55 protein-coding genes and 2 pseudogenes (1 of these 57 only partly in view) are annotated in these 56,199 nt (G+C 62.8%); 22 read left to right on the forward strand and 35 right to left on the reverse strand.

Going from position 1 to position 56,199, the window contains the following annotated elements; all coding sequences use genetic code 11:
- Positions 1-280 precede the first annotated feature (280 nt).
- From LPN01_RS14405 to LPN01_RS14440, 8 genes are all read right to left on the reverse strand, one after another.
- Entirely contained in the window at positions 281-1,948 is a 1,668-nt protein-coding gene (locus LPN01_RS14405) for a recombinase family protein (RefSeq protein WP_262829175.1), read from the reverse strand.
- Entirely contained in the window at positions 1,945-2,355 is a 411-nt protein-coding gene (locus tag LPN01_RS14410) for a DUF2924 domain-containing protein (protein WP_262829116.1), read from the reverse strand. The genes LPN01_RS14405 and LPN01_RS14410 overlap by 4 nt, the downstream gene beginning before the upstream one ends.
- Positions 2,355-2,894 carry a DUF3489 domain-containing protein gene (locus tag LPN01_RS14415; RefSeq protein WP_262829117.1) on the reverse strand — a complete coding sequence of 180 codons (540 nt, stop codon included), beginning with the start codon at positions 2,892-2,894 and terminating at the stop codon, positions 2,355-2,357. The genes LPN01_RS14410 and LPN01_RS14415 overlap by 1 nt, the downstream gene beginning before the upstream one ends.
- A 370-nt stretch (positions 2,895-3,264) precedes the next feature.
- The gene (locus LPN01_RS14420; protein WP_262829118.1) at positions 3,265-3,447 is read right to left on the reverse strand and encodes a hypothetical protein; all 183 of its coding nucleotides are present in this window, start codon (positions 3,445-3,447) and stop codon (positions 3,265-3,267) included.
- A gap of 60 nt (positions 3,448-3,507) precedes the next feature.
- On the reverse strand, positions 3,508-3,885 hold the full coding sequence (locus LPN01_RS14425; protein WP_262829119.1) for a BLUF domain-containing protein: 378 nt from the start codon (positions 3,883-3,885) through the stop codon (positions 3,508-3,510).
- A gap of 870 nt (positions 3,886-4,755) precedes the next feature.
- A complete protein-coding gene (locus LPN01_RS14430) occupies positions 4,756-6,300 on the reverse strand; it encodes an MFS transporter (protein WP_262829120.1) in 1,545 nt (514 codons plus the stop codon).
- Between the two features lie 5 nt (positions 6,301-6,305).
- A complete protein-coding gene (locus LPN01_RS14435; RefSeq protein WP_262829121.1) occupies positions 6,306-7,022 on the reverse strand; it encodes an HPP family protein in 717 nt (238 codons plus the stop codon).
- A 63-nt stretch (positions 7,023-7,085) separates the two neighbouring features.
- On the reverse strand, positions 7,086-8,837 hold the full coding sequence (locus LPN01_RS14440) for a chloride channel protein (protein WP_262829122.1): 1,752 nt from the start codon (positions 8,835-8,837) through the stop codon (positions 7,086-7,088).
- 73 nt (positions 8,838-8,910) lie between these two features.
- Between LPN01_RS14440 and LPN01_RS14445 the strand changes: the two genes are divergently transcribed.
- Both LPN01_RS14445 and LPN01_RS14450 read left to right on the forward strand, forming a co-directional pair.
- Positions 8,911-9,321, forward strand: coding sequence for a MarR family winged helix-turn-helix transcriptional regulator (locus LPN01_RS14445; RefSeq protein WP_262829123.1), 411 nt, complete (start codon positions 8,911-8,913; stop codon positions 9,319-9,321).
- Between the two features lie 73 nt (positions 9,322-9,394).
- A complete protein-coding gene (locus LPN01_RS14450; protein ID WP_262829124.1) occupies positions 9,395-9,964 on the forward strand; it encodes a hypothetical protein in 570 nt (189 codons plus the stop codon).
- 179 nt (positions 9,965-10,143) lie between these two features.
- On the opposite strand, the pseudogene LPN01_RS14455 reads toward LPN01_RS14450, so the two are convergent.
- Positions 10,144-10,323 (reverse strand): annotated as a pseudogene (locus tag LPN01_RS14455) (transposase); the annotation flags it as partial.
- Positions 10,324-10,441: 118 nt separating this feature from the next.
- A complete protein-coding gene (locus LPN01_RS14460) occupies positions 10,442-12,604 on the reverse strand; it encodes a hypothetical protein (protein ID WP_262829125.1) in 2,163 nt (720 codons plus the stop codon).
- A 200-nt stretch (positions 12,605-12,804) separates the two neighbouring features.
- Here LPN01_RS14460 and LPN01_RS14465 point away from each other — a divergent pair, with 200 nt between their 5' ends.
- The 6 genes from LPN01_RS14465 to LPN01_RS14490 all read left to right on the forward strand — a co-directional run bounded on the left by LPN01_RS14465 (position 12,805) and on the right by LPN01_RS14490 (position 17,760).
- Complete coding sequence (locus tag LPN01_RS14465; RefSeq protein WP_262829126.1) at positions 12,805-13,575, forward strand: SDR family oxidoreductase; 771 nt, start codon at positions 12,805-12,807, stop codon at positions 13,573-13,575.
- The gene (locus LPN01_RS14470) at positions 13,572-14,687 is read left to right on the forward strand and encodes a glycosidase (protein ID WP_262829127.1); all 1,116 of its coding nucleotides are present in this window, start codon (positions 13,572-13,574) and stop codon (positions 14,685-14,687) included. The genes LPN01_RS14465 and LPN01_RS14470 overlap by 4 nt, the downstream gene beginning before the upstream one ends.
- Before the next feature lie 201 nt (positions 14,688-14,888).
- A complete protein-coding gene (locus tag LPN01_RS14475) occupies positions 14,889-15,413 on the forward strand; it encodes a ferritin-like domain-containing protein (RefSeq protein ID WP_262829128.1) in 525 nt (174 codons plus the stop codon).
- Positions 15,410-16,180, forward strand: coding sequence for a histidine phosphatase family protein (locus tag LPN01_RS14480; protein ID WP_262829129.1), 771 nt, complete (start codon positions 15,410-15,412; stop codon positions 16,178-16,180). The genes LPN01_RS14475 and LPN01_RS14480 overlap by 4 nt, the downstream gene beginning before the upstream one ends.
- On the forward strand, positions 16,177-17,061 hold the full coding sequence (locus LPN01_RS14485; protein WP_262829130.1) for an NAD(P)H-hydrate dehydratase: 885 nt from the start codon (positions 16,177-16,179) through the stop codon (positions 17,059-17,061). Before LPN01_RS14480 ends, LPN01_RS14485 begins: the two co-directional genes overlap by 4 nt.
- 171 nt (positions 17,062-17,232) lie before the next feature.
- Positions 17,233-17,760 carry a Crp/Fnr family transcriptional regulator gene (locus LPN01_RS14490; RefSeq protein WP_262829131.1) on the forward strand — a complete coding sequence of 176 codons (528 nt, stop codon included), beginning with the start codon at positions 17,233-17,235 and terminating at the stop codon, positions 17,758-17,760.
- A gap of 231 nt (positions 17,761-17,991) precedes the next feature.
- Here LPN01_RS14490 and xth read toward each other — a convergent pair whose 3' ends face one another.
- The 3 genes from xth to LPN01_RS14505 form a co-directional block, all read right to left on the reverse strand.
- Positions 17,992-18,819, reverse strand: a complete 828-nt coding sequence (xth, locus tag LPN01_RS14495; protein ID WP_262829132.1) for an exodeoxyribonuclease III — start codon at positions 18,817-18,819, stop codon at positions 17,992-17,994.
- Between the two features lie 7 nt (positions 18,820-18,826).
- Entirely contained in the window at positions 18,827-20,704 is a 1,878-nt protein-coding gene (ligD, locus tag LPN01_RS14500) for a DNA ligase D (protein ID WP_316748403.1), read from the reverse strand.
- 72 nt (positions 20,705-20,776) lie between these two features.
- Entirely contained in the window at positions 20,777-20,968 is a 192-nt protein-coding gene (locus LPN01_RS14505; RefSeq protein WP_262829133.1) for a DUF3606 domain-containing protein, read from the reverse strand.
- Positions 20,969-21,085: 117 nt separating this feature from the next.
- Between LPN01_RS14505 and LPN01_RS14510 the strand changes: the two genes are divergently transcribed.
- Positions 21,086-21,826: a DUF72 domain-containing protein gene (locus LPN01_RS14510; protein ID WP_262829134.1), complete on the forward strand. Its 741-nt coding sequence runs from the start codon at positions 21,086-21,088 to the stop codon at positions 21,824-21,826.
- Positions 21,827-22,008: 182 nt separating this feature from the next.
- Here LPN01_RS14510 and LPN01_RS14515 read toward each other — a convergent pair.
- Positions 22,009-23,156 (reverse strand): IS3 family transposase gene (locus LPN01_RS14515; protein ID WP_262829135.1). Its coding sequence is split into 2 segments (ribosomal slippage): positions 22,009-22,895 and positions 22,895-23,156, totalling 1,149 coding nucleotides; the frame shifts between segments, so codons are not numbered across the junction.
- 132 nt (positions 23,157-23,288) lie between these two features.
- Between LPN01_RS14515 and LPN01_RS14520 the strand changes: the two genes are divergently transcribed.
- Entirely contained in the window at positions 23,289-23,465 is a 177-nt protein-coding gene (locus tag LPN01_RS14520) for a hypothetical protein (RefSeq protein WP_262829136.1), read from the forward strand.
- A 20-nt stretch (positions 23,466-23,485) separates the two neighbouring features.
- On the opposite strand, the gene LPN01_RS14525 is transcribed toward LPN01_RS14520, so the two are convergent.
- From LPN01_RS14525 to LPN01_RS14535, 3 genes are read right to left on the reverse strand one after another with little or no spacing between them, the layout of a single operon-like run.
- The gene (locus LPN01_RS14525) at positions 23,486-23,689 is read right to left on the reverse strand and encodes a DUF5818 domain-containing protein (RefSeq protein ID WP_262829137.1); all 204 of its coding nucleotides are present in this window, start codon (positions 23,687-23,689) and stop codon (positions 23,486-23,488) included.
- A 14-nt stretch (positions 23,690-23,703) separates the two neighbouring features.
- Positions 23,704-23,904, reverse strand: coding sequence for a 30S ribosomal protein S21 (gene rpsU, locus LPN01_RS14530; protein ID WP_262829138.1), 201 nt, complete (start codon positions 23,902-23,904; stop codon positions 23,704-23,706).
- A 45-nt stretch (positions 23,905-23,949) separates the two neighbouring features.
- Positions 23,950-24,147 carry a hypothetical protein gene (locus LPN01_RS14535; protein ID WP_262829139.1) on the reverse strand — a complete coding sequence of 66 codons (198 nt, stop codon included), beginning with the start codon at positions 24,145-24,147 and terminating at the stop codon, positions 23,950-23,952.
- A gap of 150 nt (positions 24,148-24,297) precedes the next feature.
- On the opposite strand from LPN01_RS14535, the gene LPN01_RS14540 reads away from it, so the two are divergent.
- Positions 24,298-25,427 (forward strand): IS3 family transposase gene (locus LPN01_RS14540; RefSeq protein WP_262829140.1). Its coding sequence is split into 2 segments (ribosomal slippage): positions 24,298-24,547 and positions 24,547-25,427, totalling 1,131 coding nucleotides; the frame shifts between segments, so codons are not numbered across the junction.
- A gap of 201 nt (positions 25,428-25,628) precedes the next feature.
- Positions 25,629-26,063: a hypothetical protein gene (locus LPN01_RS14545; RefSeq protein ID WP_262829141.1), complete on the forward strand. Its 435-nt coding sequence runs from the start codon at positions 25,629-25,631 to the stop codon at positions 26,061-26,063.
- Between the two features lie 180 nt (positions 26,064-26,243).
- Here the strand turns inward: LPN01_RS14545 and LPN01_RS14550 are convergent, their stop codons facing one another.
- Together LPN01_RS14550 and LPN01_RS14555 are read right to left on the reverse strand one after the other, a co-directional pair.
- The gene (locus LPN01_RS14550; protein WP_262829142.1) at positions 26,244-28,850 is read right to left on the reverse strand and encodes an alpha/beta hydrolase family protein; all 2,607 of its coding nucleotides are present in this window, start codon (positions 28,848-28,850) and stop codon (positions 26,244-26,246) included.
- A 121-nt stretch (positions 28,851-28,971) separates the two neighbouring features.
- Positions 28,972-29,733: a type II CAAX prenyl endopeptidase Rce1 family protein gene (locus tag LPN01_RS14555; protein WP_262829143.1), complete on the reverse strand. Its 762-nt coding sequence runs from the start codon at positions 29,731-29,733 to the stop codon at positions 28,972-28,974.
- 113 nt (positions 29,734-29,846) lie between these two features.
- On the opposite strand from LPN01_RS14555, the gene LPN01_RS14560 reads away from it, so the two are divergent.
- Positions 29,847-30,299: a hypothetical protein gene (locus LPN01_RS14560; protein ID WP_262829144.1), complete on the forward strand. Its 453-nt coding sequence runs from the start codon at positions 29,847-29,849 to the stop codon at positions 30,297-30,299.
- Positions 30,277-30,594, forward strand: coding sequence for a transcriptional regulator (locus LPN01_RS14565; RefSeq protein WP_244650371.1), 318 nt, complete (start codon positions 30,277-30,279; stop codon positions 30,592-30,594). Before LPN01_RS14560 ends, LPN01_RS14565 begins: the two co-directional genes overlap by 23 nt.
- Before the next feature lie 288 nt (positions 30,595-30,882).
- On the opposite strand, the gene LPN01_RS14570 is transcribed toward LPN01_RS14565, so the two are convergent.
- The 3 genes from LPN01_RS14570 to LPN01_RS14575 all read right to left on the reverse strand — a co-directional run bounded on the left by LPN01_RS14570 (position 30,883) and on the right by LPN01_RS14575 (position 33,469).
- A complete protein-coding gene (locus LPN01_RS14570; RefSeq protein ID WP_262829145.1) occupies positions 30,883-32,115 on the reverse strand; it encodes a glycoside hydrolase family 27 protein in 1,233 nt (410 codons plus the stop codon).
- A gap of 232 nt (positions 32,116-32,347) precedes the next feature.
- Positions 32,348-32,728 (reverse strand): HNH endonuclease, encoded by a 381-nt coding sequence (locus LPN01_RS19155; RefSeq protein WP_410482832.1) that lies wholly within the window; start codon positions 32,726-32,728, stop codon positions 32,348-32,350.
- A gap of 435 nt (positions 32,729-33,163) precedes the next feature.
- On the reverse strand, positions 33,164-33,469 hold the full coding sequence (locus tag LPN01_RS14575) for a hypothetical protein (RefSeq protein WP_262829146.1): 306 nt from the start codon (positions 33,467-33,469) through the stop codon (positions 33,164-33,166).
- Here LPN01_RS14575 and LPN01_RS14580 point away from each other — a divergent pair.
- From LPN01_RS14580 to LPN01_RS14590, 3 genes are all read left to right on the forward strand, one after another.
- Positions 33,444-34,070 carry a VOC family protein gene (locus tag LPN01_RS14580; protein ID WP_262829147.1) on the forward strand — a complete coding sequence of 209 codons (627 nt, stop codon included), beginning with the start codon at positions 33,444-33,446 and terminating at the stop codon, positions 34,068-34,070. The two genes, LPN01_RS14575 and LPN01_RS14580, sit on opposite strands and share 26 nt — an antisense overlap.
- Before the next feature lie 366 nt (positions 34,071-34,436).
- On the forward strand, positions 34,437-35,462 hold the full coding sequence (locus LPN01_RS14585; protein WP_262829148.1) for an SPL family radical SAM protein: 1,026 nt from the start codon (positions 34,437-34,439) through the stop codon (positions 35,460-35,462).
- A complete protein-coding gene (locus LPN01_RS14590; RefSeq protein ID WP_262829149.1) occupies positions 35,459-35,965 on the forward strand; it encodes a metallophosphoesterase family protein in 507 nt (168 codons plus the stop codon). Before LPN01_RS14585 ends, LPN01_RS14590 begins: the two co-directional genes overlap by 4 nt.
- A 41-nt stretch (positions 35,966-36,006) precedes the next feature.
- Here the strand turns inward: LPN01_RS14590 and LPN01_RS14595 are convergent, their stop codons facing one another.
- The 3 genes from LPN01_RS14595 to LPN01_RS14605 all read right to left on the reverse strand — a co-directional run bounded on the left by LPN01_RS14595 (position 36,007) and on the right by LPN01_RS14605 (position 38,380).
- Entirely contained in the window at positions 36,007-36,987 is a 981-nt protein-coding gene (locus tag LPN01_RS14595) for an aldo/keto reductase (RefSeq protein ID WP_262829150.1), read from the reverse strand.
- 69 nt (positions 36,988-37,056) lie between these two features.
- On the reverse strand, positions 37,057-37,356 hold the full coding sequence (locus LPN01_RS14600; protein WP_262829151.1) for a putative quinol monooxygenase: 300 nt from the start codon (positions 37,354-37,356) through the stop codon (positions 37,057-37,059).
- Positions 37,349-38,380: a zinc-binding alcohol dehydrogenase family protein gene (locus LPN01_RS14605; RefSeq protein WP_262829152.1), complete on the reverse strand. Its 1,032-nt coding sequence runs from the start codon at positions 38,378-38,380 to the stop codon at positions 37,349-37,351. The genes LPN01_RS14600 and LPN01_RS14605 overlap by 8 nt, the downstream gene beginning before the upstream one ends.
- Positions 38,381-38,480: 100 nt before the next feature.
- Between LPN01_RS14605 and LPN01_RS14610 the strand changes: the two are divergent.
- Positions 38,481-38,827 (forward strand): annotated as a pseudogene (locus tag LPN01_RS14610) (winged helix-turn-helix transcriptional regulator).
- 1,190 nt (positions 38,828-40,017) lie between these two features.
- Here LPN01_RS14610 and LPN01_RS14615 read toward each other — a convergent pair.
- The 5 genes from LPN01_RS14615 to LPN01_RS14635 form a co-directional block, all read right to left on the reverse strand.
- Positions 40,018-40,278 carry a DksA/TraR family C4-type zinc finger protein gene (locus LPN01_RS14615; protein ID WP_262829153.1) on the reverse strand — a complete coding sequence of 87 codons (261 nt, stop codon included), beginning with the start codon at positions 40,276-40,278 and terminating at the stop codon, positions 40,018-40,020.
- 138 nt (positions 40,279-40,416) lie between these two features.
- The gene (locus LPN01_RS14620; RefSeq protein WP_262829176.1) at positions 40,417-41,742 is read right to left on the reverse strand and encodes an alginate export family protein; all 1,326 of its coding nucleotides are present in this window, start codon (positions 41,740-41,742) and stop codon (positions 40,417-40,419) included.
- Entirely contained in the window at positions 41,742-43,139 is a 1,398-nt protein-coding gene (chrA, locus tag LPN01_RS14625) for a chromate efflux transporter (protein ID WP_262829154.1), read from the reverse strand. The genes LPN01_RS14620 and chrA overlap by 1 nt, the downstream gene beginning before the upstream one ends.
- The gene (locus LPN01_RS14630; protein WP_262829155.1) at positions 43,136-43,960 is read right to left on the reverse strand and encodes a sulfurtransferase/chromate resistance protein; all 825 of its coding nucleotides are present in this window, start codon (positions 43,958-43,960) and stop codon (positions 43,136-43,138) included. The genes chrA and LPN01_RS14630 overlap by 4 nt, the downstream gene beginning before the upstream one ends.
- Before the next feature lie 407 nt (positions 43,961-44,367).
- Positions 44,368-44,973, reverse strand: coding sequence for a plasmid pRiA4b ORF-3 family protein (locus LPN01_RS14635; RefSeq protein WP_262829156.1), 606 nt, complete (start codon positions 44,971-44,973; stop codon positions 44,368-44,370).
- Between the two features lie 255 nt (positions 44,974-45,228).
- Here LPN01_RS14635 and LPN01_RS14640 point away from each other — a divergent pair, with 255 nt between their 5' ends.
- Positions 45,229-47,817: a PAS domain-containing protein gene (locus tag LPN01_RS14640; protein WP_262829157.1), complete on the forward strand. Its 2,589-nt coding sequence runs from the start codon at positions 45,229-45,231 to the stop codon at positions 47,815-47,817.
- 556 nt (positions 47,818-48,373) lie between these two features.
- Here LPN01_RS14640 and LPN01_RS14645 read toward each other — a convergent pair.
- Complete coding sequence (locus LPN01_RS14645) at positions 48,374-48,664, reverse strand: cupin domain-containing protein (protein WP_262829158.1); 291 nt, start codon at positions 48,662-48,664, stop codon at positions 48,374-48,376.
- A 584-nt stretch (positions 48,665-49,248) separates the two neighbouring features.
- Here LPN01_RS14645 and LPN01_RS14650 point away from each other — a divergent pair.
- Positions 49,249-50,232: a response regulator gene (locus LPN01_RS14650; protein ID WP_262829159.1), complete on the forward strand. Its 984-nt coding sequence runs from the start codon at positions 49,249-49,251 to the stop codon at positions 50,230-50,232.
- Positions 50,233-50,290: 58 nt separating this feature from the next.
- Entirely contained in the window at positions 50,291-50,488 is a 198-nt protein-coding gene (locus LPN01_RS14655) for a hypothetical protein (protein ID WP_262829160.1), read from the forward strand.
- A gap of 199 nt (positions 50,489-50,687) precedes the next feature.
- On the opposite strand, the gene LPN01_RS14660 is transcribed toward LPN01_RS14655, so the two are convergent.
- The 4 genes from LPN01_RS14660 to LPN01_RS14675 form a co-directional block, all read right to left on the reverse strand.
- Complete coding sequence (locus tag LPN01_RS14660) at positions 50,688-51,959, reverse strand: sensor histidine kinase (protein ID WP_262829161.1); 1,272 nt, start codon at positions 51,957-51,959, stop codon at positions 50,688-50,690.
- Positions 51,960-51,968: 9 nt separating this feature from the next.
- A complete protein-coding gene (locus LPN01_RS14665) occupies positions 51,969-53,465 on the reverse strand; it encodes an ATPase domain-containing protein (RefSeq protein WP_262829162.1) in 1,497 nt (498 codons plus the stop codon).
- A 37-nt stretch (positions 53,466-53,502) separates the two neighbouring features.
- Positions 53,503-54,135 (reverse strand): response regulator transcription factor, encoded by a 633-nt coding sequence (locus LPN01_RS14670; RefSeq protein WP_262829163.1) that lies wholly within the window; start codon positions 54,133-54,135, stop codon positions 53,503-53,505.
- 810 nt (positions 54,136-54,945) lie between these two features.
- Complete coding sequence (locus LPN01_RS14675) at positions 54,946-55,344, reverse strand: VOC family protein (protein WP_262829164.1); 399 nt, start codon at positions 55,342-55,344, stop codon at positions 54,946-54,948.
- 179 nt (positions 55,345-55,523) lie between these two features.
- On the opposite strand from LPN01_RS14675, the gene LPN01_RS14680 reads away from it, so the two are divergent.
- Positions 55,524-56,199, forward strand: partial view of a hypothetical protein gene (locus LPN01_RS14680; protein ID WP_262829165.1) — the 5' portion only. It continues 119 nt past the right edge of the window; only the first 676 of its 795 coding nucleotides appear in the window; the start codon lies at positions 55,524-55,526; its stop codon lies off the right edge, out of view.

Here is a 56,199-nt window from a genome sequence, read left to right on the forward strand (position 1 = left end):
AGTAACCTGCTGAACACAGGCGCATGCGCCTTTACCGTTGCCGGCTGGACATGCGCGCATGCCACCCGGCCTCAGCGAAGCTGTGACCGAGCATGTTCAGAGAGGTTACTAAGCCCCACCCCCCGGCTTTCACGAGGGGCAGCGACGTGATTGCTCTGCTCGGCGCGGCAGGCAAGTGGAATGTGCGAGGGCGCGCCGGGAAAGCCGTGAAATTGTCGGCCGCCCTGCCGGTGCGCGGACGACATCGCGGATAGGGCGAAGACGCCCCGCCCGCGCAGCATCAGCGGCGGGTCTGAACCGGCAGCAGCAGTGCCTTTTGCGCCTGCCAGTCGGCAGGAATGGCATCGCCGAGGGTCAGGCTGGCGGCGGTGACGCCGACGCGCTGCCGCCCGGCGAGGATCGCCTCGGTGACCGCGGGGGCGAGAAAGGCAAGCCGCACGACGCGAGTGAGATAGGAGGGCGTCACGCCTTCCCGGCGTGCCAGCTCAGTGGTGTTGATGGTGCCGGTGCGGAGCACCGCCCACCAGCCCCGCGCCTGGACGAGGAGGCGCAGCAGCGCGCGATCCGGCGTGTCGGCAGCGCTCGCGCCATTGTCCTGCACCAGCCGCAGCGCGGTCCCGGAGCGGGTCAATCGGGCGGGGCAGTGCAGCGTCAGCGTGTCCGCGGCCTCGGGCAGTCGCTGGGTTTGCAGCAATCTCGCGAGCGCCATGGCATCGACGACGACGGTGACGTCGGCGGGGCTCACCTGCACCTGCGCGACAAGTTGCGGCACGAGAGGCAAACGGCGTTCACCGAGCGATGCGGTCGCTGCTGTGCAGGCGCGGTGAAGCGGCGCGATGTCGTCGGCGATCAGCGCCATCATCGCGCGGGACGCCAGCGCCAGCGGATCAGCGAACAGCTGGGCGAGCTGTTCGGTCACCAGCGTTTCGATCTCGCGGGCAGGAAGACGCAGGCCGGTGTCGACGCGGCCATGGTGCAAGCCGTGCGACACGTAATAGCGATGGCGGACCTTACCCTTGTTGGCGTGGGTGGCGATCAACGGATCTCCGGCGGCATCGACGATCCTGCCTGCAAGCGGGCTGGGGCTCGCTGCGCGGGCGCGCGTGCGATGACCCTGCACATTGCCGGCAAGCTGCGCCTGTACCGCGTCGAAGGTCGCCGGATCGATGATCGCGTCATGTTGCCCTGGGTGGATCACGCCCTTGTGCGAAATGCGCCCGGTGTAGATGACGTTCTTAAGCAGCAGATAGAGATGACCGCGCGCGAACGCGCCGCCGCCGAGCGGTTTGCCTGTGCTGGTGGCGCGGATGGGGATGGTGATACCATCGCGCTGCAGCTCGGCATCGAGCAGCGACACACTGCCATGTCGCAGATAACGCGCAAACAGGTCGCGGATGAGCGCGGCATGCTCCTCGACGATGACGAGGCTGCGCTCATTTGGGGCATAGCCCAGCGGCGGAATCCCGCCCATCCACATACCCCGCGCCTTGGAAGCGGCAATCTTGTCGCGGATCCGCTCGGCCGTGACCTCGCGTTCGAACTGCGCAAAGGACAAAAGCATGTTGAGCGTCAGCCGCCCCATGCTCGTCGTCGTATTGAACGACTGGGTGACGGAGACGAAGCTGGTCCCCGCCGCATCGAACGTCTCGACCAGTTTGGCAAAGTCGAAGAGCGAGCGGGTGAGGCGGTCGACCTTGTAGACGACGATGATGTCGACCCGGCCAGCGGCCACCTCGGCGAGCAGCCGCTGAAGGGCAGGGCGCTCGAGCGTGCCCCCTGACAATCCGCCGTCGTCGTAGATCTCGGGCAGCGCCGTCCACCCTTCCGATGCCTGGCTGAGGATATAGGCAGCGCACGCCTCGCGCTGCGCATCGAGGCTGTTGAAGCTTTGCTCCAGCCCCTCGTCCGACGATTTGCGGGTGTAGATCGCGCAGCGGATCGTCTTCATGCTGCCGCGGCCTTCTTGAGGCCGAAGAAGGCAGGCCCCGACCAGCGGGTGCCGGTGATGGCGCGCGCGACCTCGCTCAGCGAGCGCCAGTCGCGCCCGTCCCAGCGGATGACCGCGTCCTCGCCGACCTCGACGACATGCACCGCGCCCTGCCACTCGCGCACCAGCCGCATACCGGCCCGCGCCGTATCGGTACGGGTGCGGCCGCGGGCGAGCTGATCGAGCGCTTGGGTCGTCGAGCGCGCCAGCCCGCCGTTGACGCGCGCCTGGATTTCCCAAGCGAGCGCGAGGCGGAGGACGTTGGTGCCGACCTTGGGGGCAGGGGCGCCGATCAGCCGCCGCCAGCGCGCGCGCAGATCGGCGATCGGGAGCGTGTCGAGTTGGGCAATGTCGTCAGCGAGCGCCATCACGCGGCCTCGACAATGCAATAGCAGGTCGCGCCATCGCGCTTGCCGCGGGTGATGGCGTAGCCTTTCTTGCGCAGCCCGGTGAGTGCCGCGCGCGTCGTGTGCGGCAGCCAGCTGGTCGCTGTGATAAGCTCGGGCAGTGTAGCGCCCTCGGTACGGCTAAGCAGGGCGATGACTGCGGCCGACTTGCTCGCCGCGCGCGGGCCAACGGGCGTCGGCGTTGCCGCAGGCGCTGCGGCGACTGCTACGCTCAGCCCCGATGCGTCCCCATTGCCATCCTCGGCCAGGTCGATGCCGATCGCGGCACCGCCGGCAAGTGTGATGAAGACACCATAGTCGATGTTGCCCTCGCTGCGCCGTACCGCTGCCGGGTCGCTCGTTACACGCTCCTCGGCAAGACCGTTCCGGATGAGCGCAGCGGTGGCCTTGGCGGTGCCGCCGCCGGGCTTCAACGTGTCGGCAAGTGGTAGCAGACTGCCATCTCCACGCTGCGTGGCGTTGGATAGCAGGATGCGCTGCGTGTCGCTGAGGTTGATCATGATGCAAAGTCCCTGGCGGGAGGGCCTTATGCCGCTCCCACCAGCTCCAGCCCCGGTGAGGGGCTCATCCGGGGCAGGTGCGATTCACCTTGTGTCGCTGACCACGCCGTAGGTGTCGCTCGTATCGGGATTGAAGTCGAATGGTTTATGCAGCAGTCACGACTGCAAAAGGCAGGTCGTGCAGCACTTTAGCTCCATTAGGCCAAAGACCATGACGGTGCCGTAACGCAAATCTTGCTTTTGCAGCATACACAGCTATTAGCCGGCTCGCGACAGCTGCGCTGTTTGCCGGTGCCCCGATCGCTTCTTTGACCAACGATCGGGGCGCTGCTCGCGTGAGAACAAACGCGGCGCCAGCGATTTCGGGGCCTCAGCGCCGATGACGATCCGGCACGGGCTGACCTGGTGTTGCGCTTACCAACTCGAGTTTTGCCAGCAGATCGTCGAATGAGGTGTCGTCTGTCACCGGAAAGAGCCGCGTGAATCCCTGGCCGAGCAGCGCGACGTCGCGTTGCGTTAGAAATCCTACAGCGACGATCTTGTCCGACGGCACGTTTACACTCCCGAGCAGGCTTCAACCAACAACAGGCCTGTCGGTGCCGCTGGAAAGCCGTCAGTCAGAAGGCGCGTCAAAGAAATAATGCTGCAGGTCACGGTCGAAATGCTCGAGCCGCCGGCGCAGGCGCCACAATGCGTCGTCCGACGGTTGGCCTGGGTCGAGCAGCTCCATGCTCCAATAGGCAAAGTCGCGTTCCGTAATCGTGTGATCGCTGATGACGGTGACATCGGTATGCCGCGGGTCGGACTGGATGCGGGCGAACGTCGTAGCGACGCTATCGTCCGGTCCTTCGAGTACCTGCATGAACGTGCGGCCATCGAACACCAGCATGCCGGTGATCCCGTCCATTCCGTTGTTCCGCTTCGACGATGCCATGATCGCGCTGACGTCGGCACGCCCCACCGCCCGGCTGTGATAGAAGATCTGGCGCAACGGAATGCTCTGCACACCGATCCAATATGCCTCGCCCGTCGGGTACGCAAGATTGACCTTTCTGCCCCGTCAATGGTGAGCCGGCGGACGTCGAAAACAGGTCTCGCATGTCTCGAATTGGTGGAAACCGGAATGGCTGCTTTCGGCCATGACGAAGCGTAATCGGACGTTCGTCCATCTAGCTCCAGACGGTAGCTGAGCGCTCCAGTTCTGGTCGTTCACCCGCGAATAGGGGCTGAGCGCAGCGACGAAAGCTCTTGCGTCTGTGGTGGCGCCGCGCAGGCCATCAGCGCCTTGGCGATGTCGTGCCTGACTTCCGCGACACACCGCTGTTCGTTCCAACCGCGGCTATGAAAATGCGCTTTCAAAACCAGTTCAAGGCGCAGTGAAGATCCTGAAAGACATTCTTCTCTTGGGCCCCTGTTTCGGGCTGCGCCAGCCGTTCCGCCGTTTCGCAGAAGCGCCCGCTCATTTCGATTAGGTGCGGCATTATGCGCGTAATGTGTAGATAGGCGTCGAAACGGGACCCCACCCTATGTCTTTTCAACTCCTTCATTTTGCGAGAGAAATTTCCTTTAGAGGGGATCCCGATCGGCGCCGATCAGGACCCCCTTCGAGGCTAGGGTTTCTTCCCCAAAACAATCACTTGCGTTGTCGACAGGCGGGGTCCCGTTTCGACGCCTATCCACACACAATCGCCGTTTCGGACTAATGGCATCCTATGTCGTAATGCGATATAGTTCAACGGCTAGCGCGTAAAATGATGATCGATTGGCATCATTTGACAGCGGATTATGCTGTCGTCCCTGGCTCGATTACCTTCAAAATCACAGGATTTTCCGATAGGAAGCCGTGCTCGAATGGATCGCTCTAAGCGTCTAGGTCGCGCAGGTCGGTGCCCCGGGTTTCACGCCCAAACCGAGCGATCAGTGCCAACGCAAGAGCGGTAGGCAGCATGATCGCAATAGCTGCCGAACCCATGCTCGGCACAAGCGCAGTGATAGCGAGCCCTTGGGCACCGACTCCTCCTGCCTTGGTGCAGGCGGCCACCCATCCCGTTGCTCTGCCCCGCACGTTTAGCGGGAAGCTTTCCGCCGCATAAGGCAGCAGGATGGCGAGAATGCCGTTCGATCCTACAATGAGCAAGGAGACCGGCAGGACCGGGCTGCCATGTCCCGCAAGTTCCAGATGAAGCACCAACCCCAACCCTACTATGGTGACCGCGATCATTGTTACGAGCGACCATTTCGTGCTCCATCGACTATAGAGGAACGCGCAGAGGAAGGCCGTCGGGAACGAAATGAGTGCCGACTTTGCCAGCAGCGTGCTGGCGACGGTAACCGAATAGCCCTTTTCCTGGAGGTCGCCCGGCAACCAAAGAAGCAGCCCGAAATTGATCAATCCCCAACACAACGCTGCCAGGCTCAGCGCCACTAGCTTGCTCCAGAGGTAGAAACCAGTGAGCGGCCGGTGACTGGGGCGCGGGGACTGCGACGATGTGGTCACCTTCCGCGCAGTCGCTCCGAACCGTCGCATGACGGTCTCGGCTTCCACTATTCGCCCGCGTGCGATCAAGAACTTGGCCGATTCAGGAATGAAGTTGCCGAGCACAACCAACAGCAGGCCGGTCGGCAGGTTGAGGAGAAACAGGATGCGCCAACTGAAGGTGCCCTGCCAAAGGGCTGATGCCCCACTTGCGGCGAAATAGCCGCCGACTGCGCCCAGACCGCCAACCAGCACCAATGCCCAGCCCCGATGGCGGGTCGGCATCATCTCGGCGAGCAGGGCATAGGTCACCGGCAGCATGCCTCCGGCCGCGGCCCCCATCATGAAGCACATGCCAATATTCCAGGCGAGGCTAGGCATGGCCCCGCAAATCGCGGTACCGACGAAGAACACAGCGGAAAGCAGGATGGTCGCCTTCCGTCCATAGATGTCGGCGAGGAATCCCCAAACCACCGAGCCGACCACAGTTCCGACGAGCGCAAAGAATGCGACGAGCGACGCCGTCGCTTTCGAGACGCCGTACTCGCTCGTCATGCCGGGGATCGCGAACCCGAGTGCAGCGGGCTTCATCACGTCCACCACGAGCGCGATCACGAGGATGGCCATAAGGCCGAAATGGGCTGCGCCGAGCTGCGCATCTTCGGGCGCTGCGACGACGATGTCGGCGGTGGACGTGCGATGCGCGCTCAGGTTGCGAGGCAAAAGACCATAGGCGGCAACGAAAAGCCCCCCGACGATGAGAACCATGCCCATGACCATCGAGCTGGTCATCGGCATGCCGGCCAAACGATAGTGCATCTGTTGCCCCATCGCGAACATCGGTAGGTGCGTGGCTACGCCCGCCGTGACTGCCAGACATCCCAGCACAAAAGCCCAGATCGCCTGTCGGTCCGAGAGCGTGCTCCCCATGGTATTTATCTAATTTCGCCCTTTGTCTCGGTTGGCCTTGCCGCGCGCATGGATGCGTGGAACTCAACGCGTCGAAACAGCAGGTCAAGATCCTCCCGGGTCACATCGAACGTCTCGCCGAGGTCTGTGAGCGCAAGGTCGATGTCTTCGGGATGCGGCATGCCCAATCCGGACGCCGCAAGTTCGTGACCCACGCTCGGGATCGGGCGGTGCGGATAGGAATGGCCGGAGGCCCTGTGGAACGCGATGCCGGCCACGATAAGGATAAGCGAGTTGATCCCGACGGGCACGAACGGGAAAGCATAACCGGCGCCCAGCACCGCAGGGCCCCCGATCACGGCCGTCAGGGCGGCAGCCCCGCCTGGCGGATGCAGACAGCGGAGCAGCGACATGGCGAGGATCGCTCCGCCCACGGCAACCCCGACCGCCAAATACGGTATAGGCACGAGGTAAGCCGCAGTCACGCCAACCAGTGCCGAGACGACGTTACCGCCCACGACCGACCAGGGCTGTGCCAATGGGCTCGCCGGTACGGCGAAGACCAGCACCGCGGACGCGCCGACAGGCGCCACCAGCAACGGGAGCGGTGCCCATCCGTGCAGGGCCGCCGCGCTCACTAGGCTTGTCAGTGCAACGCCGATCAACGCGCCGATGCACGCGAGAAGCCGGTCGCGCAGGGTAGCACCGGCGAGGATAGGTACAAATGGCAAAGACAGCTTCATTTCTCAGATCATCCGCTCCGACCGATATGCCCTCTATCAGCAATACCCATCGCGATAGTCTTGCTAGGTTCGGTCGATCTCTGCGCGCTTGCGGGCGCTCCGGACCTTGAGCAGATCATGGCGCGAGAGGATGCCGACAACGCGATTGGTGCCGGGCTCGACGATGGGGATACGCCCAACCCCGCTCTCGACCATCAGATCAGCCACTTCGCCGATCGGCGAGTGAGGATAAGCGATCGCTTGCGATGAATCGGACAGCGTCTCGGCGAGTGAGGTATCGGGTAAATCGCCTTCTACCTGCCAGCGCAGGGCATCGGATCGCGACACCATCGCGACCAAATGTCCGCCATCGTCCACCACGGGATAGGTCCGGTGCGTTGCGGCGGCCCCGAAAAAGGCGACCGCATCCTTGATCGACATGGCACTTGACAGCACGGCGGGGTCGGGTGTCATCACCTGCTCGGCTTGCAGGAACTCGTGCGGATCGACGGTATATTCTTGGAGGATATGGCGACCGCGCCGGGCGATTTTTTCCGTCAGGATCGACCGGCGCATGATGAGGACACTGATCGCATAGGCCCCGGTTGCCGCCGCGATCGTAGCCGGCAAGGCGTCGAAGTGACCGGTCAGTTCAACCGCGAACAGCGCGCCGGTCAGTGGCGCGCGCATGGCACCGCTCATCATGCCGGCCATGCCAACCATCGCCCAGAAGCCTACCGACCCGGGCAGAATCTGCCCCAGCAGGGCACCCAAGGCGCCACCCATGATCAGCAGGGGTGCGAGAACACCGCCCGACGTTCCCGACCCGAGCGCGACCAGCCACACGATTGCTTTTACGACGAGCAGTGCCAGGATGACCCGCACCGCCAATGATCCGTCGAGCAACGCCTGGATGTTGGCGTAGCCCGCGCCGAGAACGCGAGCATCGATCAGCCCCCCGATCCCGACGACGATACCGCCGAGCGCCGGCCACCACATCCAGTGCACGGGCAAGCGGTGGAACGCGTCCTCGACACGGTAGAGCAACGCTGACAGCAGCGCCGCCTCGAGACCGACCAGAACACCCATGCCGAGGGCCAAACCTTCAGTCGGCCACCACGCCTGCACGGGGGCAACGGCGAACGCAAACAGTGGCCCGGCCCCCAGCAGCATGGGCCGCCAGGCAAACGCCACGAGCGTCCCGACGACGACCGGCACGAAGCTGCGCGGCTTCCACTCGAACAGGAGGACCTCGATCGCCAGCAGGATCGCCGCGATCGGTGTGCCGAAGATGCCGGTCATGCCCGCCGCGGCACCGGCGACCAGCAAAGTCTTTCGTTCGGCCGCGCTCAGGTGGAAGCATTGCGCGAAAAGCGATCCGATCGCGCCCCCGGTCATGATTATCGGACCTTCTGCGCCAAACGGGCCGCCGCTCCCAATTGAAATCGCTGAGGATAGCGGCTTGAGGATCGCAACCTTGAGCGACAGGCGGCTTTCGCCGTAGAGAATGGCTTCGATCGCTTCCGGAATACCGTGCCCCTTGATCTTCTCCGAGCCGAAACGCGCCATCAGGCCGATCATCACACTGCCGATGACGGGTATCGCGACGACCGCCAAACCGACATGCGCATTCGCGATTTCAGCGGATGCAGTCGATATCCTGCCGAACCAGAAGAGATTGGTGGCGAGCGCGATCAGCTTTAGCAGGACCCAAGCCCCGAACGCAGCGCCGGTGCCGACCACGACAGCGGCTCCTGCGAGCATGATCATCCGCCAGTCGGCGCTGTGATCGGCAAGCCGCTTGGCTTTTGGGATATTGATGGTGGAAGCCGTCATGCACTCTCGCCGGTTTGAGAACGGCGACCACTATATCGCGACACGATATAGTTCAACGGTTAGGATTTGAACGATGATCGATGGTGATGAGCTGATTGACGCCGACTATGCGGCGCTCGCGGATTTTCGGTATGCGCTTCGGCAGTTTCTGGCGTTCAGCGAACGTGGCGCGGCAAGCTGCGGCCTGACGCCCCAGCAACACCAAGCGCTGCTCGCCATTCGGGGGGCTACGCATGCGAACGTCAGCGTTGGCTACGTCGCCGAGCGTCTTGCTTTGAAGCCGCACAGCGCGACCGGCCTGGTCGATCGTCTGGAGACGCTTGGTCTGGTCACACGTCGGCCATCCCCCGACGACGGACGACAGGCCCTGCTCGAACTAACGCAGAAGGCCCAAACCCTCCTGCGACAGCTATCAAAGACGCATCGTGAGGAAATCGTAAGGCTTCGGCCGATGCTGACCGAACTGCTCGCCCGCGTCGATTAATCGAAGCCACAAGCCGCTCTAGTTGCAATATGTATCGCAGTGCGATATAAATCGCATACAAGGAGTCGGCGAGATGCAGTTGATTCTCATGGTGCTTGAAGCGATCGGCCTAACCGTAGGTAGCTTGGCCGCAGCCGTGCTGCTTTGCTGGTTTCTGTGGTACGCGTTTCGGCTCGTATTGCATCCGGAATTGGGAGTGTCGGTCGTTCTGATCCTGCTCTTGCTCGCCTTCGCGGGAGAGTTCCCGAAAAGCCAATTTCTGGACATGACACTGACCTTCGCAGTCGTCGCTGCGGTACCCCTCTGGTTCGCGGGACGCGCTTGGCGCAAGCAACGCCGGCAGGGTTCGAACAGCACGCGCCCGCAACTCGTCGAGCCAGAGACGAGCGAAGTGGTCATACCGCCACAATCTGCGCAGTCGCCGTGGTCCTATCCCGCAATCACAGCCTGCATCGGCCAGGAACGCCACCCAACTCGAGACGAGATCCACTTAGTAGCGTCGCGGCTCTGGCGGGAAGGACTCGCCCTACGCTTTGGATCGCAATCTGCGCCCGCGAACTTCGCCGCCCGACGCGTTTTGTTGCGCGCGGCTATGACGGCCCTGAGCGGTAAAAACGGCGAAAAGGGTCGTGGGTGTAGATAGGCGTCGAAACGGGACCCCACCCTATGTCTTTTCAACTCCTTCATTTTGCGAGAGAAATTTCCTTTAGAGGGGATCCCGATCGGCGCCGATCAGGACCCCCTTCGAAACTAGGGTTTCTTCCCCAAAACAATCACTTGCGTTGTCGACAGGCGGGGTCCCGTTTCGACGCCTATCCACACCTCCAGCACCTTGCGGCGCTTCATCTCCGACGGCATCAGCCCTCCGTATTTGCTGCGCCATCAATAGTAGGTCTGGATGGAAATGCCCGCCTTCCGACAAGCCTCCTCGACGGTTGTTCCATCCTCAGCCCGCTTGAGAATGAACGCTATCTGCTGTTCGCTGCACCTCGACTTTTTCATCGGTAAATTTCCTCGTCCGGCAACTGCCAAAACGAACCGGGAATTCCCACAAAGAACGGACCAATCTGAAGGGCTCAGGTTACATCACAGCCGCTATTTCAGTCCTAGATTAGAAAGGTCACTGCCACGAGATACGAAGACGCGAGTTCGCCGCGACATCGAACGTGCGGCTGCCTGTTCTCGTCGTCCCTTTCATCATTCCATCCGGGTCAACGATGACTTCGACACCGTTCAGCCCTGTGTCGGCTTTATCCATAAGCCTTACCTCAGCACGACCCGCCGGGTCGCCGCAAAGTTGTATCGTCAGCGAACACTCCCCGGTCCGATCGCTCGCAAGCAAGAACGTGTCGCAGAAGAGGTCGAAGGGGGCGTCGTCGATCCTGTGGAACGCGCGCGACGCGAACACGAACGCGGCCCCCGCGCCGTATATTTCCTGCCCGACCTGCCCCGCCACATCGCCGCCCACGTAGAGGTCCTCCAGCGGAAACGAGAGATCGGCATCGATATGGCCGTTCCGCGGCTTGGCGCACAGCATCTCGGCGGGTAGCGCATCGGGATAGTAATACCAGGCCCGGGTCAGCGCGAAGCGGCAATAGTCGCTGACCATCCGCCGTACGGCGGGATCCAGATCGGGACCACTATCCTTTAGATAGCGTTCGAACGCCCGGAAGCTGTCGAAACACTCGTACAGCGCCATGTACGGACCGTCATGAAGCGCGCTCACTGCAAGGAAAGTCTGATAATTCGTTGCATCGCCGATCTGTGAATTCCAGAGCACACTGTTGTGGAAGAAGCTTGCAAGATAGACGTAGCTCTGGTCCAAATAGCGCCGCTGGTTGGTAATCCGCCACAGTCGCATGCATGCCGCCGCCCCCCAGGCCGTCAGATTTGCCTGATAGTTCAGGTCGAACCGCATGCCCCGCGCTGCGTCAATGGCGGTGCGCGCTTCCGCCAGATATTTTGGATCGTCCGTTAGTTCGAACGCCAGCAGCATGACATGGGCATAGATGCCACCGACGTCGGTCTGGCCTAGGTCGGTATCGCCACGCGCCTGGGTGATCACCGAAAAGTCCGTAACTTTGTATTGGATCGGCCATCGATAGTCGAAGTGGCGCGCAGCGCGGATCGCGAAGTCGAGCGACCCCTCGAATAGCCGTCGCGCCCTCGCATCACCACCCAGCGCCAGCGTGCCGAGCCCGATCAGCGGATGGTACAGATACCAGCTGTCCACCGCGTCGCGATCCTTGTCGTCGCCGACATTGGGAAGATAGCGTCGGATCGACGGCAAGGCGGGATCGAAGAACCGGTTCAGCCCCGCAGCGAGTTCCGCCGCAAGCGGCACGTCCTCGCCACGCCACAAACCATAGTCGTATATGGCGGCGAGAAGCGACACCTGCACCATCGAATCCGGGTATTCGGACGCGGTGTAGGGATGGACGTACAAATGGCCGTAATGCCGGATCGTTGCCGCCGGCGACTCAGCGAGGTCGCGCAACGTCCGTTCAGCTCTCCCGGGCCAGTCGTGGAATTCGGGCGCTGGCTGGTCGAGAAGCGGATAGATGCTGCCCAGCAGTTGCAAGAATAGTCGCGCCGAATGCACTTCATTCAGCGGCGGATCGCGATGGAAGGCGATTAGCGCATCCGACAGGCAGACATCTTCGCCGCCTTGTAGCGGACTGGTCGGCGGCGTTCCGCTTTGCGGCGGTACAGGAGGCAGATAGCCGAGTTCCGGCCATTCGCCGCCGACCGCGCCGTCCGGCTTGGTATCGGTGGCGTTGTAATAGGGGTTCATCGCGGTGAGGTTCTGGAGATACAGGATCGTCCCCGGTGTCGGTCCGTCGAGCCGGGCGTATAGCAGTCCCCCGTTCAGCCCGCGCTGCGCCGCTTCGACATGCCCCCGCGCCGTCAATGGGTCGTCTCCCGGCCCCAGTGGATAGAGGTCACGCGGCAGATAGGGCACCAGCAGGTCCTGCGATGGGGTCAGCCGCGTCGTAATGCGCAGCACCGGATGAGCCGTGGTGTCGACACTGAACGTAACGACGTGCCGGCCAATCGCGCTGGTCAACGCCACACGCATTGACTCGCCCTTTCGCGGCTTGAGCCGGCGCGCCTTTAGCCCCCCGGGGCTGTATGCCGTGCGGATCGCCATCCGCGCGCTATCGCGGCCGCCTATCGCCCAGAGTGAATCATGGCCAAGCGCGACAGTGATCGCATGCCCTTCGACGTCGAAGGTTCCGATCGTCCGCATGCGTCCGCTGCGCAACTCCGCACGCAACGCCAAGACGCATGGTCCGGCAGCGGGGGGCGTATCGACAGTCACATGATCCTCCAATCCAATCTGCCGCCGATGCGAACGCTGTTTGACGGCGACGGTTGCGACGGATCGGAGGAAGCACGAGACGTTCGGCGATGCTATTGTTTTATCGGGCGGAACTTCGCGCCTGCGCGCGACTTGGCACGTCGACCGAAAAGGAGACGCTGATGCCCCCCGTCGCCGATATCACAAGCGAAGTGATCCCTGTGCAAGGCCGCCGCGCGATCGTTACCGGTGGCACGACTGGGATCGGTCGCGCCATCGCGCGGATGCTGGCCGCCGACGGGGCGGATGTCTTCATCTGCGGACGCGATCCGCAACACCTGCAAGATGCGCTGGCGGATGTCAGCGCCGTGAGCCAGGGAAAGAGCAAGAGCGACGGCATCGCGATCGACTTGGCCCAAGCCGATAGCACCGGCCGCCTCTTCGACGCAGCGCAAGTTAGCATCGGCACGCCGGACATCGTCGTCCTCAATGCCGCCATCGCGGCCGGTGCGCTCGGCGAAACCAGCGAAGCCGACCTCCGCTATGCCATCGCAACCGATTTCACCGCCTACCTTCTCGGCGCGCGGATGGCGGCCGAGCGGTTGGGCGAGCGCGGGGACATCGTCTTTATCGGTTCGATGAGTGCCTACGTCCTCGGGCCGGGATCAACGGTCTATGCCGGCATCAAGTACGGGATCCAGGGCTTTACCCAGGCGCTGCGACGCGAACTCGGGCCGAAAGGCATTAGGGTCAGCAACGTCGAACCCGGCAAGACCGGATCCGACATGCAACTTCCCGACATTCCTACCGAGCAGCAGTGCGCGATGATCGAAGCCGAGACGATGTTGCGCGCCGAGGACATTGCAGCCGGCGTCCGGTTCGTCCTTACTCAACCGCGGCGGTCCGTCGTCCAGCAACTCACTCTCGCGCCGCGCATGGAGGCCGGCGAATGACCTATGGCGTCGACAAGCTGATCCTGGTCCCGGACGACATCGACTTGTCTCGGTCGCCACTGGCGGGGCAGTTGGGGGTCGAGACCTATGTACTGGGCGCGTTCAATCCGGCATTGACCCGGCTGCCCAACGGCAACCTGCTGATGATGGTTCGCGTGGCCGAGGCGCTACGCAAGCCGATATTCGACGGCCATGTCCACAACATCCGCTGGGACGATGGCCGATATGTGCTCGACGCCTGGCCGCTCGGTGCGGCCAATACCGCCGATCCACGCAAATTCCTTCTCCAGGGCAGCGGCTGGAAGGTGATGGCGCTGACTTCGCTCGCCTGGCTCTTGCCGGTCGAGTTGACTCCGGACGGACTGGCCGTGGTGACCCATCACTATGACAAGGTGATCGCGCCGCACGCGGATTTCCAGATGTATGGCTTGGAGGACGCGCGGATCAGCAAGGTGGAGGACCGCTGGCTGATGACGACCTGCTCGGTCAGCCCCGAACGCCATTCGACGACGCTTTATTCTTCCGACAACGGCCTCGACTGGACTTTCGAGGACATCGTACTCGATCATCAGAACAAGGACATGCTAATCTTCGAAGGACGGATCGACGGTCACTATTGGGCACAGACGCGGCCGCTCGGTGACCTCTATTTTGCTTATCCGCCGGGCAGCAAGTGGCGCGCCGGGCCGTCAATCAATTTGGCCTCTTCCCCTGACGCCCTACACTGGAAACCGTATCGCAAGCCCGGCATCCGCGCGCATGCTGCCACGGTCGCGACCGCCCGCATGGGCGGCGGGACCCCGCCGATCCTGACCGATCGCGGTTGGCTGACCCTGTGGCATGGCGTCGAACCGAAAGAGATCGTCGGCGTGTATCGCACCTATTGGTCGATCCTCGATCGCAATGATCCCGGCATTACGGTCGCAACCGATCACGTACCTTTACTCGAGGCCGATCCAAAGCTCACCCGCCCGATCGAGCATCAAATGTACGTGCGCGACGTGGTCTTCACCACGGGCATCGTGGACGGCGGCGACCACTATATCGTCGCGTCCGGCGAAGGCGATCTGGCCTGTCGGATAACACATATTCCAAAGGCCTTTTTCAGGTGAGCGTGGCGACTGGGGCGGTCTACGCGGTCGTGCCTGGCCGTCCGACGTGTCAAAAACTTCGATCGTCTGAGCGAACAGCAATCTGCATCAACCAGAAAGATATCAACCTAAACGCTGTCCCGGAGTTCTACCCCCACGAACGACGTCATCGGTCGAAGCGCATTCCCGGCCGTCACGCGTCGTCCATTTAGGAGAAGAGACATGAGCACCCGTCCAGAAATCCTGCACGAACTGTTCGTCACCGGTCTGCGTAACGCCCATGCGGTCGAGAAGCAGGCGCTTTCGATCATGACCCCGCAAGTCGAGCGAATCACCAATTATCCCGAGGTCGCCGATCGCCTGCGTTTGCACATCGATGAGACGCATGGCCAGATCGCACGGCTGGACGAGATCCTCGCCGACATGGATTCGTCCGGATCAGCCCTCAAGGACGCGGCGCTCAGCCTTTCGGGCAGCATGGCGGCAATCATGCACAGCGTCGCCGGGGACGAGATCGTCAAGAACAGCTTCGCTAATTACGCCTTCGAGCATTTTGAAATTGCCGCCTACAAGTCGCTGCTAACACTGGCCGACGATGGTGGCTTCGAACACGCTACCGCGGCGCTGCGCAAATCGCTGGCGGAAGAAGAGGCGATGGCGGCGTGGATCGACGATTCCTTGCCGATGGTAACCCGCCGCTACTCTGCGTTGCGCGCCGAGCAGGGAACCCACGAGGCGAAGGTTTGACCACCGCCCGTTGGCCAAAACAATTGTGGATCGTGCGTCATGGCGAGAGCGCGGGAAATGTCGCGCGCGACCGGGCGCACGCGCTCGGCGTCGACCGCATCGACCTCGCGGCCCGCGACGTCGACATTCCACTGTCGGCACTCGGTAAGGAACAGGCGCGGGCCCTGGGGCGGTGGTTCGCGGACCGGCCTGCGGCGGAGCGACCCGACGTGCTGTTCGCCTCGCCATATCGTCGAGCGCTGGAGACAGCGCGGTCGCTACGATCGGCAGGCGGGCTTGATGGCGATCCGGCGATCTGCATTGACGAGCGGCTGCGCGAAAAGGAATTCGGGATACTCGACGGTCTGACAACCAGCGGTGTGGCGTCCGTCTACCCGGAACAGGCCCACCTAAGGCGGCTTCTCGGAAAGTTCTACCATCGACCGCCGGGCGGCGAGAGCTGGTGCGACGTAATATTCCGTCTGCGCTCGTTGCTCGACACGATCGCGCTGCATCACGCCGGCCAACGGGTGATGATCGTCGCGCATCAGGTGGTAGTGTTGTGCCTGCGCTATGTCGTCGAACGCCTGACCGAACAGGAGATCTTGGCGATCGACGCCGAGGGCGATGTGGCAAATGCCTCCGTTACGGAATATCGCTTCGATCCTGCCGCCGGCACTCATGGGTCGATGGCCCTGGTCCGCTACAACGCGGTGCCGCATTTGGCCGGCGACGATACGGCGTCCGTCACGAGCGAGCCCGAACGCACGCCAGGCGTACGGGGATGAGCAAAGATCCGATCCGGCTGGACAGTGAATGGATCGCGGCGAACCCGCCCCCAGTGCACGGGCGGGGCACGACGAAGAACAGTCGCGGTCGCGTGTTGGCGATTGGCGCGTCTCGGCAGGTCCCCGGCGCCCTGCGGTTGACCGGAGAGGCGGCGCTGCGGGTCGGCGCCGGGAAACTGCAGCTGGCGGTGCCGACATCGATCGCCTTGCCCTTGGGGCTGCTCACGCCGGAGGCCGGGGTGATCGCGCTCGCCGAGAGTATCTCGGGCGAAATCGATATGGCGGCAGCGCCGGCCATGCTCGACGCGCCTCTCGACGCCTGCGACTCTGCGGTGATCGGGCCGGGCATCAGCGATCCCGGGACGGCGGACGGGCTGATACGGTATGTCGCTGGCCGTAACACCGCGGCGATGCTCGTGATTGATGCGATGGCGATCGGCTGCCTGCGTGACGTGCAAGCCGAAATTGCGGCGTTTGCGGGACGGATCGTCCTCACGCCCCATTACGGCGAAATGGCGCTGCTAACCGGCATGTCGGAGGAGCAGGTAGCGAATGATCCGGTCACAACGGCCGTAGTTGTCGCAAAAGCATATGGCGCGATCGTTGTGCTGAAGGGATCGGACACGCTCATAAGCGCGCCCGACGGAACGTCGCTCCGCTATGGCGGCGGCGGAACGGGGCTTGCCACCGGTGGTTCGGGCGACGTCCTCGCAGGCGCGATCGGGGGGCTAATCGCTCGTGGCGCAATGCCACTGATCGCTGCCTGCTGGGGGGTCTGGTTGCACGGGCAGGCAGCGAGGAGGGTAGCGACGGTCCGCGGACCGATCGGCTTTCTTGCGCGAGAGCTGGCCGGCGAATTCCCGAAAATTCTGCCTCAATAGGACGCCTCTGGTTGGTGAATTGGTTACACTAGGAGGAAAGTGGACGAGGCCCCGTTGCGCCGGGGTTTGCGGATGATGCTTGCGCCCGGGGGGCTCGGTCGACCCATTTGGTACACAGCTGAAGCCAAGCCACCTCGGAATTTGGCATAAACTTTGTGCTATACCGGTCCGGTGAGGGATCATCTCGGAGGGTACCCAGTACGGTCAAGATGCACGGAGACGCATTTACGAAAAGCTGGCAAGTCTCTTCGTTATCACCCGGCAATCAACATAGCGCTTTGGCGAGCCAAACTTATCGAGGAAGCGATCCTGCGAAAGTGGCTGCTGTTTTCGACGAACGCTAGAGCCACGGTCGCCCATCTGCTTTGCGAATTATACGTGCGGGCCGCGATCATCGGCCTGGCAGATAACGGTCGATGCGAGGTTCCGCTCACTCAGGAGGAGGTGGGCGACGCGCTCGGCCTCACGGCCGTCCATGTAAACCGCGTACTCAGACGGCTTCCCGAAAGCGGTTCTGTCGAACTGGCGCATCAGGAACTGCTGATCAAAGATGCGAAACGCCTCACCCATGAAGCACGGTTCGATCGAGCTTATCTAGAACCCTGGCTGAGCAAGAACGACGTTTCGACACTTGTCGATAGCCTTACCGTGCCCCCTAAACCGTGCCGCTTCTGTGACTTCAAAATGATAAAAAAGTAAGATCTATGCACTCAGGTCTATGGTTATTGTCCGGACTAGAAACGGTGCCGCCGCTAGGTCGGCGGCAGAATTCCTCTTCATCGAGACCGATGATAAAGTCGACCTTCCTATTGATCTGTGTGCGGCCAATGTCGAACCAACCTGGTTACCCCAGTTCGAATGGTCGTACGAAGGTGCGGGAGGGTTCGGGTTCCAGAACTATGTCCGAAGGTTCCCCATGGGCGCGCTCTGTCATCCGTGTTCCTTTTTCCGCCGCGGTGAGCGGCTCCGCTTTGAGGCCGGCTGCTCGGCCGCAAGCCGTATCCAAGTTGGGGCATGGTCGCTGGTCTTCTCCCAGCCACGCACCTGCCTGTCCACCTGCGCATCCCCCAGCCGATCGGCGAGGGAGGGACTGAGCAGCAGATGATCGATGCGGAGACCAGCGTCCCGCCCATAAGCGTTCCGGAAATAGTCCCAGAAGGTGTAGATCGTCTCATCGGGGTGAAGTGTGCGGAGGGAGTCCGTCCAGCCCTGGTCGACGAGCCGCGCGTAGAGCGCCCGGACCTCGGGTGCAAAAAGGGCATCTTTGGTCCAGCGTTCCGGTTTGTAGACGTCGGCTTCGGTCGGCATGACGTTGAAGTCGCCGGCGAGCACCACCGGTACGCCGCTCTCCAATAGTGTCGCCGCGTGCGCGATGAGCTTCTCGAACCAGGCGAGTTTGTAGTCGAACTTGGGACCGGGCCGGGGGTTGCCGTTCGGCAGGTAGAGCCCGCCGATGATGATGCCGCTGACCGCAGCCTCGATGTAGCGGCTCTGCGTCGGATCGGGATCGTCAGGCAGGCCCCGCCGCGTCTCGTGGATCTCGCCAACGCGGCTGAGGATTGCGACGCCGTTCCAGCTCTTTTGACCGTGCCAGATTGCCTCGTAGCCGAGATCACGGATGGCGGTCGCCGGGAACTTCTCCTGCGGCGCCTTCAGCTCCTGCAGGCAGACGATGTCCGGCTGCTCTTCCTCCAGCCAGCGCAGCAGCACAGGCAGGCGCCCGTTGACGCCGTTCACGTTGTAGGTGGCGATCTTCATGGGCTTTTCAGAGATCCGGCAGGACCTGGTCGGCGCGTCCCCAGCCAGCGAGCGCCTTCGAGCCTGCACGCTTCACCAGTTCGGCGGCATCGCCGACATGCCAGTGCGCCGGCTTGTCGATGGTCTCCATCTCCTTCCAGGTGATCGGCACGGCGACGGGAGCGCCGGCGCGGGCGCGGACGGCGTAGGGCATGACCGCCGTCGCGCCACGCTGGTTGCGGAGGTAGTCGACGAAGATGCGACCCTTGCGCTGCGCCTTCGGCAACGCTGCCGTGAAGTTGTCCGGGTCGCTCTGCGCTACGGCCATCGCAAGGCGGTGGGCAAAGTCCTTCACCTCCGGCCACTCGGCCCGGGGCGTAAGCGGAGCGATGACGTGCACGCCCTTGCCGCCGGTGACCATCGGGAAGGTCTCCAGGCCGATCTGCTTGAGGATGTCGCGGAACTGGAACGCGGCGCGTCGTACTGCTTCGAAGTCCAATCCTTCGTCCGGGTCGAGGTCGAAGACGAGCCGATCCGCCTTTTCGACATCCTCGATGCGGGCGCCCCAGCCATGAAATTCGATCGTCCCCATCTGCACGCAGGTGAGCAGGCCATCGGGCGTATCGACGTAGAGGTACGGCTCCTCATGGCCGTCCTTCTCCAGAATCGCGACATGATGCACGTTCGAGCCGAAGGTGCCGGCGTCGTGCTTCTGGAAGAAGCACTTCTTCGCCCGCCCTTGCGGACATCGGACGAGGCTGATCGGTCTGCTGCCGACCCAGGGGAGCATGATCGGAGCGACAGCCGCATAATGTTCCGCGAGCTGACCCTTGGTAATGCCGCCCTCAGGATCGGTGACGCGGTCGCGGTTGGTGATGACGACGCTGGATGCGACGTCGGCAGCTACGGCTGCGACCGGCGCCTCGGTCTCGAGCACCACGGCCTCCGCCTTCTTGTCGGCTCGCAGACCAAGATAGCTCGGGTGGCGCAGCGTGCCGTCGTTCGTCATCTCGGTGTAGGCGATCTCAGCCACCAGCGCCGGCCGGATCCAGTGGGCGCCTTTGACGGCGGCACGGGGCGCCTCGACTGAAGCCTTATCGCTGGAGAGCGGCTCCATCAGCTCGCCGAGCTTCAGGATCTCGTCATTGTCGAAACCGGTGCCGACCTTGCCGGCATAGCGCAGCTTCCCGTGTTCATGGACGCCGAGCAGCAGCGAGCGGAAACCGCGACCCTTGTCCGACGATGTCCAGCCGACGATCACGAACTCCTGCCGCTTGATGCACTTGGTCTTCAGCCAGGTGCCCGCTCGCGATCCGACGTAGGGCGCATCGACTCGCTTGGAGATGACGCCCTCCAGCCCCGCCCCGCAGAACTTCTCGAACAGCGCCTCGCCCTTGCCGATGATGTGATCCGAATAAAGGATCGGGCCTTCGCTACCCTCGAGCAGCTTCCCCAGGCGCTCCTTGCGCTCGATCAGCGGAAGACCCGTCAGATCCTTTCCGTCGAGATTCAGAAGGTCGAAGGCGTAGAACTCGAGCCGGCCTGGTTCGGCCTTGATCGCGGATTGCAGCGACTGGAAGTTGGTCCGACCGTCGGCGTCGATCACCACGACCTCGCCATCGATGAGCGCCGAGCGCGACGGGAGGCGCTCGGCCGCCGTGACGATCGGCTTGAACTTGTAGGTCCAGTCCAGCCCAGATCGCGTGAAGGCGTGGGACGAGCCGCCGCCGACACTGAGCAGACAGCGGTAGCCGTCGTATTTCATCTCGTGGAGCCAGCGGTCTCCCGCGGGCACCTGGTCGACCAGTGTGGCGAGCTGCACGGGTTGGAACGGGGGCGCTGAAGCGCCGCTGGTTCGTCCTTCCGAACCCTCAGGATGATCGGTACTGTTAGACTTCCGCGCCATGTTGCCAGCCTTCTTGATAAGCAGACACCAGGAGCGCGAAGGGCGGATGCACCAGCTCTGCGGACCGCTCGTTCATTTGACCTTCTTGAGCTTCACGGCTGCCTCGTTGAGCTTCTCGCGATCGTTACCCACCTTCTTGATGAGCTCCTCCGCCTGGTGCCTGGTGATGTCGTGCTTCCTGGCGAAATAGTTCACCTCGTAGCCTTCCCCCCCGGCAACCCGGGCGCGGTCGCCCGCGCCGCGCTTGCTCTTGTCGTCAGCCATAGATCTTCTCCTCGACAGTAAAATCAACGGCCGTTTGACCTGGTTCCGAAACGACGCGCTCTGCGCAGCAGAAATTCCGATGATGGAACGGTTTAGGTCGTGCGGGGTAGGTGGCCCATGTCGCCGCTGATCGGAACCGCTGGCTGGGCGATCCCGGCAAATGACAGGCCCTTGTTTCCAGCGGAAGGAACGGCGCTGCAGCGCTATGCGGCCGTGATGCCCTGCGTCGAGGTCAACTCCTCGTTCCACAGGCCGCATAGACGAGGCACCTGGGAGCGCTGGGCGGCGTCGGTGCCTGACGACTTCCGCTTTTCGGCCAAGATCCCGAAGGAGATCAGCCATGTCCGGCGGCTGGTGGATGCGACCAACGCTCTCGATAGGTTCCTAGGCGAAGCTGGCGGTCTTGGTGGCAAGCTCTCGGTCCTCCTCCTGCAGCTTCCCCCGAGCTTCGCGTTCGATGCCTCACTCGTATCCTCCTTCCTTAACGCAGCCTCGGCGCACACCGAGGCCAGGATCGTTTGCGAGCCCCGTCATGCGAGCTGGTTTACGCAGGAGGCCGATGCGCTGCTTGTCGACCAAGAGGTCGCTCGGGTCGCGGCGGATCCCGCCAAGGTGCCCGACGCCGCCCAGCCTGGCGGGTGGCGCGGTCTGACCTATCGCAGGCTGCATGGCTCACCCGTCATGTACCGATCGGCGTATGGGGAGAAGCGTTTGCGATCATACGCGAAGGAGATCGAGCAGGATCTCGCAGAGGGGCGCCCCACATGGTGCATGTTCGACAACACGGCCTCCTCCGTGGCGCTCGGCGATGCACTGAACCTGATCCAGCTGCTCGAGTCTTCGTCCTTGGACCGCTGAGCTTGACCGTTGAGCGCCGATGCCGTGAACGGGCGCACGCCTCGAGCGTTCGAAAGAGCAACCTTAGGCCAATCAAAGGGAGAGCATTATGGTGGCGACCGATCTCTCCCCGATGGAGGCGAAGCTGGTATCCGACCTGCCGGAAGGGGCAGTGAGCTGCTGCCGGCTCCGTGGACACGAGGTTAAGCTACCTGCGCCTGCCTCTCGAAGTCCATGGTGCTGAGATAGCCCAGCGTAGAGTGGCGGCGCGTCGGATTGTAGAAGCGCTCGATATAGTCGAATACATCTGCCTTGGCGTGATTGCGCGTGCGGTAGGTTTTACGCCCGATCCGCTCGGTCTTCAGCGAGGAGAAGAAGCTCTCCATCGCCGCGTTGTCCCAGACGTTGCCGGACCGGCTCATCGAGCAGGTCACGCCGTTGTCGGCCATCAGCCGCTGGAACTTCTCGCTCGTATATTGGCTGCCCTGGTCCGAGTGGTGCAGCAGGGCATCGGGCTTCCCACGCCGCCAGATCGCCATCATGAGTGCGTCGGTGACGAGCTGAGCGGTCATGGTGTCACTCATCGACCAGCCGACCACCCGGCGCGAGAACAGGTCGATGACGACTGCGACGTACAGCCATCCTTCGGCGGTCCAGATGTAGGTGAAGTCAGCGATCCACCGCTGGTTGGGCGCCTCGGCCGTGAACTGGCGATTAAGGAGGTTATCGGCGATGACGGATCGCAGACCGTCGTCCTTCGGCAAACCACGACGCCGGGGTCGAGCCTTCAGGCCGTGAATACGCATCAGCCGCTCGACGCGATGCAAACCACATGAGAGGCCTTCGGCCAGAAGGTCGTGCCAGACACGGCGTGCACCGTACGTCCGATAGCTGGAGATGAAGCTGGCGCGAACCCTGGCGCCGAATTCCTCGTCGCTCCGGGCACGCGCACTGGGCGCCCGAACCAGCCAGGCGTGAAAGCCGCTGCGCGAAACACCGAGCGCTTCGCAGATCCACGACACCGGCCAGATCCCTCGGTGCTTCGCGATGAACTCGAACCTCATATCGAGTCCCTGGCGAAGTAGGCCGCCGCTTTTTTTAAGATGTCGCGCTCCGCCTTCATCCTGGCCAACTCGCGGCGCAGCCGCTCAATCTCCTGCTGCTCGGGCTTCATCACGCCGTGCCCAGGGAACGCCGATCCCGGATCCGCCACCTGCTCCCGCACCCACTTGCGCAGAACATTCTCGTGCAGGTCCAGATCGCGTGCAGCCTGCGACACCGACACCCCGCGTTCCCGTACCAGCTTCACCGCCTCAAGCTTGAACTCACGGCTGAACTTCCGTCGTTGCATCTCCATCCTCCGGTCTCAAAAACACCCTATCTCGGTGTCCACGAAACCGGCAGCAGCTCACTTCTCCAGAATCAGGCATCGCGTGCCGAACTGGCGGGGAGGGGACGCCGCGCACTCGAACTCTACGTCCGCATGACGACGATGGCGCCAGCTTACCCTCACGCGTGGTGGGAACGGGCTCGCCTCGAACTCGTCGATTATGAGATCGCTGCTGCGCGGGCCAGTTTGGGTGCAATGCTGGAGATCACGCGCGACCCAAGGCTGCGTCGACGCGTGACAGAAACGCTCGACGCGCTGCCCGCGACGTGAAGCGACGCACGTGGAGTGGATCAGGCAGGCGCTACCCCGTCCGCAGCGACGATGGCAGATGCCACCAGCGTGCCGACAAGCCGCACGCGCTTCTCCACCAGATCGACGGGCGTGCGTTGAAGCTCGAGCTCATAGCGGCCGCCAAGGTCGCGGCGAAGGTAGAAGGCTCCGCCGTCATGGATAAGTGTTCCGGTTTCATCGATCCGTGTGCCAATCGTGGTCATTCCTGCCTCTTTGATCACTTGTCCCACTCGGCGCGTTTGCGATCGGCTTTGCGGGCGCGGCTGACCGCGGCGGCGTGCTCGCGAGCGCGCCGCTCCGACGGCTTCTCATAGTGGCGGCGGAGCTTCATCTCACGATAGACGCCCTCGCGCTGCAGCTTCTTCTTAAGCGCGCGAAGAGCCTGGTCGACGTTGTTGTCGCGAACGATGATCTGCATGGCATATGATCTTTCAATGGTGGAGGTGCCGAGGACGATGGGGTGCTAAAGGCTGATGCCCCGGCGAGCCATTTCCGCGAACGCTGTCTCCGCTAACGGTGTGTGTCTCTCGGCTTTAAAGATGTCGGCGATATCGAGTAGGTCCTCGTCCGCCAGCGCCGTGATGGAGGCTTCGATCGTGGCAAGGCGCTGCATTGCCGCCTCTATTCGCTGATCGAGGCGCCTTCTTCGTGTCTTGAGCATGACGCCTCACTAGCATTCGATACGCGACAGCAGCAGGTGCAATCCTAGCCGTCACAGGGTCTCGCCGTGCATCCGCCAGCAAGCGGGCTGACGTGCTCCCCTGAAACTCTGCCAGTTTGAGCTAGAGTCCGCCTTCGTGAGGAGACGGACGTGAAGAAGACCAGGTTCAGCGAGGAGCAGATCATCGCGGTGCTGCGTGAGCAGGAAGGCGGGATGAAGACGGCCGATGTGTGTCGCAAGCACGGGATCAGCAGCGCGACGCTGTACGCGTGGAAGGCCAAGTATGGCGGCATGGACGTGTCGCAGGCCCGCAAGCTGAAGGTGCTCGAGGAGGAGAACGGCCGGCTCAAACGGCTGCTGGCCGACGCCATGCTCGACAATGCCGTGCTGAAGGAAGTCGCGGCAAAAAACTGGTGAAGCCCGCCGCTCAGCGGAAGGCTGTTGAGCATGCTCGGCAGCTGTTCGGCATCAGCGAGCGTCGGGCCTGCACCATCTTCGGCGTGGACAGGACGTCGGTGCGCTACGCGCCCCGGCGTAGTGATGATGGCGACCTTCGGTCGCGGCTGCGTGAGATCGCGGCCGAACGTCGTCGCTTCGGCTACCGGCGGCTTGGCATCATGCTGGCCCGTGAAGGGCTGGTCATGAACCACAAGAAGCTGCTGCGGCTCTATCGCGAGGAAAACCTGCGGGTCAGGCGCCGCCGTGGCCGCAAGCGAGCGATGGGCACAAGAGCGCCGATGACGCTGCCGCAGGGGCCGAACCAGCGGTGGAGCCTCGACTTCGTCAGCGACACGCTGATCAGCGGCCGGCGCATCCGCATCCTGGCGGTTGTCGACGACTTCACGCGCGAGTGCCTCGCGCTGGTGGCGGACACCTCGCTGTCAGGCGCGCGTGTCGCTCGTGAGCTCGACGCCATCATCGCGCTCAGGGGCGTACCGCCGCTGATGATCGTAAGCGACAACGGCACCGAGCTGACTAGCCTGACGATCCTGAGATGGACGCAGGAGCGACCTGTCGAGTGGCACTACATCGCGCCGGGCAAGCCGCAGCAAAACGGCTACGTCGAGAGCTTCAACGGCCGCCTGCGTGACGAATGCCTCAACGAGACGCTGTTCGTATCCCTCGGCCATGCCCGCTCGGTGCTGCGGCTCTGGCGAGACGACTACAACCATGTGCGGCCGCATAGCGGTGTTGGCGGGCTGACGCCCGCCGATGCTGCCAGGCGGGTTGTGCAACGCCGCCCCAAGGGGCACCATACCAACCCCGGACTCCAGTTATGACTGGTAGAGCTTTGGGGAGCACGTCAGGGCGCAGCATCAGTGCAAGGGGCGTCTTACCGAGGCTCAACTCGCAGGCATGTGATTTCGCCTTTTTGTCGAGATGAATGGACGACCGGAGTCGGGGAGCCGAAAGCGCGCCGCGAACGGCCGAAATTGGGTCATCGCGGCGGAGGGGAGGCGGCAGCTATCGCCCAATAGCGGATGTTCGCTGCCTCCAAAGCATTCCTAATAGCGGTCGTTCATTCAGGTAAATTTGACGATGACTTCGCTGTTCGCTGGGAGCCCGTGCATATCTTTGAAGGCGGTCAGTGCCTCTCGGATTACCTCGTCTGTTTCGTGTCTAGTTTGATCTCGAAATTGTCCTCTCCACGGATCGACGAAATGCACGGTAGGATTCATCGCGGACGGGTGATCGTGCCGCCACTGACGCTCCTGATCAGGGAACCAACTTGTCGAAAAACTAACTTCGGCGCCATCCGTACGAACGATCTTAAATCGGCGATTGCCGTCGGAGCCACCCCCGTTCGTGATAAGCTCCAGCCCTCGGTCAATATCGATAGTTCGGAGTTCGGCAGGATCAGCTACAAAGGCCATGCGGTCGCCCTCAACGGTCAACGAAACAGTCCCAAATATTAGGTCGTTTCCGTTAACGATCACCCCCAAAGCCGCCCGTCGGCTTTCCATCAATAGCAGACACGCGGCCGTCCAGCGATGCCGTGAGTGGACCGCTGTCGCGAGATGAACGAATGGCAGAAAGTTGGAAGCGGGTAAGGGGCTTCCGATGGCCGCTTGTGGGTCTGATCAGCCTATCATGGCCTATTTCGACGCAGGCGTTTTTGGTTTGACGTAACGGTCGAGCCAATCGGTCATCTGCCAAAGTGTTTCCTCGGTCGACTCGAGCGCGCGGTAGCCGTGGGGCTCGTTGGGAAGAACGACGTAGCGGACGGTCGCGCCGTTGCCCTTCAGCGCGGCGTACATCCGCTCCGACTGGATCGGGAAGGTGCCGCTGTTGTCGTCGGCGCCGCCGTGGATGAGGAGGATCGGCTCCTTGATCCGGTCGGCGTAGGTGAAGGGCGACATCTCGGTATAGGTCGGCGTCGCCTGCCAGTAGGTGCGCTGCTCGGCTTGGAAGCCGAAGGGGGTCAGCGTGCGGTTGTACGCGCCCGAGCGCGCGATGCCGGCGCGGAACAGGTCGGTGTGGGCGAGGAGATTAGCGGTCATGAACGCGCCGTAGCTATGGCCGCCGACCGCCATGCGCGCGCGATCGCCGACGCCGAGCTTCGCGACCGCGTCAACCGCGGCCTCGGCATCCTCGCGGAGCTGTTTGACGTAGGTGTCGTTCGCTTCCGCGCCGCCCTCGCCGATGATCGGCATCGCCGGGTTGTCGAGGATCGCGTATCCTTGGGTTAGGAGAAACAGGTGGCTGATCCCGCGCGGACGGACGAAGCGGTTGCCCTGGTCTACCGTCTGCCCGGCGACCTTGGCGTCGGTGTACTCCGCCGGGTAAGCCCAGAGCAGCGTCGGCAGCGGCCCGTCGCGCTTTGCGTCGTAGCCCGCGGGGAGGTAGAGCGTCCCCGACAGCGGCACGCCGTCGGCGCGCGCGTAGGTGATCGTGTGTTGGCTGACGCCCGCGAACACCGGGGCAGGATCGGGGAAGGCGGTGACCGGCTTGGCGCTGCCGCCCTTGACGGTGCGGATGACGTAGTTGGGCGCGGCTTTGGCGCTCTCGCGGCGGGTCAGGATGCGCTTGCCCGTGTCGTCGAGCATCGCGACGACCGTCTCGTAATATGGCGCCTTCGCCGTCCACAGCCGCATCTGCTCGCCGCCCGCTAGCGGCATGGTGGCAAGGAAGGGGAAGGCGCCGCCTTTAGTCGCGCCCTCGCCGACGACGAACACGCCGTCGTGGCGCGGGGTGAAGCGCATCACCGGCTTGCCGGCGGCGTTCTCCTCCGTGATCGGGAAGCCGGGATTGCCGTACTGGTCCTGGTAGTTACGCGTCAGCAGCATCCTGGCGTGCCCCGGCCGCGAGGGGGCAACCGCCTGGCGATGCTCGGTCCGCGTCCGCCACTCGCGGTCGACGACTATCGCGAAGCCGTCGTCGCCCCACATCGTCTCCGCGTAACGGGCGGGCGTCTGTGCGAGCTCGACCGGCGCGGCGTCGAATGGCGCGGCCTGCATCATCACTTTGTCGTGGAAGGCGACCTTGGCACGCGCGTTGCCTCCGTCGAGCGCCTCCGCCCAGACGAGCGTCGCGCGCGCGTCGGAGCGCCAAGACGCCTCGCGCGGGCCCTTCACCGCCGCGTCGAAGTCGACCGGCAGGTCGTCGGCGAGCGGGCGGTCGGCAAGCGTCTTCACCGGGCGGCCGTCGATCGTCGATACCGCGATCTCGGTCGGGAAGAAGGCGGCGGGAAGCAGGTAGGAGTACGGGCGCTTCAGTCGCTCGGTCAGCAGGTAGCGGCCGTCGGGCGAGACGCTGAAGTCGGTGAAGAGCCCCGGTGCGCCGATCGGCGTCGCAGTGCCGTCGAGTGCGACGCGGACGAGCTGGCCGGTAAAATAATGGTCAAACAGGGCCTCGTCGTGCGCGTCGCCGAGCAGGTCCTCGTAGGTGCGCGCGGCCGAGGTGCGGCCGGCGCTCTCCTGGACAATTGGGCCGGTCGGGGTCGCGGCGGCGGCGGGCGCCGCGCCGCGGCCGGCAGGGATGATGTTGACGATGAGTGCCTGGCTGTCGGGCGTCCAGACGAACGGCGTCCCAAAGGTGCCGTTCAACCCCTTCGCGATAATTCGGACGGTGCCGTCGCGCTCGGCGACCCACAGCGACAAACCGTCTGCCCCCTGCGCGTAGAAGGCGAGACGAGCGCCGTTGGGCGACCAGTCGGGCAAGGCGAAGCGCGTTCCAGCCGGCAACGCCACCCGAATTGTTCGCCCGGCGCCTATGTCCTTGAAGCTGAGACCGTTCAGCCACTGAACGCGGACTTCGGCTTGGCCGTTGGTCGTGGGATCTATGCGGTAGCCGCCGAGGCGCAGGATAGGCTTTGACAGGTTGGCGATCGTCGGCAGGTTCTCGCGGTCGAGAACCGCGAGGGTTTGGTGATCGGGGCTGACCGAGATACCTGGAGTTGGCGGCGTCTCGAGCGTTTTCGCGATGGCGTCAGGCGCGCGGTGGTAGCCTGTGCCGGGCATCTGCGCGGCGGCGGTGGTGGTGAGGAGGAGAGCGATCAGGCAGGCACCGACGCGCATTGATAACCCCTTATTCTGCGATGCCAGTTCGTGTGCCACGCGGCGAGAACGCTCACCAGCGAATACCGCAACATGCCCATAGCGAGGACCTGAACGAGTGGCCAAAGTTCGGGCGCACGCGTAGCCGTGAAATGACCGCAATTTGGTCGCTCCTGACGCTGAGCTGTCTGTCAGGTAACGCTCCATTTCTAGCCGTTCAGTTGCGCACTGGAAGAAAACCTAAGGTCTATTATACGTTAAGCGGCATGGCTTTGCGAAAGGGACACACGATCCGCCCTGCTCGCGGGACGAGGTAACGCTAGTCTCTTCACGACTCCGCAATGGTCCATCGCGGCGCTTTACGCGAAAGGGTCAGGTCCGCGATCGCGGGGCGGATGAAGAAAGCGGTTATGTCGATGACCGCATGTGCTGTCATGACCCGTAGTAGCGATCCGTGATGCAGATAGAACATTGTCAACAGCGCACCCGCGGCTAGGGTGGCAAGCACTCCCTTCCAACCGTAATGCGCGTGCGCCAGGCCGAACGCCAACATCGACAGAACCAGCGAAACCGTGAGCGAGCCCGTGACCTGCAGAAGCAGTAGCGGGAGCGCCAGTCGGAAAAACAGCTCCTCGCTGAAACCTGCATTCAGGCTGAGCAACAGCGCCAGCGTTGCTTCGCGACGGTTGCGGGGGATCAGCGCTTGGTCCGGACTTGCCCCTGGCGCTAGGCTTTTCTTGATCTGCCGCCACTTGATGGCGACCGATAGAACCATGCCAAAGAAAAGTCCGATCGCTATCGGCAGCCACTGATCGCCGGAGATCGACCCATCGGACTGTAGCAAGCGGCTCGCTGGGGCAAACGCCGACGGAAAGCCGTTGAAGGGCCATAACGCGTCGGATAGCCAAAGGCTGACCACGCTTGCACTTACGAGAACGACGAAGCTCTCGATCAGCCATCGCCTGTACAGCCGCTGCCGGTCGATCGTGTCGGACTGCGTCTGGAAGCGTGCGTACGCCGTGATATCCCTCCGCACCCACCATGCCCCCGCGATGAGCATGACGGCAATCCAACCCAATATGAGCAGCATGTTCGTTTCCTTGTGCCAGTTTCCGTGTTGGAAAGTGACTGTTGCTTTCCATGTCGTCAAGTCGTAAGTTGTAAAGGTGGAAAGCGGGCGGGCGGCCTGCGGGAGAATTGCGCATGGATGATGAGGAAGCTGCTCGTTCGCTGGACGTGATGCGGGTTACACGCGGGGCATTGGCTAAGCGGGCGAAATGGTCCTTAGTGCGCCATGGCGTGGTGGGATTGCTGTTGGGCGGCCTGATCGCCGGCTTTGCGCTGCCCGGGCCATGGCCGTTGATCGTGGCGGCCGCTTGCATGGCCGCCACCGCGATGGTGGTCGCCCGCGATCGGCAGCGGGACGGGTTCTTCGTCAGCGGTTATCGGTCGGGGCGCACTTGGCGGGTGACGCTCGCGATGCTGCTGGTCGGGTTGGCTGCTCTGATAGCCGCCACGGGTCTTAAGACACACTATGGTCTGGCTTGGGCGCCGTTCGCGGTTGGTGGCGGCATGGTGGTGTTCGCTACGATCATGAGCATCGTGTGGGAGCGGGTGTACCGGAGGGAACTGGATGGAGCGCAAGATGGGCGCTGAACGGCTGGATCCGCTGATCCACCCACCGGCACGGCTACAGCTCATGGCATTGCTGACCGATGTGAGCGAGATGGAGTTTGGGACTGCGCGCGACGTCATCGGGGTCAGCGATTCCGTTCTGTCCAAGCATCTTTCGCAGTTGAGTGATGGTGGATACATCGAGTTGCGGAAGGCTACGGTGAATACCCGGCAAAGGACCTGGATCGTTGCCACGGCCGCGGGGCGGAAAGCCTTCAAGGGTCATGTCTTGGCGTTGCAGGCACTTGCGTCTGGACGAGTGCCTTCAGGCGCGTAACAGCAAGGGCAATTGCCAGACCGTGGTGCGCAAATAGTTTTTGAAGGGGCTGAGCCGTCCGCTTGGTCCGCAGAGCTGCCCCCCCGCGTCTCACCCAAACTCGGCTGTCAGGCGATCGCTCAGTAAATCTACGAACGATCGTCCACCCGAAATGAACAGACGTCCGAAGGTGGGGGCGGGTCGAATGCGCACGACCGTCTGAAACTGGGTCGTCGCGCTACACATATCGAACGAAAAATCCGCCCCAACACCGGGCCGAGATCGTATCCGTAGGCATTCTTTTCGGAATTATTGCTTCAATCGTACCATGACGACACCATGAGGTGCGACCGACGCCTCGAAGCGGCCAGAGCGTTTGCCGAGGCTCTTGTGCGCCCAAAGATCGCGCACCTCCATCCGTACTTGTCGTGGCAAGCCGAGCATGGGCCAGTCGGCGGCGATGGCCGCGGGGGCGTCGCCGCGATTGAACAGCAGCAGGGCACGCCCCCCGTCCGACAGAGGTTTGGACCAAATTTCGCGGTCACCGTCTTTCCACACCCGGTGGCCTTGTATGCCACGCCGATCCTGATCGACGGCAATGACGTCCGTGTTGAGAAGGATCTCGCGGGTCGCATTGGTCATGCCGGCGATATCGTTGCCCGCGATCAGCGGCGCGGCCATCATCGCCCAAAGCGAGAAGTGCGAACGATATTCCGTATCGGTCATACCGCCGTTCCCGACCTCCAGCATATCGGGATCGTTCCAATGACCAGGTCCGGCGTAGGGCCATAGGGGCTCGTTCATGTCGGCGATCGATGCCACACCCCAGCTATAGCCATGACGGCCGGTCCATTTGTCGGTGATGTCGCCGGTTGTGCGCCACATGTTGCCGATCTTCGACGCCCATAGCCACGGCTTGGAATTGCCCCATTCGCACATCGAGAAAAGGATATCGCGACCCGACGCACGCAGTGCGTCCGACATGAGCGCATAGGCTTCCTCGGCGTTGCGAACGCCGGTCGAGCACCAGTCGTACTTGAGGTAGTCCACGCCCCAGCGCGCATATTGCAGGGCATCCTGATATTCGTGTCCCTGGCTGCCAGGGCGCCCCCCGCACGTCCTTGTGCCGGCGTCCGAATAGATGCCGAACTTTAGCCCCTTGGCGTGGACATAGTCCGAGAGCGCTTTCATGCCGCTGGGGAATCGTGCCTTGTCCACGGTTATGAAGCCGTTCGCGTCGCGGGCGCCATGCCAGCAATCATCAATGACGACATAGTTATAGCCGGCCCCCTTCATCCCGTTGGACGCGATCGCGTCGGCCGTCGCACGGATGGTGGTTTCGTCCACCTTGCAGGCGAACTTGTTCCAGCTGTTCCAGCCCATCGGCGGTTGCTGTGCGAGGCCGTTCGCAATACGCCTCGGGTCCTTGGACGGTGCCAGCGTATTGGGGTCGGGATCCAGAACCTCTTGCGCCCACAGCGGAGTGGCCGTGTGAAGCAGCAAAACCGCAGTAGTAATGCAGAGTAACACCCTGTTCAGCACGCCAAACCTCTTTCGTTTCCTATGGACTGCACGTGCAGCAACTTCGCACGCGATTCCAGCCGCAACTTTGCAGGTGGCTGCTATCGGAAGGCCGGAAGGGGCAGAAGGGGCTGCGACACCGAGGTGAACGAATGGCCGAAGTTTGGAAGGGCTCGGCGTCACCGAGAACGGCCGGTTGTGGGTCGTCATTACCGTTGGTCAAGCTTTGCCGCGCGCACTACGATGCCGCTCCTTAGTACCGCTTCGTCCGGCGGGGTATGCGGTTTCTCAAACGATACCTGCGTGCGTCCTGATCACGCTTATCACTGTTGCACGCGTGACAGGCCATACGTAGGTTACACAGTCCCTCCGATCCAGATTTCGCCTGTGCCACCAAATGGTCAATTGTAGGCATGCGGTTAGCCCCCGGCTCGCGGCATTTTACTCCATAATAGCAGGTAAACTTGCCATGCAGCTTAGCCGCTTCCTCAAGCGCATTGCGTGCAGAGCGCGGCTTGCCTGCCGGTGATGCTTTATAGAGTGGCGTGTCGCCGCTGACCTTGAAGAAGCGCACGAGACTGTAGGGTGGATAGCGCAACGGGTGGCGGCGAGTCAGCTTCACGGGATTCTCCATTGCTCTTCACCCGCTTTAGCGCGACGCCAGTTACGAAAGTTTGCTTCAAGACCGGGACTGGGTGTCTTCCAACGGCGAGCAGATGCTTATCGAAGTGATATCGCACCTGGTGACCGTCGTGCCCACCGCCTGAAGCACTTCCCTCGTCCGCAGGGCCTCGTGCTCTCACCTGATTCCGCCAGCTCCGCCGTCAGCCACCGGGTACGTGTCTGCAGGGCGACCGCCTTCGATTAGGCGAGCGCCGATGCGGTTGGGCGCGGACAGTCCTTGAAGGCTCTAGCTAAAGCCAAGGTGAATGAACGGCAGGAACTGGGAAGAGCTGAGTGCCGTCTGAGCGTCGCTTTTTGGGTCCCAACGACACCCACCACTTCGTAGGCCTATGCCGCTAATCGCGGCCCCGGCGGCGCCGCGATAAAGCGCTTGCGGCAATTCGTGCTATCGCCGCCACCCGAGCAACGCGACCCCCGCAGCAGCGACGATCACTGCCCCGAGTACGCCGAGCACGCGCTTGCGGCGGGTCTTCGCACGTTCGTGATAGCGCGGTATGTCGATGAACCACCGATCATTGTCAGCAGCGACGATCACACCCTCGCGCTGCATCCGCTCGAACATCGACCGCTGGGGCCGGCGGGATGGCTCGAACGTCACGGCACTTTCGGGTGACACCGCGTTGCTCGACATAAAGTGCCCGATCACATCCTGTTGGGCTTTCGCCATGATCGCTGCTGCTGCTGTCGCCATCGTCGTCGCTCCCCGTTGCCCTGCCAACAACCTGCGCGTGATGCGCTGGATCTACAAGACGCCGAACGATCAGCTAGAAGCGGACGGTCCGCTTACGCCCCACTCGCTGATAGCCTGCGTCGGCCCCACACGTCCTGCCATGACCGATGCCGCAAACGTATTTACCGTCGACCACACAGGCTTCGCTGTTTCGTCTCTGGAGGCAGCCGTCCGGTTCTGGACGGGAGCACTCGGTTTCACGCTGGAGCGTCAATCGGAGATGGGCGGCGACTTCCTGCATCAGGTGACCGGTGTCGTTGACCCGAGTGTAAAGACAGCGATCGTAAAGGCGCCCGATGGCCACGTGGTGGAATTGTTAGAATATTCGACGGGCTTCCAGAACGGGATGGTACCCGACAGCGCGGGATGGATCGGAGCCGCCCACCTAGCTCTGACCGTGAACGACATTTACGCTGCCATTGCCCGCGTCGAGGCGGAAGGATGGAAAGCAAAGGGTAGTCCGTTGCCGATCCCGGGTGGCCCACGGAAGGGGACCCTGGTGGCCTACGTTTCAGGTCCCGATCATGTCATAGTAGAGCTGATGCAGTCGCCAGTTCGTTAATGGCCAGAGGCTGCTTTCCTCTAATAGGGAACACTCAGCCACCTAGCAGAGCCGTGAATGGATTGCTGTCGCGAGATGAACGAACGGCAGAAAGCGGGAAGTGGTATTGCGGCCTCGAATGACCGAATCTGGGTCCATTAGGCCATTGCGCATGGAGCCGGAAATATCGAAGCTCTGACACGCACGGTTAAAGCCAGTCTGTCGCGCGCCGTTAGGACCTAACGCCGTATGTGGCCGTTGCGGTGTCGCCATGTCGATCGATCGGACCGTCGCGACGTGCCGTTCGTTGGCTTGGCCATGGCGACGATATCGACAGCACCGGCGACGGCCCGACCGAAGGCAGCATGGCGCCCGCGGCGGTTGCTGGTGACGCGCTCTGCGCTTGAGTTCGCGCATGGCCGCAAAATCGTCGCGCGCGCCGAGGCGCAGGGCGTCGAGGTTGTGGCGCTCGCCGGCGATCGGCTCGCGCTCGGTCTGCCCGACGATCCGCGGCGCGCCTATGCGGCCGCGAAATCGACGCTCGCGGTGGTGGTCGCGCCACCGTCGAAACGGCGGCTCCAGCCGATCGCGCCCAGCGCCGATTGGCGGGTCGATCTCGCCGAAGGATGTCCGGCGCATTGCAGCTATTGCTATCTGGCAGGGTCGCTGAAGGGGCCGCCGATCACCCGCGTCTACGCCAATCTCGACGAGATCCTGGATGGGCTGCCGGCCTATATGGGGCAAGGTAGTATCACCTCGCGCAGCCAGGCGCGCGCGCACGAAGGCACGACCTTCGAGGCGTCCTGTTACACCGATCCGCTGGGGCTCGAGGCGATCACCGGATCGCTGTCGGCGGCGATTGCCTGGTTCGGTCGTTGGGACGCGGCGGCGCAGTTGCGCTTCACGACGAAGTTCGCTGACGTTGGGCCGCTGCTTGGCCTCGACCATCAGAAACGTACGCGGATGCGCGCCTCAATCAATCCAGCGATGTTCGCCCGGTTCGAGGGCGGTACGGCGCCCGTTGCCGCCCGGCTCGCGGCCTTAGCTGACATGGCGCGTGTGGGATATCCGATCGGGCTGACGATCGCGCCGATCATCGCGGCTGAGGGCTGGCGCGAGGCCTATGGTGCTCTGCTTGCCGATGCAGCGGCGGCGCTGGCCGGCATCGCGGGTGTCGACCTGACGATCGAACTCATCACGCATCGCTTTACGTCCGGATCGAAGGCGGTCTTGGAGAACTGGTATCCCGGCTCTGCGCTTGACATGGGGGCGGACAACCGGACGACGAAGCGGACCAAATTCGGGACCGAAAAGCAGGTCTATGACACGCCGATGATGCGATCGCTCCGGACGTTCTTTGAGGAGAGGATTGCGGCACGGCTGCCGATGGCGCGCATCCTCTATTGGACATGACCGTCTTCTTCACCGCCGACACGCATTTCGGCGATCACCGCACGATCAACATCCACAAGCGACCCTTCCCCAGCTTGGCCGAGATGGATGCCGAACTGATCGGCCGCTGGAACGCCGTCGTGGGCGTAGAGGATGTCGTCTGGCATCTGGGTGATGTCGCCCGGCGGCCGGCTGATGTCGCGGCGCTGATCGCCAGGCTCAACGGAACCAAGCACCTGCTCCGCGGCAACAACGATCCCGACGCCACGGGCGCTGCACCGGGCTGGGCGAGCGTCGGCGACTATGCCGAGATCGAGGTCGAAGGCCGTCCGCTTGTCCTGGGGCACTACGCCTTCCGCAGTTGGAACCGCCAGCATAAGGACGCGCTAAACCTGCATGGCCACAGCCACGGCCGCCTGACACCGATGCCGCGCCAGTTTGACGTCGGCGTCGACGTGCGTGAGTTTCGGCCGGTGACGCTGGCGCAGCTACTTGCGAAGCGAACCACGGTGTCGGCGGGGTGATAAGCCCGCAACCAGCTTTGGTCGATCCGGCCGCGGGGCGGTTACGAGAAGCCGACCACCGCATGCGGTACGTACGGCGCCTCCAGCCGGGCGATCTCATCGTCTGACAGGGCTAGGTGGAGCGCGGCGATGGCGTCGTCGAGGTGCCCCGGCTTGGACGCGCCGACGATCGGCGCAGACACTTCGGACTTGGCCAGCACCCATGCGAGCGCAACCTGCGCACGGGGCACGCCGCGCTCGCTCGCGATGGCGGACACCGCCTCGACCACCTTGCGATCTGCCTCCGCCGTGTGCGCATAGAGTGTCCGCCCGAATTCGTCGGTATCGGATCGAGCGGTGGTCTCGTCCCAGTCGCGGGTCAGCCGTCCGCGCGCCAGCGGGCTCCATGGGATCACGCCGATCCCCTCCGCCGCGCACAACGGCAGCATCTCGCGCTCCTCTTCCCGGTAGAGCAGATTGACGTAATCCTGCATGGTCGAGAAGCGCGTCCAGCCGTTCGCCTCGCTGACGTGGAGCATCGTCGCGAACTGCCAGGCAAACATCGACGAGGCGCCGATATAGCGCGCCTTGCCGGCCTTCACGACGTCGTGCAGCGCCTCCAGCGTCTCCTCGATCGGCACCTCATGGTCGAAGCGGTGGATCTGGTAGAGGTCGACATAATCGGTGCCAAGCCGGGTCAGGCTGGCGTCGATCTCGGTCATGATCGCCTTACGGCTGAGCCCCCCACCGTTCGGGCCGGAGCGCATCCGACCATGGACCTTTGTGGCGATCACCACCTCGTCGCGGCTGGTGAAGTCCCTCAGCGCGCGGCCTAAGATCTCCTCAGACGTGCCGTCCGAATAGACGTTCGCGGTGTCGAAGAAATTGATACCGGCCTCTACCGCCTGGCGCAGCAGTGGCCGGCTCGTCTCCTCATCGAGCGTCCAGGCGTGATTGCCACGATCCGGGATGCCATAGGTCATGCAGCCGAGACACAGTCGCGAGACGTCGAGGCCGGTGCTGCCGAGTTTTATGTAGTCCATGAATGGTCTCGCTTGTGCGGTTTGCTGCTGCAACGAACGGAGGCTCCTGCGTCGCAAGCGATGGGAAGATCAGCCGATCCGCCAGAGTCGCTCGATCGCCGGCGGCTCAGCAAGCAACGCGTCGAAGCGGGCGGCAAGCCGGGTGAGGGCAGGAGCGCGGCCATGGGCGTCGAGGGCGGCCTGATCGGCCCAGCTCTCCACCATCACGATCACGCCGGGCGCGTCGCGGCTCTCGTGCGCATCGTAGAGCAGGCAGCCCGGTTCCGCACGTACCTCGGTCAGGATCTCCTGAAATGCGGTGGCCAGTTCCTCGGCCTTGCCGGGACGGGGGATCAAGCGGGCGATGACGTGGACGATAGGATCAGTCATGCCGCGTCTCCCAACCTTGCAGAACGATCTTGCCGCGCGTTGTGGTACTCTCGATGCGGCGGTGCGCCTCGATAAGGTTGGCGGCATTGATCGGCGAGAGCGTGTCGGTCGCCGTGGTGCGGATGCGCCCTTCGTCCACCAGCTCGGCCACCGCGTCCAACAGTCGACCCTGCTCGCCGACGTCCGGTGTATCGAAGAGCGACCGGGTGAACATCAGCTCCCAATGAACCGACACCGCCTTGCGCTTGAAGGCGACGATGTCGAGGCTGGCGGGATCGTCTATCAGCGCGAAGCGCCCCTGCGGCGCGATCAGCTCGGCGATATCTGCCAGATGGCGATCGGTATGGGTGGTCGAGAAGACGAAGGCAGGCGCGCCCAACCCCAAGGCGGCGATCTGCGGTGCCATCGGCTGGGAATGATCGATGACATGATGCGCGCCTAGGTCTCGCACCCAGCCTTCCGTCTCGGCGCGCGAGGCGGTGGCGATCACGGTCAGGTCGGTGCGGGCCCGCGCGATCTGGATCGCGGCCGAGCCGACGCCGCCCGCGCCGCCGATGATCAGGATGGCACGGGCGCCGCCAGCCGGCTGGTCGTCGACCTTCAACCGGTCGAACAGGGTTTCCCAGGCCGTGATCGCCGTCAGCGGCAGCGCTGCCGCCTCGGCGAAGCCGATGCTGCGTGGCCGATGGCCGACGATCCGCTCGTCGACCAGCTGATATTCCGCATTGCTGCCGTCGCGCATCAGGTCGCCCGCATAGAAGACCTCGTCACCCACCCTGAAGCGGGTGGCCTCCGGGCCGACCGCCTCGACCACGCCAGCCGCATCCCAGCCGAGAATGCGCTCGTCACGCCCGTCGAATGGCGCGGCGCCGGCGCGAACCTTCGCGTCGACCGGGTTCACCGAGATAGCCAGGACTGCGACCAGGATATCGCGCCCGGTCGGAACGGGCCGTGGCAGTTCTACGTCGATCAGGGCATCGGCCCGGTCGATCGGACCGGGCTGGCGATAGGCTATGGCGCGCATGGGGCTTGCTCCTTGTACTGACGGACGCAAGATAGGGACGGTGGCAGCTTATGTCGTAGGCACAAAATCCGCTCATAGTGTCTAAAAGGATACTGCTCAGATGGCGAAAGCCCGTCATTCACGCCTCGATTGTACCCCGGGCTGCGCCGTCGAAGCGGCGGTGAGCCTGATCGACGGCAAGTGGAAAGCGGTGATCCTCTACCATCTGCAGGACGGGCCGACGCGCTTCAATGAACTGCGCCGCCGCGCTGGGGAGGTGACGCCGTGCATGTTGACCAACCAGCGTGCGAGCTTGAGGCGGACGGCTTGATCGAGCGCGAGGTCTTCGCCCAGGTGCCGCCGCGGGTCTATTATAGTTTGTCCGACCGAGGTCGATCGCTGTCGCCGATAATCGCGGCGCTCAAGGCCTGGGGTGATGCGGATATGGATCTCTTCGGACGCCGATGACCGCCTTTTGAGCGATTGATGAAGCTTGTTGAAGCAGCCGATTTCAGCACCTGAATGAGCGTCCGGTTCCGGGACGCGTTCCGAGCGGTCTGAATGGCCGTATGTGGGTCCAATCAGCTACTCGCTGTCAATCGTCAAACCGCGTTTACGTTTCAGGCCGGCACTCTCGGCCTTCAGCGGCCGCGAGACGGGGCACACCTCCTGCACATACTCGTGGCGCACATGGCTGACAAACGGCACCGCTCAGCGGTGGCCGCGAAACGACCGACTTATCTATCGGCAATGACAGATCGTTCGAGAAGGAAGGCGATTGTGGGGGGCGTCGCGTTCACATGAACGGCGTCGGCTTTCGGGCACAGTCGCTAACCCCGCCTGAACGTCCGAATTTGGGTCATTGCGGCGAAGGGGAGGGCAGTAGTTCTTGCCCACTTGCGGACATCGATTGGGTCAGGCACGGATTGCATCCGGTCGTTCGTAGGAGTGATCTCGTGGATTCGAAAAAGCGTGTGGATTGGTTCGAGCCCCATCGCTTTGGTATGGGAGGCCGACCGGTCACGTGGCAGGCGATTGTTGCGATCGTCCTACTTGTCACTTCGCTTAGGCTGGCCTGGGCTGCATCGTCCGGCATAAGGTTCGCTGCAATCGCCAGCCTGATAGTCGCGACCTACCTAGCGGTAATGGCCGCAAAAACTCGAGGAGGTTTGCGCTGGAGGTGGAACGAAGTCGACTGAGCTTAGACACCGTCGGATTCGTAGTGTCTGCTTCCGCCCATTAGCCGACGAGCGCGTCGATACCAAGAATTATCAGCAGTCCAAACGACGCAGCAAATGCGATTGCATAGCAAGTCGCAAAGAACCAGAACGATGAGGGATCGGCAACTCGCGAATGACTTTTACGCTTTGTATAGATTACGCCCCGTCTCAATCCTGTGAAAAGAGGCCACCCGGTAAGCAGGGCGACGGCGATGACCGCCGTTAAACCGATGTAGGCTCCGACCATGCCTGTCAGAATATTCGAGAAAAGGCATATCCGCTATCCCCAATGCCAGACGTTCGGTCATTCGGTTTGGGGCTGGTAGAGGCGCCTTTTGCAAGATGAATGAATGGCAGAAATCGGGAAGCGAGCAGGGCGGCCTGAACGTCCACTTGTAGGTCTGATCAGAACAGGCGCAGCAACTGCGCCAAAGCCAGTCACCGCAGCTGGCTGTCCTTGCTACCCCGCCGATTGAACGTTGTAGCTAGGGGCCGATCGCGGCCGCTTTGGCACGTCACGCAGGTACGCACACCAGGAACGGCCAGGCGTCTACCCTCTGGGATGTCGTCGCCGCAGATTGCGCAGAATGGTTCGCTATCTCCGCTTGGCATGCTGGCCCGGGCCGCCAACACTGCGTCAGCCACTGAATCATCGATCTGATCCTGAACCGCGCCATCGCGCGTCCAACCGCCCGCCATTAGCTTCTCCTTACATTTCCATATGGGTAAGCCGGGCGGCATGTCATCACTCCAGCGTGAATGGATGTCTCCTTTTAGGCAGCCGCTAATCTCGTGCGAGCGACCATTTAAGGGTCCTCGCTGCCGCTTTATGCCCCTTCAAAAAACTGCGGTCGCGTTGACCGACACATATTTGGTCCAGCGGCCTGGTGGTGCGTTCGGGGCCATGAGCAGAAACTTGCCCTTCGCGAAGAGGACGGCGTCCAGCTCGAGGCGCAACGCCTTCGACAGATGATGCCGTATGCGCCCGTCGAACTGCGTCCCCGCGAACGAACCCGATCGGCCGGTCGTGTCGCGCACGCCCGTAAACGAGAACGTATCCTGGCGAGCCGCCAGCCAGAACGGACGGAGCGAGGCCATCAAATCGGTCCGCTTGTCGGGCGTCGCCTCGATCCGCACGCCCGGACTGACGAGATTGCTGCGGATGATGGCGTTGTAGAGCCCGGCGGGGGCGAGGTCGGCGCGGCGCATCCCGAACAGCGTGTCGAACCGTCCGTAGTCGCCGCCTGGCCGATCGCCGCTCGCATGGTCGTATTCGACCGCGACGCGGGGCTTCCAGCCGCTCTGGAACGTATAGCCGATGTCACCATGCACGAACCACGCAGCGACGCCCTGGCGCGGCGCATTTGCGGCCAGACTTGTGGAGATGCGTCCGCGCTGAATGATCCCCTCCACTTCATAGTCAACGCCGCCTGCAATGGGCTCGGCAATGACGCGTACGGTGCCCGTTTTCAGCGACCGGTCGCGTGTCGGTCTGCCCGGCCGGTCGCGTTCGCCAAGATGGAAGAACGAGGTTTCGACGGTTGCCCGGCCGATCGTTTTCGAGCGGCTCAGCAATCCGCCCCAAAGGACGAGGTCGAAACCCTCGCGATCCGGTGCGACGCTGTTCCGTCGCAGCGAGGGCACGTCGTCGGGGCGGCGCTGTTGCGGCAGCACGTAGACGGCGGTCGATCTCCACCCACCGCGCCAGGCGAGATCGGCGCGGACGCCGGTGTAGCCGTTGGTGGTGTTTCGATAGTCGTCGGCCGCGACCAGCCGGCGTGAGCCGAGATTGAGCAGGAACCGCCCAGCCTGGATCGTCGCATTCGTGTCGCGCCCGAACGGGGCGGTCGGCTTCAATTCGACATAGGCTTGGACGAGCTCGAACGTATTTACCTCGCCGGTCGACAGCGGCGTCCCTGCATTGTCGCCGTAAACGCGGCTGTCCCACAGCTCGCCCACCACCTTGATCGGGCCGTCCTCATATTGAGCGGCCAACGTGGTACGCAGGTTCAACAGCGTGTCGCTTTCGTTGAAGCCGGCCCGTGCCTGACCATCAATGGTTTCGACGCGGAGGCGGGTCGTGCCGCTCACGCTGACCTGCGCCATGGCCGGCACGCACGGAAATGCTGCCGCCGACGCGGCAAGGATCGCGATGGTCCGCATCAGCCGATCAGGCCGAAGAGATACAGCGCCAGTCCAGCGACCGAGCTTGCCACCAGCGTCGTGATGATCCCGGCGCGCAGCCAGAACACCGCGGCGACAGCTGCCCCCGCGAGTGCCATTGCCCAAGGATCGAGGCTCGCAAGCACGGGCGCGTCGAAGTGGATCGGACCGAACGCAACGGCTGCCGTTTCACGGAAGAGCGTATGTAGGGCGAACCAGACGGCCAGATTGAGAACGACGCCGACGACCGCCGCGGTGATGGCGGAGAGCGCACCGGCGACCGCGGCATTGCCGCGCAGGCGCTCGATGAAGGGCGCGCCGAGGAAGATCCACAGAAAGCACGGCACGAACGTTACCCAGGTCGCGAGCAGGCCACCAAGCGTGCCCGCCACCAGTGGGGACAGCCCGCCGGGATCGCGATAGGCGCCGAGGAAGCCGACGAATTGCAGGACCATGATGAGCGGCCCGGGCGTCGTTTCCGCCATGCCGAGGCCGTCCAGCATCTCCTTCGGCGCCAGCCAGCCGTAATTCTCAACCGCCTGCTGCGCGACATAGGCGAGCACGGCATAGGCGCCTCCGAACGTCACCATCGCCATCGTCGAGAAGAAGGTCGCGATGCGGCTGAACACGTCATCGGGTCCGAGCGCGATCAGCAGCGCCGCGACCGGTACGAGCCAGAGCGCCAGCCAGACCAGCGCCGTGCGGATCGTCTCGCCCCACGTCGGCCGCGCATGGGCCGGCAGATCCTCGCCCAGCAGCGTGTCGGCATCGGCCACGACCGCGCCCTTGGACGCGCCGTGGCCCCCGCCCCGGAAAGCCGTGCTGCCCTGCCGGGCGGACCACCAGCCGATGAGGCCGGCGCCCAGCACGATCAGCGGGAATGGCGCGCCGACGAAGAAGATCAGCACGAACGCCAGCACGGCAAGCGCCCTTGCCGGCGTCGACTTGAGCGCGCGTCCACCGATCCGCACCACCGCCTGAAGCACGACGGCCAGCACCGCACATTTGAGGCCGAAGAACAGCGCCGAGACGATGCCGACGCGGCCGTAGAGGACATAGACCCAGCTCAACGCCATGATCGCGACCGCGCCGGGGATGACGAACAGCACGCCGGCGACGATGCCGCCCTTCGTGCGGTGCATCAGCCAACCGATATAGGTGGCGAGCTGCTGCGCCTCCGGCCCCGGCAGCAACATGCAGTAGTTGAGCGCGTGCAGAAACCGCTGCTCCCCGATCCAGCGTTTCTCCTCGACGAGGATGCGGTGCATGACCGCGATCTGTCCCGCCGGACCGCCGAACGACAGCATAGCGATGCGCAGCCAGACCCGGAAGGCTTGGCCGAGCGTGACCGGCTCCGGGCGCACCGGGGTTGCGGCTTCCGCCGTCACCGCGGTCATGCCGACACCTTGCCGCGCGTGGGCTGATGCGAGGACCAGTTGTGCTTTTCGCCCTGCGCGTCACGGCACCAGCGATACAGAGCATCGTATACCGCCATGCCGGCTTCGAGCTGGATGTGATCGTCGCTGTGGATGCGCGACAGTCCGAGCGAGATGGCGAGCAGTCCCGCCGCTTCCGGCACCAGGTCTAGGCGATCGGTGTCAGCACCACGTACGATCGCAGCCAGACGCACCAGCGGTTCGTGCGTATCAAGCCTGAAGGCTTCGACCATCACATCGAAGGTGCAACGCTCGCCGCGATGGCTCCAGAATACGCCTTCGTCCACGATGTCGAACGGCTCGGCCTGCTGCTGCGTAGCGACGGTCAGCACCTCGCCGGGTGCCACGAAGAGGAAGCGAGCCTCCGGATCGACGAAGCGTCGGATCAACCAGGGGCAGGCGATGCGGTCGACCTTAGGACGCGCTCTCGTGACCCACCATGTGCGTCCGTCCTCGTGACGGGGTGGTAGATGGGCGAGAGATACCGTCGGCAATGCGCCTGCCGCCCATGCGATGAACCCGCCTTCCAGCACTTCGGCCGCCACACCTTCGCTGCGTAGGATGGCCGCTGCGGCAACTGCCGAACCATTGCCGTCGGCGTCGACCGTTACGACGGCAGAGCCGGCAGCACACCCCCATCCCGTCGGATTGGGATAGGCTGGAAAGGTCGACCCCGGAATGCATTCCGCAACTCCGTCGCGCAGATCGACGATGCGAGGCGCGCTCGCAGATGCGATAATGCGGGCGAGTTTATCGGGTGTAATGGCGTTTGGAGCAGGCATGGTGCGTCCCTTGCGTGGTCGTGCTGGACGCGATTCTCTAGCTGACGCCTCGTGGGGAGATCGCCATCCCCATGCGCCTAATCAGCCATGCTCATGGTGCAATGTCAATCATCAGTTCCGCGTCCCGGTTTTCGCTTTCGACAGGTTTCAAGGAGCCTTTTCCATGCCCGTTATTCGATCCCTTTCGGGACGCTCACGCACTGCCGCTCTCGGTCGAAGTCGCCGTTCGTCAGGATCATTGATGACGGCAGATTTGTCCCACATCTCGCCGTTCGGCGTGGCATATCTGGTCGCTGTGAGCACCGGCGGATGACATTAACAAATGTCCGCTTCCGAGAAGCGATGCTCGCGGTCTGAATGTCGCGTTCTGGGTCGCTTGCGCCATGAGCATGGCCGACCAATCCCCGTCAGTGGCGGACGCGGCTTTTTTTGTAGGCGGCCTTGCCGGCGTGTCGGCGGATCGCGATGGCTGCGACGGCACGCTTTATAGCGAGTTCGTCGATGCCGTCAGGGTCGAACGGGCCGCCGTACCATTGGCGTAGCTGTTGATGTTCCCCGTGAGCCGGGTCGCTCATGGCGTCGAGGAACAGCTCGAAACCGGGAAAGCCGCCGACGTCCTCGGGCGGGCAGCGCCGTTCGCCAGCGACGAAGCGAGGGTATTTGGTATCGGGCTCGGCTGGCCCGACCGCGTCGACAACAACCGTATGCCGCCAGTCGTCGCCCATGTCGTAGGTGTAGGTGAGCTGGCAGACTCCGCGGTCGACCAGGGAGCCGAGCTTCACGTTTCTGGCGTTGGTGAGATTGCGGTCCGGCCACTCGGGATTAGGTACGCCATAGCGGCGGTCGCCCGCTTCGAAATGCCAGAGGTGATAGTCCTGCCAGCCCATGGCGGCTTGTATCAAGTCGTGAAGCATCTTGAGGGTGCCGGTGGCCGGAATTTCGACCTTGCGCCAGATTTCGGGCGCGATGTCGTTGAGGCTGATGCGGAGGCGCGCGATGGTCTCTTGGGTCATGCCGCGGTTTTGCAGGCTAGGCTGCTCAATGCCAAGGCACCCTCTTGTCACAGCGCAACGGGTAAACGGCAATCGCGCCGCACAGGCAGCCGGAACGGAAGTTCGGGCGCGCCATACGGCGTCGGAACGACCGCATTTGGGTCGTTATCACCAGCACCAAGGGCCAAAAGGCTGCCACAAGGCGCGCTGAGCAATTCCACTTCCAGGCGCTTGCTCCGTGACTTAGAGGGGCGGCGACCTAATCATGGAGATAGTGTGTCGGACAGCTCCGCATCGGAAAGAAGCCTGCAGGACGAACAGCGTATCGCGCTGGAGATCGCAGGGCCAGGGCGGCACACGGACCCGTTTGTCGCGGCGGTGCATGCGACCCGCATGCCGATGATCATTACCAATCCGCGCTTGCCCGATAATCCAGTGGTGTTCGCCAATGACTCCTTTTGCCGCCTGACCGGCTACGATCGTAATGAGATCGTCGGACGTAACTGCCGCTTTCTCCAGGGTCCGGAGACCGACCCGGCGACTGTCCGCGCCATCCATGATGCTGTCGAGCGGGTCGAAGCGATCGAGATCGACATTCGCAACCATCGCAAGAATGGCGAGCCATTCTGGAACCGATTGCTGATGGCGCCCGTGTTCGATGCGGATGAGAAGCTCGTTTATTTCTTCGCAAGCCAGGTCGACGTGACGATCGAGCGCGAGCGGTTGCAAGGTCTGGAGAGCGACAACGCCGCGTTGATGGCCGAGCTGACGGCCAGATTGCGGGCGCAGCAGGAGCGCGAGCGCGAGTTGGATTTCGCGCTCAAGGCTGGTCGGTTCGGCACCTGGAGCATCGATCTCCTGAACATGGCGCTGACCTCGTCTGACCAGTGCAAAGCACTGTTCGGTTTGCACCCGGAAGTGCCGTTTACCTTCGAGGATCGCATGGCGGCGGTTATCACCGACGATCGCGAGCGGGCCGAGCGGGCGCTCGCCAGAACGATAGCTGACGGGGTCGACTACGAGGTCGAATATCAGATCACCACGCCTGATGGGGTTGTACGCTGGCTGGCGAGCCGCGGACAGCCGTTCTTCGATGCGGACGGCCGGCCTGTGCGGCTTGCGGGCGTGTCGCTCGACATCACCGCAGTTAAGCGTACCGAGCGCCGGCGCGTCGCGCTGGCGGAACTTGGGAATACTCTGCGTGACCTGGACGACGCTGCCGACATCTCCTTCGTAGCAGCGGAAGTCATCGGACGGACGTTGGAGGTGAGCAGGGCTGGTTACGGCATCGTGGATCAGGACCGGGAGATGATCACGATTGAGCGCGACTGGAACGCTCCAGGTATTCAAACCATCGCCGGCGTGCTCGCCTTTCGCGACTATGGATCGTACATCGACGACATCAAGCGCGGCGAAACTGCCGTGGTCGAGGATGCGCGGATCGACCCGCGGACCGTTGCCACTGCCCCCGCACTCGAGGCCATTTCCGCACGATCCTTCATCAACATGCCGATCATGGAACAGGGCGAGGTTGTCGCACTGCTGTTTGTCAATCACGACGCACCGCGTGCCTGGCAGACGGAAGACATGGAATTCCTTTGTGAAGTCGCGGAGCGGACCCGCACGGCAACTGAGCGCCGGCGCGCGGAGCGCGAGCTCGCCAACCTCGCCGCCTCGCTGGAGCAGCAGGTCGCCGACCGCACCGCCGAGCTGATGACGGCTGAGGAGGCGCTGCGGCAGTCGCAGAAGATGGAGGCGGTGGGGCAGCTAACAGGTGGACTGGCGCACGACTTCAACAACCTGCTGACCGTGATCCGGGGTTCGGTCGATCTTCTCCGGAGAAGCGACGTCTCGAACGATCGCCGCATCCGCTACATCGACGCGATTGCCGACACCGCGGATCGGGCCTCGCGCCTGACCAGCCAGCTGCTCGCCTTCGCGCGGCGGCAGGCGCTGAAGCCTGAGGCGTTCGATGCCAGCGAGAGCGTCAGGGCCATCCAGCCGATGATCCACACTCTGGTGGGTTCGCGGATCACCGTTCGCATGGAGACCCCCGCTTTCCCTTGCGTGGTCAACGCCGACCGAAGCCAATTCGACACGGCGATCGTCAACATGGCGGTGAACGCACGCGACGCAATGGCTGGGGAGGGAGCGCTAGTTATGGCGGTCGGGCGAGTGGAAGGAATGCCGGCAGTTCGCTCTCATCCCGCGGTCCCTGGCGACTTCGTCACGATCTGCGTGCGCGATACCGGCAGCGGTATTCCACCGGAGATGATCGACAAGATCTTCGAACCGTTCTTTACAACAAAAGGAGTGGGCGAAGGCACCGGACTGGGCCTGAGCCAGGTGTTTGGCTTCACGAAGCAGTCCGGAGGCGAGGTGGTCGTCGAAAGTGACGAGGGCCGTGGCGCAACTTTCACCATGTACCTTCCTGCCTCGCAGGCTACGATGCGGGTAGACGAGGCCGACCTCAGCAATGCGCCTTCGCTTGCAAAGGGTGCCTGCATTCTTGTGGTCGAGGACAATCCCGAGGTGGGCCAGTTTGCAACCGACGCCTTGGCGGAGATGGGCTACAACGTTGTTCTCGCAGCTGACGGCAGAACAGCGCTCGAGAAGCTCGCCGCCGATAAGTCAAACTTCGACGTCGTGTTCTCAGACGTCGTCATGCCGGGCATGAGCGGCATCGAGCTCGGTCAGGAGATCAAGCGTTTACATCCCAATCTCCCAGTTATCCTGACGAGTGGCTTTAGCAGCGTGCTGGCCGAAGGTGGGACACACGGGTTCGAGTTGCTCCACAAACCGTACTCGGTTGACGAACTCTCTCGAACCCTGCGTAAGGTCAAAGATCGCAGGGCGCTGCCTTGACGACCCGGCTATGTTTTGTTTGTCACTAGGTCTATCAACAAATAGCCGACAATTGGCGGATGCCGAGCTCGTTGCGAATGAATGGTCCTGGGTCGTTGTCTCCGCAAAGAACTGAACAAAACGCGGGCCCTTGCCGTGACTGTGCGACGTCAGGCATGTGCCTACCATGTTCTCGATCAGGCGATCTCGAGCGGACGACAGTGAGCGCATTGTCGCTATCTGGCGCTCGGCTCACCCTCGTCTCCTCACACGGCAGACTGGCTACCCTATGTTATAGCTGATTGGCAGGTACCGGGCTGCGCGCTTACGACGGGCCCATGCCAATCGAGCTTATTTTTTGCCGTCCCGCTTAATTAGTCGGCTATTGGATGAGGTCGATCCGCCCAATCTGCTAGGCCGGCGTGCTGAATGAATGGCCGAAATTGAGGAGTTGGGAAACAAACTCGAACGGCTGCATGTGGGCCGACTTAGCGATACGGCAGGTTTGAGCGCGGCACGCGCGGCTAAGCCGAAGCTGGCGTGCCGCGCAGGATGCGGCACGCCGACGATCCGGCGATCAGCCCGACACGGCGTCCTTGGCCTTTTCTGCCAGCTTGGTCAGTAGGCCTTTCTCCGCCTCCTCGGCCTCCTCCTTGGTCCGGAACGCGGCGCCTTCGGGCTCGGCGGGTGGGGCGTAGACGGAGTAGAGCTTGAGCGCCGACGAGCCCTTGTTGACGATGTTGTGCTCGGCGCCCTTGGGCACGACCACGAGATGGTTGGGGCCGGCCTTGGTATGGCTGCCGTAGATCGTTACCTGCGCTTCGCCCTCGACGATGAAGGTAGTCTGGTCGGCGGGATGCGTTACCAAGCCGATCTCCTAGCCAGCGGGGATATTCATCAGAACGATTTGGACTCTAGCGCCGCGATATACTTCCTTCTGCCAACGCTCGTTTTTGGTGGCCAGCTGAATCATATCTTTGTTGAAGATCGTCACGGCAATTCCTCTCGAGTGTGCGGCGTCGACGATTGCGGTGGGGAGGGGATGCATCGATCCATCGCTGCAATTTCTTGCGTCCTCCTGAAAGCCGAACCGGTTCAAGCAAGGAGCACTCACCTGGCCGGCAGGTGCCGCAAGGTACAGCGGAGGGTTTGTCCGGTAAGCCCAATCGTTGCGATTTGGTGAATGCCGTACCCGTATAAGTCCGATCTAGTTTTCATACGGCAGAAACGGTGAATTCATCCCAGCAACTTGGTGGGGAGGAAGCGATGATCCGGACGTATAGCTCGAGGCGCAGTTCTCCGGTCGGCAGAGTTACTCGCAGCAGTGACCGGCGATTGGCTCGCCGCATGCGCTGTCATCGATGATCTCCGGACCCTCATGATGGGACGTCACCTACGTCAGTCGTATTCACGAGACGAGCCAGCTGGCTCGAATCACCCGGGAGAGGTAAATTGAATCAAGCTCCACTTAAAGTTCGTCGCGTAGTCGTCGTCGATGACTCGCGCACGTTGCAGGCGATCCTGGAATCTGCCTTTGATGCGAGGCCAGACTTCAAGGTGGTCGGCGTTGCATCCGACGCGATGGCAGGCCTTGATCTCGTGAGCAGGCTTTCCCCTGACCTTCTCACGATAGACCTCTGCATGCCGTACATCGACGGCTCATCACTGTTGCAGACGCTGGAGTCGCGGACCGACATCTGCAAGGTGGTAGTGTCTGAGCAGATTACAAAGAGTATTGCCGTCGCCAGCAAGCTGCAGTCAATGGGAGCTGCGCTGTGCATCAGCAAGCAGGAGCTTGCCGATGACGTGAATGCATTCTTCAAGAAAATCGTCAAGGCATGCGAAGCTGTTGAGTCCGCACCGAACTATAAGGTCTCTTCACTTCAGCTAAGTTCGGATCCGACGCGGAAAAAGGGCTTCCGAGAAGGTAGGCCGCCGGTGCACTGTGGTTATCCCGTTCCTTCCGACGAAGACGCCCGGCTCCTCGCGCTGCAGGAAAAACAGCTCGGCAACGCAGTACGCGAACGCCAGTTCGACCTCGTGACGGAGTACACTGCTGGCGCAACCGGCTTCCCGATGTGTGCTCTGACGTTTATCGATGCTGATACGCAGTGGATCAAGTCGAGCTACGGCTACGATGAAGACAACACGCCGCGGGTCAACGCAATCTGCAACTACACCATCGCCGCGGGCACCTTGTTCGTGGTGCAGAACGCCGAGACCGATCCGCGTTTTCGGTCGAATCCAGTAGTCCGGGAGGATGGGCTGCGCACATACGTCGGCTTTCCCGTGATCTCCGAGCACGGCGTTCGCCTTGGGGCACTGTGCCTCGCCGATACGAAGGTCCGGCTCGTAACCCCCGCCATCGTCAGGCGTCTGACTACGATGGCTGAGATCATCGGCACTATGATCGACGGCAGACAACTGGCGGCTTAACCGGATCGCCACGACCACTCCATCCGCCGTCGTATCGCCTGCGACGAAGAGGACTGACATGACCAAGATTGGCAAAGCGATAGAAGCTCTCCAGGCCGAACTGGCTCAGCTCGACGAAATGGGACAGTGGGCTGCTGCTGCGCACGTCAGCATGGCGATCTCGCTGCTCTACGACGGATCTAGTGCCCGATTTAAGGTCTCGAGGATAGACGCTTGCTCACCTGCGATTTCCGTCACGAAACATGCTTGCTTGTGAGAGATCAGAGGGTCGGTGGGCAGCTCCGCCAAGATCGCGCCTATCGGTCTCCAACCGGCCAAGGATCTTCCGATGGCGAGCTGTCGGAAAGGGCGTATGTGCGAAGTCCCAGTCCGCCAGTTGGACTCCCGACGATGGCAAGGAACAGGCGATTGGGACTGCTTGAATAGCAGCGCACACGCCTTGGACGAGCGTCCATTCAGGCGTCCGTCGTGGGCATGGTCATGCATGGAACGGTAAAAGTAACTTCCGCTCCGCCTGATACTGCATTGGTCACCGATAGGCTGCCACCATTGGCTTCAACGATAGTTCTACAGATAGACAGTCCGATACCGAGGCCGTTGATCTTGGTAGAGGAGAACGTCGGGGTGGACAGGTCGAGGGGCAGTGCGCGGAAGCCGGGGCCGAAGTCACGCACCGTCACCGAGACGACATCCTCTTCGCGAGTTGCGACGACTTCGATACGAGGGTTCGCCGTTTTCTCCATCGATTCGATGGCGTTCCGCATCAGGTTCACAAGGACCTGCTCCATCTGAATGCGATCGACGAATACGTCGTCGGCACCATCGTCGATGCGAACATGGCAGATGTCTTCGCTGGCGGTCGGCTCCAGCAGCACGAGGCGCCGAGCATTGTCGACCATCTCGGCGACAGACTCCGTTCCACGCGTAATCGGTGCATTGGACACCATCGCGCGGAGGTGACGAATGATCGCACCTGCGCGATGGGCATTGCCTGCTGCGGCGCTGACCGCGTTGATGATCAGCGTCGATGCGTTGGCCTCGCGGAGCAGGCGCTCGGCACCCCTGAGATAGTTGACGGTCGCCGCCAGCGGCTGGTTGAGTTCGTGCGCGATTGTTGAAGCCATCGTATTCGCCGCGCTGAGGCGGGAAACGTGGATCAGCGTCGCTTGAAGGTCGCGCAGCTGAGCTTCCGCCACCTCCTTGTCGTGAATCTCGCGCGCCAGGTTGGCGTTGGACTCCTCCAGCTCGGTTGTCCGGAGGCGCACCCGCTCTTCCAGACCGTGCGCCAGTTCGGAGATTTGCTGCTCTGCCCTGATCTGCTGATCGAGCAGGTCACGCATCTCGTGCTGTCGCAGTCGCGCCCTCAGGGCGGCCTGTACGCCATTCAGCAGAGTGGCCGGCAACACGGGTCGCTCCACCTGCGTGACGTTACCAAGTGCCGCAGCCAGCTGCGCTCGCCCTTCATCCCTGTTAGGGGTGGTGAGAAGGACGAAGGGGAAGTCGGACCAGGCCGGCTGTAGCCTGATGCTCTCGCGTGCCTGGGCGATCGACAGTCCGACAAGTGCCTCCTGTGTCAGGACCGCGGCACCGAAGTGATTGCCCGAAATCGCGGGCAAGAGGACGTCCAGCGTCGTCACTGCAACGTCGATGGCCGCTGCCCGCAGAATGTCGTGAATGACCTCAGCATCTCGCCCCCGCGGAGCGATGACGGCAATGCGCTTGCTCATGGCGAAAAATCAGCCACTCTCAGCTGTCGTTCCTTCAGGCCCCTCCGCCCGAGTTGGCAACCCGGTCAGCACGCCCCTGAAGTTCTTCAGTTGCGGGCCGACGTGTACTCCGCCCGCCCCGATCGTCAGCTCTCGAAGGGCGATCTCATGGGCGCCGGTGCGCCGCTTGGTCATCGAGATCACGCGACGCATCTCACCTTCGGCCTCGAAGAAGCGCATCAGCAGCACGGCGTCGGCAAGGTAGGTGATGTCAATGGAGCCGCTCATGGCGCCCATGACGCCGGTCTGAGCGAGTGTCATGATCGTCAGCACGTCTTGACCGTTGAGGTAGCTCAGCAGCTCGTGCATCTGAAGGAGCAAATACCGCTCTTCCGGCATGGCGTGCTGGTATCCCGATAGCGAGTCCAAGACCACGACGCTTACGCCTCGCTTCACCTCGTCGGAGATCATCTCGGTCAATTCGCCAGGCGAGACCTCCGCGGGATCGACCGCCCTGAAAACCAGCTGCTTGGCGGCGAGGGCCGGGCCGAACTCAAAGCCGAGTCCGCGATTGCGCCTGGTGAAGTTACGCTCGCTTTCGTCGAACGTGATGAGGAGTACGCTCTCCTGCCGCTCGATTGCCGCTTTGACGAACTGAGTGGCTAGCGTCGACTTGCCGATCCCGGACGGACCCATGATGAGCGTGGAGGTGCCGCGATCCAAGCCGCCGCCCACCATCCGGTCCAGAGCCTCGATCCCGCTTTGCGCGGAGTTCTCCGCTTCGTCGGCATGCTCGTGATCTGCCGCGACCATCCGCGGGAAGATGCGGATGCCGCCGGTCTTGATGGCGTAGTCGTGATAGCCCCCAATGAACCCGCGCGCGCGCATCTTGAGCACCCTGAGCCTGCGGCGGTCCGCCCCGTACGTCAGCGGGACAAGCTCCATTCGAACTACGCCATGGGCGAGGCTATGGAGATTGACGTGGTCGTCCTCGGCGGTGAGGTCATCCAGCACCAGCACCGTGCAGCCCTGCTGGGCGAAGAAGTGCTTCAGCGCGAGCACCTGCCGGCGATACCGCAGCGGGTTCTGGGCAAGAAGCCTGATCTCCGAAAGACTGTCGAACACGACGCGGCGCGGTGCGCTTGCGGTCACGGCCTCCATCACGAGCCGAACGGTCTCACCAAGTTCGAGCTCCGACGTGTATACGACCGACTGCTCCATGCCTGCGTCCATGCTGAGTTCCGGAGGAACCAGTTCGCAGAACTCGACGCCTTCGAGATCTAAACCATGCGAACGCGCCGAGAACTCGAGTTCTGCGCGGGTTTCAGACAAGGTGACGTAGAGTCCGGGTTCTCCGACGCGCAGACCTTCCAGAAGGAAGTGAAAGCCGATCGTCGTCTTGCCCGATCCTGGACGCCCCTCAATCAGATGCAGCCGCGAACGTGCGAAACCGCCATCGAGGATCGTGTCCAGCGCGATCAAGCCCGATGGCACCGCAGTGCCGTCCTCGCTCCGATCCCTGTTCATGGGTGCGCTGTTACCTCACGTTGCATTGTCACTCACCTTAGACGCTGGTGCCCAGCCGTCCAAGATGCAACCCGAAGACGGCCGCCTCAGCCGTGCTCCTGACGCCGAGCTTGGGAAGGAGATTGGCACGGTGCATCTCCACCGTCCGCACGCTTAGACCGAGCGCATCCGCGATCAGCTTATTGGGTTCCCCCGCGGTCAGGTGGGCGAGTACATCACGTTCGCGAGGTGACAGCGTCTTCAGCTTGCCATGGATCGCGGCGAAGTGGCTCGACCGTTCCAGGCGCTCGCTCAGCGTGCCGAACGCCTTGTCGAGGGCGGCCATCAGCAGAGCCTCCTCAAACGGCTTCTCAAGCAGTTCGACGGCGCCGCCCTTCATGGCGGCGACCGCCACTGGAACGTCGGCGTGGCCGGTCATTATTACGACAGGCCATTCGACGCCGAGTTCCTGCAGGGCCGCAAGCATCTCGATTCCATCCATGCCGGCCATCCGAATGTCGAGCAGAATACAGCCGGGCTTCAAATGCTCGAGTGCGCCGAGGAAATCCGCAGCCCTGCAAAAAGGCGTGCATGAATATCCGAGCGTCGAAAGCTGAAACGACAACGAGAGCCTGATCTCCCGATCGTCATCGACCACGTAGATGGATCGATCTTCGCCCACTTGCCCCATCTCCGCCCCTCTTTACTCTGCCCTACGCAGCAGGCGCCGGTACAGGGCCTGCAGAAACCGTTGAAGGAGAACGTGAATCTTCGCGGCCCTAACATAAGCTGTCAAGGACGGACGAGGAGGCTGTCGTGGTTCTGATCGTTATCGTGGGCGGCGCTAAGTGCCAGCGGAACGACCCCTCCGCGCGAACCCGCGCATGCACCGAAGACGCAAGCCTGGACGAGCCTTGGGCCGAGGGTGATAGAGTCAGGTTCTATCCGTCGAGACAATGCCCCGTAAGGCAGCGACCTCTTGTTGCCTTTCTGAAGATGAACCAGTGTCCGAAGCTGGGAACCCAATGGTACCTGCCGAACGTACGGGATGGGTCCAAATGCCTGCCAATCGCGAAGCCGAGATCCTCAGTTTAAAGCCAAGCCGCATTCACGGCAGAAGGGCACCATCGTCATAATCGAGCATTCGGCATCCGACGCTTACGGCCTGCTCATTCTGGCACCTGAGGTCGCGCTTGGCAGTGGCTGGCTGGGAGGCGACAGGGTCGTCGGTCGGGCAGCCATCCGTGACCTGTTGATCAAAGCCGCTCGTTTCACGAACGATGAACGGCAGAGACTAACTATCTATCTGCCCAGCAGAGCGATCACGCTCCGGTTGGATGAGATCGAACCATACCTCGGAGCGTAACACCGCTGCGCGGCGGCTCCGGGCGCTTGCCAAGCAAGAGCAAAGAGCGGCCGAAGCTGAAAAGTAGGAAAGGCACCGCAAATGTCTGGATTGAGCTCGCCGGCAACATGAATAGCGAGCTCGACCCAGAGTCGGTCATGTGGGAAAGTGGATGCCGCAAAGCTTGTTGCCATCGGGATCGCGAAAATAGGCTAGTTCGATCGGGCCCATGGAGGGGCTCATTCGCGGTCCCGGTGGCGCTTCAACGGACGTGCCGCCGTTTGCGATGGCGACGTCGTGGAACTCCTTCACCTGCTCGGGCGAATTGCACGAGAATGCAACGGTGCTGCCGTTCGCCACGGTAGCGGGCTCATCGTTGATAGGCTCGGTGACGATGAAGTTGGTGCCGTTCTCGTTGCGGTAGAACAGGCGGGTATGGCCGCTGCCTGCGATATTCAGCGTGGCCTCGCTCACGCCGAGGACGCTCAGCACTTCGTCGTAGAAGCGCTTGGACCGCTCGATATCGTTGGAACCCACCATCGTATGAAACAGCATGGTCTCTCTCCTGACAGAAGGCTGCCTGATGCAAGGCGCCTGTAGGTGTCCCATAGCCGAGACAGACGCGCAGTCACGCCTCGTTCGTCATCGACATCGCCGGAGGGCGGCAGGGTATGTGGTCTTGCGGGCGAAGCAATAGCGACCAAGCTTCGGCGTTGGCTGGAGACAAATGACGCATGACGGTGCAGGGCATCCTGGCGCGGACATCCTGCTTCGCGCCGATCCAGGGATGCGACACGATGACAATGAAGAGTTTCGCGCTGCTCGGCAGCGCAATCGTCGCCTTGGGCGGGTGCAGCAGCCCAAGCTCGAACGAGGCAAATGGGACAGCTGCGTCGGGTCCGGCGACGACCGCGACCCGCGTCCGCGGCGTCGTGCAATCCGTTGGTGCAAATGCGATTGCGGTGCAGACCTATGATGGTCGTGCTGTGTCCGTGCCGCTCGACACCAAGACCGGCTTCGCATGGGTGGTTGGTTCCAGTCTGGCCACGCTGAAGGACGGCGATTTCATCGGCACGGCAACGACAGGGGCTGGAGATACAGCGCGCGCAGTCGAGCTGGTCATTTTCCCGGAATCGATGCGCGGGACAGGCGAGGGCCATTACGACTGGGACGTTCCCGGCGTCGTCGCCGCGGCTGGCGGCAACGCGAGCGGATCAAGCGCCATGACCAACGGCACGGTTGATCAGCAAAGCGCGATGACCAACGGCACCGTCGAGCAACAGAGTGCCATGACCAACGGCACGGTGACAGATGGTGCGGGCAAGCCGGGCGAGACGACGCTGACCGTCTCCTACAAGGGCGGAAAGACCAAGGTTCTGGTGCCGGCCGGCACGCCGGTGGTCCGGTTCG

The organism is Sphingomonas sp. A2-49, assembly GCF_025548555.1.
Lineage (GTDB): Bacteria > Pseudomonadota > Alphaproteobacteria > Sphingomonadales > Sphingomonadaceae > Sphingomonas.

Bases quoted from the DNA above. Each gene is read 5' to 3' on its own strand.
- LPN01_RS14405 (WP_262829175.1), bottom strand. From the start codon at position 1,948: ATGAAGACGATCCGCTGCGCGATCTACACCCGCAAATCGTCGGACGAG.
- LPN01_RS14410 (WP_262829116.1), bottom strand. From the start codon at position 2,355: ATGGCGCTCGCTGACGACATTGCCCAACTCGACACGCTCCCGATCGCC.
- LPN01_RS14415 (WP_262829117.1), bottom strand. From the start codon at position 2,894: ATGATCAACCTCAGCGACACGCAGCGCATCCTGCTATCCAACGCCACG.
- LPN01_RS14430 (WP_262829120.1), bottom strand. From the start codon at position 6,300: ATGGGGAGCACGCTCTCGGACCGACAGGCGATCTGGGCTTTTGTGCTG.
- LPN01_RS14435 (WP_262829121.1), bottom strand. From the start codon at position 7,022: ATGAAGCTGTCTTTGCCATTTGTACCTATCCTCGCCGGTGCTACCCTG.
- LPN01_RS14440 (WP_262829122.1), bottom strand. From the start codon at position 8,837: ATGACGGCTTCCACCATCAATATCCCAAAAGCCAAGCGGCTTGCCGAT.
- LPN01_RS14445 (WP_262829123.1), top strand. From the start codon at position 8,911: ATGATCGATGGTGATGAGCTGATTGACGCCGACTATGCGGCGCTCGCG.
- LPN01_RS14450 (WP_262829124.1), top strand. From the start codon at position 9,395: ATGCAGTTGATTCTCATGGTGCTTGAAGCGATCGGCCTAACCGTAGGT.
- LPN01_RS14465 (WP_262829126.1), top strand. From the start codon at position 12,805: ATGCCCCCCGTCGCCGATATCACAAGCGAAGTGATCCCTGTGCAAGGC.
- LPN01_RS14470 (WP_262829127.1), top strand. From the start codon at position 13,572: ATGACCTATGGCGTCGACAAGCTGATCCTGGTCCCGGACGACATCGAC.
- LPN01_RS14475 (WP_262829128.1), top strand. From the start codon at position 14,889: ATGAGCACCCGTCCAGAAATCCTGCACGAACTGTTCGTCACCGGTCTG.
- LPN01_RS14485 (WP_262829130.1), top strand. From the start codon at position 16,177: ATGAGCAAAGATCCGATCCGGCTGGACAGTGAATGGATCGCGGCGAAC.
- xth (WP_262829132.1), bottom strand. From the start codon at position 18,819: ATGAAGATCGCCACCTACAACGTGAACGGCGTCAACGGGCGCCTGCCT.
- ligD (WP_316748403.1), bottom strand. From the start codon at position 20,704: ATGGCGCGGAAGTCTAACAGTACCGATCATCCTGAGGGTTCGGAAGGA.
- LPN01_RS14505 (WP_262829133.1), bottom strand. From the start codon at position 20,968: ATGGCTGACGACAAGAGCAAGCGCGGCGCGGGCGACCGCGCCCGGGTT.
- LPN01_RS14510 (WP_262829134.1), top strand. From the start codon at position 21,086: ATGTCGCCGCTGATCGGAACCGCTGGCTGGGCGATCCCGGCAAATGAC.
- LPN01_RS14520 (WP_262829136.1), top strand. From the start codon at position 23,289: ATGACGACGATGGCGCCAGCTTACCCTCACGCGTGGTGGGAACGGGCT.
- LPN01_RS14525 (WP_262829137.1), bottom strand. From the start codon at position 23,689: ATGACCACGATTGGCACACGGATCGATGAAACCGGAACACTTATCCAT.
- rpsU (WP_262829138.1), bottom strand. From the start codon at position 23,904: ATGCAGATCATCGTTCGCGACAACAACGTCGACCAGGCTCTTCGCGCG.
- LPN01_RS14535 (WP_262829139.1), bottom strand. From the start codon at position 24,147: ATGCTCAAGACACGAAGAAGGCGCCTCGATCAGCGAATAGAGGCGGCA.
- LPN01_RS14545 (WP_262829141.1), top strand. From the start codon at position 25,629: ATGTTCGCTGCCTCCAAAGCATTCCTAATAGCGGTCGTTCATTCAGGT.
- LPN01_RS14550 (WP_262829142.1), bottom strand. From the start codon at position 28,850: ATGGAGCGTTACCTGACAGACAGCTCAGCGTCAGGAGCGACCAAATTG.
- LPN01_RS14555 (WP_262829143.1), bottom strand. From the start codon at position 29,733: ATGCTGCTCATATTGGGTTGGATTGCCGTCATGCTCATCGCGGGGGCA.
- LPN01_RS14560 (WP_262829144.1), top strand. From the start codon at position 29,847: ATGGATGATGAGGAAGCTGCTCGTTCGCTGGACGTGATGCGGGTTACA.
- LPN01_RS14565 (WP_244650371.1), top strand. From the start codon at position 30,277: ATGGAGCGCAAGATGGGCGCTGAACGGCTGGATCCGCTGATCCACCCA.
- LPN01_RS19155 (WP_410482832.1), bottom strand. From the start codon at position 32,728: ATGGAGAATCCCGTGAAGCTGACTCGCCGCCACCCGTTGCGCTATCCA.
- LPN01_RS14580 (WP_262829147.1), top strand. From the start codon at position 33,444: ATGATCGCTGCTGCTGCTGTCGCCATCGTCGTCGCTCCCCGTTGCCCT.
- LPN01_RS14575 (WP_262829146.1), bottom strand. From the start codon at position 33,469: ATGGCGACAGCAGCAGCAGCGATCATGGCGAAAGCCCAACAGGATGTG.
- LPN01_RS14590 (WP_262829149.1), top strand. From the start codon at position 35,459: ATGACCGTCTTCTTCACCGCCGACACGCATTTCGGCGATCACCGCACG.
- LPN01_RS14595 (WP_262829150.1), bottom strand. From the start codon at position 36,987: ATGGACTACATAAAACTCGGCAGCACCGGCCTCGACGTCTCGCGACTG.
- LPN01_RS14600 (WP_262829151.1), bottom strand. From the start codon at position 37,356: ATGACTGATCCTATCGTCCACGTCATCGCCCGCTTGATCCCCCGTCCC.
- LPN01_RS14605 (WP_262829152.1), bottom strand. From the start codon at position 38,380: ATGCGCGCCATAGCCTATCGCCAGCCCGGTCCGATCGACCGGGCCGAT.
- LPN01_RS14615 (WP_262829153.1), bottom strand. From the start codon at position 40,278: ATGGCGGGCGGTTGGACGCGCGATGGCGCGGTTCAGGATCAGATCGAT.
- LPN01_RS14620 (WP_262829176.1), bottom strand. From the start codon at position 41,742: ATGCGGACCATCGCGATCCTTGCCGCGTCGGCGGCAGCATTTCCGTGC.
- chrA (WP_262829154.1), bottom strand. From the start codon at position 43,139: ATGACCGCGGTGACGGCGGAAGCCGCAACCCCGGTGCGCCCGGAGCCG.
- LPN01_RS14630 (WP_262829155.1), bottom strand. From the start codon at position 43,960: ATGCCTGCTCCAAACGCCATTACACCCGATAAACTCGCCCGCATTATC.
- LPN01_RS14635 (WP_262829156.1), bottom strand. From the start codon at position 44,973: ATGACCCAAGAGACCATCGCGCGCCTCCGCATCAGCCTCAACGACATC.
- LPN01_RS14655 (WP_262829160.1), top strand. From the start codon at position 50,291: ATGACCAAGATTGGCAAAGCGATAGAAGCTCTCCAGGCCGAACTGGCT.
- LPN01_RS14660 (WP_262829161.1), bottom strand. From the start codon at position 51,959: ATGAGCAAGCGCATTGCCGTCATCGCTCCGCGGGGGCGAGATGCTGAG.
- LPN01_RS14665 (WP_262829162.1), bottom strand. From the start codon at position 53,465: ATGAACAGGGATCGGAGCGAGGACGGCACTGCGGTGCCATCGGGCTTG.
- LPN01_RS14670 (WP_262829163.1), bottom strand. From the start codon at position 54,135: ATGGGGCAAGTGGGCGAAGATCGATCCATCTACGTGGTCGATGACGAT.
- LPN01_RS14675 (WP_262829164.1), bottom strand. From the start codon at position 55,344: ATGCTGTTTCATACGATGGTGGGTTCCAACGATATCGAGCGGTCCAAG.